A 56,926-nucleotide genomic window follows, 5' to 3' on the forward strand; every position below is an offset into this window, starting at 1 on the left:
TGAAGAACGCGCATGCTATGTCTCCGTTTAGAACTGAGCCGACACGGTCAGGGAAATCCAACCCTTGTCGTTGTAAAAGTAAGGACCGTTGCCGCCGGCGTAGTACTGCGGGCCGCCGGGGGCGAAACTGGTCATCCCGCCGCTGGTGTGGGCGTGATAGCCGTTGTATTGCAGCGTGACGTTGTACTTCTGCTGAATGAGCGCGTGAATGCCCGCTGTGTAGATCAGTTCTCCCTGGAATGTGCCGTTCGTGCTGGGCGTATTGCCCCACACGCCGTATTCGACGAAAAGCGGCATGTCCAGATCGACGCCCGGCCACACCTGCAGCCACTGCGGATCGAAGCTCACGGCAACGCCCACCGAGTTATTCGTCGAACAGCCGCTCCACTTGTTGCCCGTCGTGCACTCGGCGGTGTTGCCAACGCCGTTGTAGAGCGCCGCATTGCGCGTGGTGGCAGTCTTCTGCGTGAAGGCGACTTCAGCCATGGCCGTGCCGGTTTGCCACAGCGGAGAGCGCGTGAGACCCGCGACCACGTTGGCGATGATGTTGATCGTGTCGCCGCGCGCGCCTTCCTGCCCGCTCAGATCCGAAGGCAGCGGCCCGAGCCCGCTGTTGAGCGCCGTATTCTGGCGGTACGAGATTTCGAGCCCCGTGCTGTAGTCGCCGATCTGCTTGTCGAGGCTGAAGCCGTACAGGTGCACGTTCGAGGCGTAGGCCAGGTGATAGTTGGTCGCGCCCGTCGTGGGATTGACGCCAAGGAGCACCCACGGGTTCGTTTCGGTGAGGTTGCGGTAGTAGAAGCCCATCGTGCCGCCGGAAAGCCAGTTCGGCGACCACGTGTACTTCAGGCCGAAATCGTTATGAAAGCCATTGTTCGGCATGACGTCGTTGCCGCGCGGAATGCTGCCTTCGAGCAGGTTCGGGCCGTTGAACACGAAACCGTTCGTGCCGAGATAGGTGCCGCCTTCCGGGAAGCGGCTCGGCATGTATTCGAAGAAGTACTGGGCCGCCACCGACATGGTCGGATTGAGCTGCGTTTCGAACAGGATCTGGGCGCGCGGAATGGCGAGCTGCTTGGCCTGGGTGCCAGGCGTGGCCGCGCCCTGGATGCCGTCCGACGCGTTTTGGCCGTAGTTGATGCCCTGCGAACCAAAGATGAGCGCGTTGCCCCAGTACTGCGTCAGACGCCCGACCTTGATCGAGCCCGGCTGGCCGGCAAGGTTGAAATTCTTGAAGACGAAGGCGTCGAGCAGTTCGGCACCCTGCATGTAATAGCGCCGCGTGTAGCTGCTGAACTGGTTGTTCGCATACGAATTGAGCGCCGTGTACGGGATGCCCGGTGCGGCCTCGCCGGGATTGTTCCTGACGCCGCCGCCATAGGCGAAGTCCTTCCACAGCGAAGCACTGATGCGGAATCCGAAATCATTGCGGAATACCGCATCGAACTCAGTCAGGTCCGAAACGCGATTGGTGACGATATCGCCCGCGTGCGCGAACTTGTATTCCGATTCGCTCAGCAGCGGGTTGTTGCCGATGCCCGGGTTGATGCCCTGCGCACGCATGCCGAGGTTGTAGGCAATCGTGTTGTCCCAGTGGATTTCCCAGTCGGGATTGGTATCGAACTGGAACGCGTTTGCCGCGCCCGCCCAGGAAAACAACGACAGCACCGCAATCGATACCGCGGTCGCTCGCCTGCCTGATGCAAACTCTCCACGAAACTGCATACCTGTCTCCTGATTATGCTGCCCCTCGTCTTGTGCGCAGGGCTGTCTTTTATCGGCGTCATTGACGCGGCGTCGGGATGATTCCCGCTTTCTCTTGATTCGAACTACGAAATGCTTTGGCGTGTGCGCTACGCAACCGCTGTGCGTCATCGCGCGAACCGAACGGCGACACTGCCCGAAATGCACAGGACGGGTATGGCCGTTGTGGGAAAGTGTCGTTGAGTCGGCCGCCTCGCGCATCGTCGAAACTGACGATTTGATCGCCGGAGCGCGGCTCGCGGCGGCTTGCGGCCGTGCGCGCGAGCGGCGGCGGCCCCCGGCGGCAAGACGCAAAAAGCCGCCTGCCCGGCTTGCGGGCAGGCGGCTCCTGCTCAGGCGGTCAGGCCGTGGGGCTCAAGCCGCCTTGGGAATGAAGATCGACTTGGGCTGGGTGTATTCGAGCAGACCCGCAAGGCCGTTTTCGACGCCGAAGCCCGACTGCTTATGGCCGGCGAGCGGGATCATCGGCGTTGACTGAAGATTCTGGTTGATCCAGACAGTGCCGGTGTCGAGCCGCTTCGCCACCTCCACCGCGAGGTCCACGTTCTTGCTCCAGACCGCGCCTGCCAGGCCGTACTCAGTGTCGTTCGCGCGCGCGACCACCTCGTCCACGTCGCTGAAGCGCAGCAGCGGAAGCACCGGTCCGAACGCTTCCTCAACGACAACGCGCGCCGTATCGGGCGGGTTGTCCACGAGCGTGAGCGGAATGAAGTAGCCGCGATCCGGCACCGCGCCGCCTTCGAGCAGCGTGAGACCTTCGGCCTTCGCCTCGTCGATCATGGCTCGCACGCGCCGGTATTGCGGCGCGTTCTGCAGCGGGCCGAACACGCTCGCCGGGTCCGCGCCGTCGCCCACCTTGAGCTGCTTCGCGAGCGCGTGCAGGCGCTCGCGCATGGCGTCGTAGATCGAGTCGTGAATGAAGAGCCGCTTGGTCGCCACACAAACCTGGGCCGTGTTGTGGAACGCGCCGAAGAAAATCTGCTCCGCGACCTGCGCCACGTCCACGTCGCCGAACACGATCGCGGCATCGTTGCCGCCCAGCTCGAGCGTGATGCGCTTGAGGTCCTGCGCGGCCGAGGCCATCACCCGCTTGCCCGTCGCGGTCGAGCCCGTGAACGAGATCTTCGCGAAGCCCGCGTGGCTCGTCATCATCGGGCCGAGCGCGTCGCCGCCCGAGATCACGTTGAGCACGCCTGCCGGCAGCGCTTCGCGCAGCAGTTCGCCGAGGCGCAGCGTGCACAGCGGCGTGAACGGCGAAGGCTTGAGCACCATCGTATTGCCCGTGAGCAGCGCGGGCGCGATCTTCCACGCCGCCAGCAACACCGGAAAATTCCACGGCACGATCGCGCAGACCACGCCGAGCGGCTCGTGATGCACCTCGACGCGGCGTGCGGGTGTGTCCTCGACGATCTCCACCGGCACGGTCATCTTCGCGGTCAGCCTGAACCAGAACGAGGCGCCGAGAATCTCCTGCTTCGCACCTTCGAACGGACGGCCCTGCTCCTTCGTGAACAGTTCCGCCAGCTCGTCGGCATGGGCTTCGAGCAGTTCCGCCGCGCGGCGCAGCGCTTGTGCGCGCTCAGCGTGCGGCGTCGCGCGCCAGCCCGGCAGCGCGCGCTGCGCCGCCTCGACCGCGCGATCGAGGTCCTCTGCCGTGGCGTCGGGCACCGACGCGAAAACCTGCTCCGTGGCCGGATTGATCACATCAATCTTGCGCGGCGAACTGACCGGCACGCCGCCGATCGTCATCGTGTAGTCCACGCCGAAACTCATTGTTGTCTCCTCGCCTGTTGGCGTGTGCGGGATTGCACAGCGTTTTAATTATCTAATATCATTAGGCTAAAGTCACGAACCAGAAGACGCGGTTTTACCCGCATCTCTCCGGCATCGCACCGGGACGTGACGCGGTTGTTTACGCCGCGGGCCGCGCGGGGCGATCGACGTCCCTCACGGCCCGACCGGACCGCCAGACTGGGCTAAACATACGCTCTAAGCCCGCCAAATCAAAGGAGACACGTCTTTGTCCGCCGCTCCCGAAAGCCCCGCCCAACGCCAGGCGATCGATCGCCTGTTCAATCCCCGCTCCATCGCACTCGTGGGCGCAACCGAACGCTCGATCTGGTCAGTCGCCGCAAACGATAATCTACGACGATTTGATTTCAAGGGGCCGGTTCACTACGTCAACCCCAAGGGCGGCACGATCTTCGGCGCGCCGGCTGCCACGAGCTGCGCGGCCGTCGGCGAGCCCATCGACGCCGCGCTGCTGATGGTGCCCGAGGCGAAGATGATCGAAGTGTTCGCCGATCTCCAGGCCGCGGGCGTGGGCGGCGCCGTGATTCTCTCGGCCGGTTTCGCCGAACTCGGCGAGGCAGGCGCCGAGCGCCAGCGCGACGTGGCCGCGGCCGCGAGGTCCGCGGGCATCCGCATTCTTGGGCCGAACTGCCTTGGCTTCGCGAACTTCGCCGCAGGCGCGCCGATCTGGACCACGCCGCTGCGCCGGCCCAAGCCAGACGCGCGCGTGGCGATCGTGTCGCAAAGCGGCGCCATTGCGAGCCAGCTCGAGCAGTTCGCCTACCAGCAGCGCGTGGGCGTCACGCACATGATCTCGACCGGCAACGAGGCCGATATCACGATTGCCGACGCCATCGACTATCTCGCGCGGCAGCCCGAGCCGCGCGCCATCGCGCTCTTTCTTGAATCGGTGCGCGATCCAGCGCGCTTTGCCACCGCCGTGCGGGCGGCAACGGCCGCCGGCAAGCCGGTCGTGCTGCTCAAGGTTGGCACCAGTGAGGCGACCGCGCGCGCGGCCCAGGCCCATACCGGCTCGCTCGTCGGCGACGACCGCGTGTTCGACGCCCTGTGCCGCAAGCTGGGCCTTTCGCGCGTGCATTCGCTCGAAGAGCTGATCGTCACCGCCGACCTGTTCGCGCGGCTCGGCCCCGTCGAAGCGAAGGGTCTCGCGCTCACGGCGATGTCGGGCGGCATGTGCGAGATCATGACCGACCAGGCGGACGCCGAAGGTATCGAGATCGCGCCGCTCGCGGGGGCGACGCTCGCACGTTTGCGCGAAGCGCTGCCGCCCTTTGCGACACCGGCCAATCCGCTCGACATCACGGGCGCCGCGATGCTGCAGCCCGACCTGATTCCAACGGCGCTCGCCGCGCTCGCCAGCGACACCTCGGTGGGCGCACTCGGCTTCGTGTTCGACGCCCCGCTCAAGGACGACGCACGCGGCTTCGCGCGCAATTTCATCCGCCATATCGGCGAAGGTTTCAAAGCGGCGGGCAAGCCCTGCCTGATGATGAGCCACACGTTCAGCGCCGTGAACGGCGAGGCGCGCGATATGACCGACGCGGCCGGCGTGGTCTATTCGGGCGGCGGCGTGCAGCATTGCGTGAGCGCGCTCGGGCATCTGGCCGCGCATCATGCATGGCGGCGGCGCACGGCGGTTGCCGGCGCAAAAGCGGCGCCAGGTATCGCCGGGCGCCCCAATGGCGAGCGCGAAGTGCTCGACTACCTCGACTCGGCGGGCGTGCCCGTCATTCCCGTGCGGCTCGCGCGCACAGCGGATGAAGCCGTGTCGATCGCCGCTGCGCTCGACGCGAGCGTCGTGCTCAAGATCGCCTCGCCCGACATCGCGCACAAGACTGAGGTGGGCGGCGTGGCGCTCAACCTGCTGGGCGAAGCCGCCGTACGCGAAGCGTTCGACACCATGCTCGCCCGCGTGCGCGCTGCCGTGCCCGAGGCACGCATCGAAGGGATCGTCGTCGCGCCGATGCGCCGGGGCGGCGTCGAGCTTTTCGTCGGCACGATGAACGATCCGCAATGGGGCCCGGCTGTCGCCGTGGGTCTCGGCGGCATCTGGGTCGAGGCGCTCAAGGACACGAGCCTGCGCCTCTTGCCGGTCAGCGAGCAGGATGTGCTCGACATGCTCGCCGAGCTGCGCGGCGCGAAGCTGCTCGACGGCTTTCGCGGCGCGCCTGGGGCCGACCGCGAGGCGCTCGCGCGCGCGATCGTCGCGATCGGCGAGGCCGCGCTCGCGCTCGGCCCCGATCTGGTTTCACTCGAAATCAACCCGCTGCTGGCAGAAGGCGCACGCGTCGAAGCGCTCGACGGCCTGACGGAATGGAGGAGCGCATGAACACGACCAGGACCACACCAGCGACCGCGCCTGAGACCACACCTGTCATCGTCGGCGTCGGCGAATTCGTCGACCGGCCCGCGCAGGCCGCCGACGCGCGCGAACCGCTCGAGTCGATCGCCGAAGCCTTGCGCGCAGCAGAGCGCGACGCAGGCGGCGGCTGGCTCGACAAGCTCGACTCGCTGCACCTCGTCGCCTTCATCACCTGGCGCTACGATGACCCCGCGCGCGCGCTCTGCGAACGCCTAGGGATCGACACCGCTTGCGGCATCAACGGCCCGATGGGCGGGGAAACGCCGATTCGCGCCATTCATGACGCCGCGTTGCGCGTCGCGCGCGGCGAGATTCGCGCGGCGGCCGTGGCCGGCGGCGAAGCGATGAATGCGCGTGCCCGCGCGCGCAAGGACAAGGCAGCGCTGCCCTGGACGCCGCTCGCGCCGCGCGAAACGGCCGTCGCGTTCCCGACCGGCGACTTCGCGCTCAGCCCGATTGCGAAGCGCCTTGGCGTGACGGACCCCGCGCAGGTTTATCCGCTCTACGAAATGGCGACGCAGGCCGCATGGGGCCAAACGCCCGCGCAGGCGCAGGCCGAGTCGGCGAAACTGTGGGCGCGCTACGCGGCCATCGCCGCCGACAATCCCTCGGCATGGCTGCGCAAGGCGCCTGACGCCGCAACGATCGCGACGGTCGATGACACGAACCGCATGATCAACTGGCCCTACCCGAAGCTGATGGTGGCCAACCCGCAGGTGAACCAGTCGGCAGCCGTGATCGTCACAAGCCTCGCGCAAGCCCGCAAGGCCGGTGTGCCGGAAGACCGCATCGTCTATATCTGGGGCGGCGCGGCCGCGAACGAACCGGCCGACTACTTGCAGCGCGACGCCTACGATCACAGCACCGCGCAGGCCGCCGTGCTGCGCGGCGCGGTCGAACTCGTGGGCGGCGACGCGCACCGCTTCGGCCCGATCGAGCTGTATAGCTGCTTCCCCGTGGTGCCGAAAATGGCGCTGCGCACGCTCGGACTCGACGCGGCGGCGCACGCGCCGAGCGTGGCGGGCGGCCTCACGTTCTTCGGCGGCCCGCTGAACAACTACATGGGCCACGCAGTGTGCGCGATGGTGCGTGCGCTGCGCGCCGCGCCCGAGCAGCCCGGCCTGCTCTACGGCCAGGGCGGCTATGTCAACAAGCATCACGCGCTCGTTGTGAGCGCGCGGCCCGCCCCCCAGCCTCTCGCGCCGTCGTATTCGGTGCAGGCGCAGGCCGAGGCTGCGCGCGCGGTTGTGCCTGCGTTGATCGACGGTTATGAAGGCCCCGCGCGCATCGAAACCTACACGGTGCTGTACGGCCGCGACAGGCGTCCGCTGCACGGTATCGTCGTGCTGCGCACGCCGCACGACGAACGCCTGATGGCAAAAGTCGCCGCCGATGACGAACTCTCCCTGGCGCTGCTGCTCTCGATAGAGCGCAGCGCCGTGGGCGAGCCGGGCCACGTGCGCACCGACACCTTCGGCCACCCCGTCTGGGAAGCAGGCGAAACCGCGCGCGCGCGTTCGGCGCGACCGCTGCGCTACTGCACGGTCGAACGCGAAGGCCACGTCACGATCGTGACGATCAACCGTCCCGATTCGATGAACGCGTTGACGCCGGCCGCGAACGCCGAACTGGCCGAAGTCTTCGACGACTTCGCGCGCGACCCGCAGCAATGGGTGGCGATTCTCACTGGCGCGGGCGAGCGCGCGTTCTGCTCCGGGAACGACCTCAAGTTCACGGCCCGGGCCATGGCGCGCGGCGAGAGCATCGAGCCGCCACTCACGGGCTTCGCGGGCCTCACCTCGCGCTTCGATCTGAACAAGCCCGTGATCGCGGCCGTCAACGGCGTGGCGATGGGTGGCGGCTTCGAGATCGCGCTCGCCTGCGATCTGATCGTCGCGGCCGAGAACGCCACGTTCGCGCTGCCGGAGCCGAAGGTCGGCCTCGCCGCGCTTGCGGGGGGACTGTTGCGGCTGCCGCGCCAGATCGGCCTGAAGCAGGCCATGGGGTTGATCCTCACAGGCCGCCGCGTCACCGCCGCGGAAGGTCTCGCGCTCGGCTTCGTGAACGAGACCACGGCGCCTGGCGCCGCGCTCGAAGCCGCGAAGCGCTGGGCCGCCGAAATCATCGCGTGCAGCCCGATGTCGGTGCGCGCCTCGATGGAGGTGGTGCGCCACGGCCTGGCGAGCGCATCGATTGAAGAGGCGTCGCGCCAGCAAAACCGCCTGCCTGCCGTGCGCGCGCTCTTCAAGTCCGACGACGTGCGCGAAGGGCCGCTCGCCTTCGCGCAAAAGCGTGCGCCGCAATGGCGTTCACAATGAGCGGCGCGTGCGCCGCCCCCAAGGAGACACGCATGGACCTGCAATGGAGTGACGCCGACCTCGCCTTTCGCGACGAGGTGCGCGCGTTCCTGAAAGAGCATCTGACCGAAGATCTGCGCGAAGCGGGACGCCTCATGACGAGCGTGTACGCCGACCACGAGGCGTCGATGAAATGGCAGCGCATTCTCGCGGCGAAGGGCTGGGCCGCGCCGGCGTGGCCGGTCGAATACGGCGGCTGCGGCTGGAGCGCGGCGCAGCGCTATATCTTTTCGCGCGAGCGTATCGCGGCAGGCGCGCCGCCGCTCTCGCCCATGGGCATCCAGATGTGCGCGCCCGCGCTGATCGAGTTCGGCACACCGGAGCAAAAGGACTTTTTCCTGCCGCGCATGCTGAGCGGCGAGCACTTCTGGTGCCAGGGCTACTCGGAGCCGCAGTCGGGCTCGGACCTCGCCTCGCTGCAGATGAGCGCCGTGGAGGACGGCGGCGACCTCGTCTGCAACGGCTCGAAAATCTGGGCCACGCACGCGAACGTCGCGAACTGGATCTTCTGCCTCGTGCGCACCTCGCGCGAGAGCAAGCCGCAGCGCGGCATTACCTTCCTGCTGATCGACATGGCAACGCCCGGCGTGAGCGTACAACCCATCGTGATGTCCTCGGGCGAGCACATTCAGAACCAGGTCTTCTTCGACAACGTGCGCGTGCCGAAGGGCAACGTCATCGGCCAGATTGGCGACGGCTGGACCGTGGCGAAGTACCTGCTCGAATTCGAGCGCGGCGGCGTGGCCTATACGCCCGAGTTCCATCTGATGCTCGAGCGTCTGCGCGCGTTCGCGCAGACCGCGCCCGGCGAGGGCACGGCGCGCCTGATCGATTGCCCCGAATTCGCGGCGAAGCTCGCGGCGGCGAGCGTGCGCGTGGAAACGCTCGAGGTCTATGAGCTGCGCACGATGTCGGCGATCTCGGCGGGCGGATCGCCGGGGGCGAGCGCTTCGGTCATGAAGATACTCGGTACCGAGCTGCATCAGCACATCACGGAGCTGTGGCTCGAAGCGGCGGGGCCTTATGGCCGCGCGTACCAGCCGCAGGCCGTGCGTCCAGGCGGTCCGGTCACGCTACCGCACGCGAGCGGCGCGCCTGCGGGGCCGCTCGCGGCCGTCGCGGCGCCGCTGCGCTATCTGAACGATCGCGCGGGGTCGATCTACGCGGGCTCCAACGAGATTCAACGCAACATCCTCGCCAAAGTGGCCCTGGATCTGCACTGACGATCTCCGGCGGGCGAAGCCTGCCCGCCCTCCATCCTGCTTCGCCGCGTGCTCGCAGAGCACATCTCCTTCCGGAAAAACCGCCATGACAGGCCAAACCAACCAGCAATGGGTCCTGCGCCGCCGCCCCGAGGCGAGCATGCAGGCTGACGATCTCGAACTCGTCGAAGCGCCGTTGCCGGCACTGCGCGACGACGAAATCCTCGTGCGCAATCTGTATCTCTCGATCGACCCGACCAACCGTCTCTGGATGAGCGAGCGCGATCAATATTTGCCGCCCGTGGGCCTCGGCCAGGCGATGCGCGGCACCGTGATCGGCGTGGTCGAATCGAGCCGCTCAACGCGCTTTTCACCAGGCGATCTCGTCATGCCGCCGCTCGGCGCGTGGCAGCGCTATTCGGTCGAGCGCGCCGCGTCGTGCCGCGTGCTCAGGCCCGCGCCGGGCCTGCCACTGAGCGCGTATCTCTCCGTGCTCGGGCTCACCGGCCTCACCGCCTACGCGGGCATGCTCGACATCGGCCAGCCCCAGCCTGGCGAAACCGTCGTGGTCTCCGCGGCGGCCGGCGCCGTCGGCTCCGTTGCCGGACAGATCGCGAAGATCAAGGGCTGCCGCGTGATCGGGATTGCAGGCGGTCCCGCGAAGTGCGCGTGGCTCGTCGATCGGCTCGGCTTTGACGGCGCCATCGACTACAAGCGCGAGGACGTGCCCGCCGCGCTCGCACGACTCTGCCCGGACGGCGTGGACGTGAGCTTCGAGAACGTGGGCGGCCCGATCATGAACGCCGTGTTCGAGCGCCTGAACCGCGGTGCCCGCATGGCCGTTTGCGGCCTCATCTCGGGCTACAACGATGAAGGGCCGCTCGCGGGGCCCACCGACTTCGGGCGCGTGCTGATGAATCGCCTTACGATCCGCGGGTTCGTCGTCATCGATCACCTCGCGCGCGCGAAGGACGCCACGGCGGATCTTTCGCGCTGGATCGGCGAAGGCCGCATGCAGTGGAAGGACCACATCGTCGAAGGACTGGAGGCCGCACCCGATGCGCTTCAGCGCCTGTTCACCGGCAATCACGACGGCAAGCTGATCGTGCGCATCAGCGCGCTCGATTAACCCCTCCCTGAGAACACGATGATCAAACTGACCTTCTGTCTGCGCCGCCTTCCGCAACTCACACCGAAGGCGTTTCGCGACTACTGGTACGACGTCCACGGTCCGCTCGTGCGCGAGGTCGCCGAGGCGATGCGTATGCGCCGCTACGTGCAGTCGCATGCACTGGTCGATGCGCGCTTCGTTGGCATTGCGGCGACGCGCGGCATCGAGGCCACGCCCTACGACGGCATCGCCGAACTCTGGTGGGACGATGTGGAGTCGATGCTCGCCGTGGGAGAAACGAGCGAAGGGCGGGCGGCCAGCCGCCGTCTCGTCGCCGACGAGCGCAATTTCATCGACGTGGTGAATTCTCCGCTCTTCTTTGTGAATGAGCGCGAGGTGATCGCGCGCTAAAGGCAACGCGCCGCTTCGCGTGGTTCCGCGAAACGGCGTTTTGTTGTGCGAATGAACGTGCTCAGGCGAGCGCGGCTGCCGCCGTCAGGCGCGCATGACGCGCGAGATGATGATCGGCGCCGCCGAACTCGTTTTCGAGCACGGTGGCGCGCTTGAAGTAATGGCCGAGCGCAAGCTCGTCGGTCATCCCCATCGCGCCGTGCAGTTGCACGGCGTTCTGCCCGACGAAGCGGCACGCCTTCGCCATCGTCACCTTCGCGGCGGAGGTCGCGCGCTGGCGCTCGGCCACGGGCTTGTCGAGCGAGAGCGCCGCGAGGTACATCGCCGAATTGGCGAGTTCCACTTGCAGATACATGTCGACCATGCGGTGCTGCAACGCCTGGAAGCTCGCGATCGGCTGGCCGAACTGCTTGCGCTGGCGCGTGTAGTCGAGCGTATCGCCATGCAGTTTCTTGAGCACGCCCACGGCCTCGGCGCAGACCGCCGCGATGGCCGCGTCGCGCACCGCTTCGAGCACGGCGAGCGCGGCGCCCTCCTCGCCCAGCAGCGCATCGACGGGGAGATCGACGCCCTCGAACACGAGATCCGACGCCCAGCGCCCGTCGATGGTCGCGTAGTCGTGCGTCGCAACGCCAGAGGCGTTCTTGTCCACGAGGAACAGCGAGAGGCCGGCCGCGTCGCCGCGCCCGCCCGACGTGCGCGCCGCGATGAGCAGTTGCGTGGCCCACGGCGCGGCCATGACGACCTGCTTCGCGCCGTCGAGCCGCCAGCCGCCGTGCGCGTTGCGACGCGCGCGCGTATGGATGTGCGCAAGCGCTCGGCCTGCCCCGGCTTCATCCCAGCCGCAGGCGTAGACCACCTCGCCCGCCGCGATGCGTTCGAGCGCCGCGTCGGCAGCAGGACCGCCCGAGCGCGCAAGCGCGCCCGCGGCCATCACGCAGGTTTCGAGGAACGGCTCGACGAACAGCACGGAGCCCAGTTCTTCCATCACGATCATCGTCTCGACCGCGCCGCCGCCGAAGCCGCCCACGCGCTCCGGCAACGCCACGCCGAGCACGCCGAGATCGCGCCCGAGCGTTTGCCAGATGTCGCGGCGCCAGCCCGCTTCGGAGAGGACCGCGCGGCGTCGCGCCTCGAACGTGTAGTGGTCCTGCAGAAAAGACTGCAATGCGTCGCGCAGCAGCGTCTGCTCTTGCGTAAAGTCGAAATTCATCGTGATCTTCCTGTGAATGGGGTGGCTAGATCCGGCTGCTCCATGCGGTATCCGACGCTGTCGCAACATTGAAGCTGACAAGACCGCGCCGTGTGCCGCTGAAGGCCAGCGACGTGACCGAGGCATTGCCGATCGACTCGACGAAATCGATCATGCGCCCGGCGGGCAGGCGCAGCGCCGCGCACATCAGCACCGCGATCACGCCCGCGGAGGTCACGGCCAGCACGCGCTGCCCGCGCGGCGATTGCGCCGCGAGTTGCGCAAACCATACGACTGCGCGGCAGCTGAATTCGTCGAGCGTCGGCACGCCCGGCAACGCCTCGCCTTCGAGCGCCCAGCGGCGAATCTCCGCGCCGTAAAGCCGCATTTGCGCGGCGCTGGTTTGTGGCCAATGGAGGCCGCCGCTCAGGCACCGCGCATGCGCCGCGTCGAGCAGCGTGTGGCCATGCGCGAATTCATCGAGCGCCGGCTCGATCTCCAGTTTCGGGGCCGCTTCGAACGCGGCGAGCGCGCCGCGTGCGGTTTGCGCATGACGCCGGCTCGGCCCGGCGACGATGCGATCGAACGCACCGACGCGCGCCGCGAGAAAGCGGCCCGCCTCGGCGGCCTGCAATTCGCCGAGCCAGGAGAGCTGATCGTAGTCCGCCTCGCCGAATGAGGCCTGGCCGTGACGGAGCAGATAAAGCGTGGACATGGCGTGGCGGGGCAGTCGCGCCGTTCAGAGGGAACTGACCAGATGACCGCCGTCCACGGCAAGCACCGCGCCCGTGATCGAGCGGCTCGCGTTCGAGGCGAGCAGCAGCAGCGCACCGTCGAGATCCTCGGGGTCGGAGAAGCGGCCCTGCGGAATGCGCGCTTGCAGTCGCTTGCCCGCATCGCTGCCGAGAAAGTCGCGGTTCAGGTCGGTGCTCACGTACCCGGGCGCGAGCGCGTTCACGCGAATGCCGTGGCGCGCGAATTCGAGCGCGAGCGCCCTCGTCAGCTGAAGCACGCCCGCCTTCGAGATCGCGTACGGCGCGACGGCGCCCGCCACGCGCTCACCGAGGATGGATGCGATGTTGACGATCGAGCCCGGCCGTTCGGCGGCGACCCAGCGCCGCGCAGCTTCGGTCGCGACGAGCCACGTGCCCTTGAGGTTGGTGTCGATGACGGCGTCCCAGTCGGCCTCGGTCTGTGTCAGCGCGCTCTTCGCGACCGTGACGCCGGCGTTGTTGACGACCACATCCACGCCGCCCGTTTCAGACAGTTTTGCGAAGCCCGCCGCGACCGAGGCGGCATCGGACACATCCATTTCGAGCGCCTGCGCCGTGCCGCCCGCCGCGCCGATGCGCTCGACGAGCGCTTGCAGCCGCTCCACGCGCCGCGCCGCCGCGACGACCTGCGCGCCCGCCTGCGCGAACATTGCGGCGAAGTGCTCACCAAGTCCGCTCGATGCGCCCGTGACCAGCACGCGTCGCCCGGTCAAATCGAAGCGGTCAGCCATGACGCGCACCTCCCGTTTGTGCTTCTTCGCGCGCCGCCGCCTGCCGCGCGATGCGGTTGGCGATGCTCCAGCGATGCGTCTCGGAGGGACCGTCGTAGATGCGAAACGCGCGCATGTCGCTGAAGATGCGCGCGACGATGGCCTCGCCAGTCACGCCGCGCCCGCCCAGCACCTGCACGCAGCGGTCGACCACGCGCCAGAGCGCCTCCGAACACAGCACCTTCGCGACGCTCGACTCGTGCCGCCCCTTCTCGCCCTGGTCGAGCAGCCACGCGCAATGCCAGATCGCAAGACGAGCCGTATGGAGATCGATCTCGTTGTCAGCGAGCTGGAAGCCTACGCCTTCGTGTTCGATCAGCGTCTTGCCGAAGGCCTCGCGCCGGTTTGCGTAAGCCACGGCGACGTCATGCGCGCGCCGCGCGGCGCCGAGCCAGCGCATGCAGTGCGTGAGCCGTGCGGGCGCCAGACGCACCTGCGCGTATCGAAAGCCTTCGCCCACCTTGCCCAGCACGTTCGCGGCGGGTACGCGCAAGCCTTCGAAGCGCACCACGGCATGCCCGCCCGTGAAGCACGAATCGAGCGCGTCCATCAACCGTTCGACGCGAATGCCGGGCTGATCCATGTCGGCGAGAAACATCGTGGCCGCGCCGCTCTCGTCGCGCGCCATGATGATCGCGAACTGCGCGCCCTGCGCACCCGTGATGAACCATTTCACGCCGTCGATCACGAAGTCGTCGCCGTCCGCGCGAGCGGTCGTGCGCAGCATCGACGGGTCCGCACCCGCGCCAGGATCGGGCTCAGTCATGCAGAAACACGAGCGCGCGCGGCCCTCCACGAGCGGCTTGAGCCAGCGTGCCTTTTGCTGCGGCGTCGCCACCGCTTCGAGCAGGTGGATATTGCCTTCGTCGGGCGCGTGGATGTTCAGCGCAATGGGACCGAGCGGCGAATAGCCCGCCTCCTCGAACACGATCGCCTTCGCGACGTGCGACAGCCCGAGTCCGCCGAGTTCCGTGCTCGCATGCGGCGTGAGCAGGCCCCATTCGCGCGCCTCGGCCACCAGTTCGTCGCGCAGCGCCTCGTGCGGGCCGTGCGCGTCCTGGCGCGGGTCCCGCTCGCGCGCAATGATGCGCTCGGCAATGAAGCGGCGCGTGCGCGCCTGCAGTTCGATGAGCGGCTCAGAAAGTGAGAAGTCCAAAACACTGCCTCCGGTCAGCGCGGCGCCATGCGGATCGCGCCATCGAGGCGCAGCGACGCGCCGTTGAGGTAGCCGTTCTCGACGATCGAGACCGCGAGCGCCGCGAACTCTTCGGTGCGGCCGAGCCGCTTTGGAAACGGCACCGATTCCGACAATGCGGCGAGTACGTGATCGGACGCGCCCTTGAGCAACGGCGTGTCGAAAATGCCGGGCATGATCGTGTTCACGCGAATGCCCTCGCCGGAGAGATCACGCGCGACGGGCAGCGTGAGCGCAACGACGCCGCCCTTCGACGCTGAATACGCGGCCTGACCGATCTGGCCGTCCTCGGCCGCCACCGAAGCCGTGTTGACGATCACGCCGCGCTCGCCGTCCTCGAGCGGCGGCAGCGTGAGCATGCCCGCCGCCGAGCGCGCGAGCACGCGAAACGTGCCGACCAGGTTGATCTGCACGATGCGCTCGAAGTCCGCGGTCGGGAAATGCCGGATTGCGCCGCTGTTGCGGTCGCGCGAAGCAGTCTTGATCGCGTTGCCGGTGCCCGCGCAGTTCACGCAGATGCGCTCCTGGCCATGTGCCGCACGCGCGGCCTCGAAGCCGCACTCGACGCTGTCCTCATCGGTCACGTCCACCTTGAAAAACGTGCCGCCGATTTCCTTCGCAAGCGCCTCGCCCGCCGCTTCGTTCAGGTCGAACAGCGCGACCTTCACGCCGCGCGCGGCAAGCGCGCGCGCTGTCGATGCGCCAAGCCCCGATGCGCCGCCCGTTATCACGGCGCTCAACGTATTGTTCAGTTTCACGTCTTGTCCCTTGTGCCGGGAGCGCCTCAAAGGCGCTCGATGATGGTGACGTTGGCGAGGCCTCCGCCTTCGCAGACCGTTTGCAGTCCGTATCGTTTGTTTTCACGCCGCAGCGCATGCAGCAATGTCGTGATGAGCTTGGTGCCGGTCGCGCCGAGCGGGTGGCCAAGCGCGATCGCGCCGCCGCTCACGTTCAGCCGCGCGGGGTCCGCCTCGAGCGCCTTGAGCCAGGCGAGCGGCACGGGCGCGAACGCCTCGTTCACTTCGAAGAGATCGATGTCATTGATCGAGAGGCCGGTTTTTTGCAACGCACGCCGCGTGGCAGGAATGGGCGCTTCGAGCATGACGACGGGATCGTGGCCGATCACGCCAATGTGATGCACACGTGCAAGCGGCTCGATGCCGAGCGTCTTCAGCCCGCGCTCGTTGACGACGAGCACGCCCGAAGCACCATCGCAGATCTGGCTCGCGCTCGCCGCCGTCACGCGGCCGCCCTCACGCAACAGCTTCACGCCCGCAATACCTTCGAGCGTCGCCTCGAAACGGATGCCCTCATCGACCGTGTGCTGCTGGACCTCGCCTTCGGCGGTCGTGATCTGCACGGGCACGATCTCGGCTTCGAAGTAGCCCGCGCGCGTGGCAGCAGCAGCCTTGCGATGGCTCTCCAGCGCGAACGCGTCAAGTGTTTCCTTGGCGAGCCCGTACTTGTTCGCGATCATCTCGGCGCCGTCGAACTGGCTGAACACCACGCCCGGGTAGCGCTCGCGCATGCGCGGGCTCGTATAGTCGCCGTAGCCATGCTCGCGCGGCAGGGTTTGCGGCAGCGCGATCGGCACACGGCTCATGCTTTCCACGCCGCCCGCGACGACAACGTCCTGCGTGCCCGACAGCACAGCCTGCACCGCGAAATGCAGCGCCTGCTGAGACGAGCCGCACTGGCGGTCGATGGTGGTCGCGGGCACGCTCTCGGGCAGGCGCGAGGCCAGCACCGCGTTGCGCGCGACATTGGTGGACTGCTCGCCGATCTGGCTCACGCAGCCAAGCAGCACGTCGTCGATTGCCGCAGGATCGATGCCGCTGCGCGCGACAAGCGCGCCCAGCACTTCGCCCGCGAGATCGGCGGGATGCCATGCGGACAGACGCCCGCCGCGCCGGCCGCCGGCCGTGCGGGCCGCCGCCACGATATACGCTTCAGCCATGATGGTGTTCGCTCCTCGGTAACTCTGAATGTCGGCCCGGCCGCGGCGCGGGCGCCAACGTTATGCGGCGAGGCGCTGCGCCGCCCCGGCAATGTGTTCGCGCGCCTCGGCAACCATGCGCTCGAGCAGTTGGGCGCAGCTCGGCACATCGTCGATCAGCCCGACGCACTGGCCCGCCGTGATCACGCCGCCGTCCACGTCACCCGCTTCGAGCGCCGCGCGTCCGCGCGTACCCGCAACGAGCGGACGGATCTCCTCGAAAGTCGTGCCGCCCGGGCGGCGCTCCATGCTCACGACCTCTTCCGAGATCGTGTTGCGCAGCACCCGCGCGGTGTTCTGCATCGAGCGGAAAATGAGCCGCGTGTCGCGCTCGCTCGCGCCGACCAGCGCGGCCTTGATCGCGTCGTGAATCGGCGCCTCGCGGGTCGCGCAAAAGCGCGTGCCCATGTTCACGCCCTCGGCGCCGAGCGCAAGCGCCGCCGCGAGGCCACGCCCGTCCGCAATGCCGCCCGAAGCGATCACGGGCACCTTCAGCTTGCGCACGGCGGCGGGAATCAGCACGAGCCCCGAAATGTCGTCTTCGCCGGGATGGCCCGCGCATTCGAAACCGTCGATCGACACTGCGTCGACGCCATTGCGCTCGGCCGACAACGCGTGCCGAATCGCGACGCACTTGTGGATCACCTTCACACCGGCAGCCCTCGCACGCTCGATGAACGGACGCGGGTTGTTGCCGGCCGTCTCCAGTACGCGCACGCCCGCTTCGAGGATCACATCGAGATAGCGCTCGTACGGCGGTGGATTGATCGACGGCAAGATGGTCAGGTTCACGCCGAAGGGTCGGTCGGTCAGCGCACGGCAGCGTTCGATTTCCTCGGCGAGCGCCTCGGGCGTGGGCTGGGTGAGCGCCGTGACGATGCCGAGGCCGCCTGCGTTCGAGACGGCGGCCGCAAGCTCCGCACGGCCCACCCACATCATGCCGCCCTGAATGATCGGGTAGCGAATGCCCAGCAGTTCGGTGATACGCGTTTTCATGATGTTGTCGCCGGCGAGGTCAGGCTGCGGTCTGGACACGGTGGAACGTCTCGCTGCGCTCGGCTCGGGCGCGCAGCCAGTCCGAGGGCGCGTAGCGCGCTCCATGGCGCGCGGCAAAACGTTCGCAGTCCGCAACGAAAGCCTTGAGGCCATGCGTGTCGATATACGAGAGCACACCGCCCGTCCACGTCGGATAGCCGATGCCGAGCGTCGAGCCGAGGTCCGCGTCGGCGGCCGTCTCGATGACGCCCTCCTCCACGCAGCGCGCGGCTTCGAGCGCCTGGATCGTCAAAAAGCGCAGCCGCAGGTAGGCGAGCGTGGGTTGATCGGCGGCCGCGGGCCAGTGCTCGGCGAGGCCGGGCCACAGCCGCTTCTCGCCTTCGGCGGAATACTCGTAAAAGCCGCCCGGGCGGCCCGGACGATCCAGTTCGCGCACCATCTTCCTGACGAGATCGATCGCCGCGCCGCGCTGGAAGCGCTCGTCGAGACCATCGGCGATCGCCTGCTCGTTGACCTTCAACTGCAACGGCAGCGAGACCTCGTCTGCCACGGCGAGCGGGCCGACTGGCATACCCGCCGCGCGCGCGGCGTTTTCGATCAGCGCGGGCGCGACGCCTTCCTTGAGCATCATGAAGCCCTCGTCGACATAGCTGCCGAACACACGGCTCGTGAAAAAGCCCGGGCTGTCGTTGACGACGATCGGCGTCTTGCGCAACTGCCTGACGAAGTCGAGCGCGCGCGCAAGCGTCTCGTCCGAGGTCTCGCGGCCGCGAATCACCTCGACGAGCGGCATGCGGGGCACGGGCGAGAAGAAGTGCAGTCCGATGAACTGCGCAGCCCGTGGGAACCGCGCCGCCAGCCCCGTGATGGGAAGGGTTGACGTATTGCTGGCCAGCAGCGCGGTTCGGGGCATCGCCTCTGCAGCACGGGCGATGACATCGTTCTTGATGGCGCGGTCCTCGAAGACCGCTTCGATCACGAGATCGGCGTCGGCGAGCAGCGCGTAGTCCGCGCTCGCCCGAATGCGCGCGAGTGCGGACTCGGCCGCTGCGGGGGCAATGCGGCCTTTCGCGGCGTCCGAAGAGAGCGACGCTTCGAGCGCGGCGCGCGCCTGGCGGGCACTTTCCTGCGTCGCGTCGAGCAGCACCACGTCGATGCCGGCCTCGGCGGCAACGCGGGCGATGCCCCGACCCATCATGCCCGCGCCGATCACTGCAAGACGCTCCACGCGCGACGGCGCGATCTGCGCGGGGCGGCGCACCAGTTTCTCTGCGGCCGGCTTGTTGATGAACTGCGTGCGGATCAGGTTGCGCGCAACGGGCCCCGCGAGCAGCTTGCCGAAGTAGTTCGATTCGATGCGCAGACCCGCGTCGATACCGACCGCGAGTCCTTCCGCCACCGAAGAAAGGATCGCGAGCGGCGCGGGATAGTTTTCGTGGTTCGTCGCGTGCAGACGTGCGATGGCCGCCGTGTACGGGCCCGAGTTGTACGGCGCGCCCTTCGCGTCGCGCGGGGCCCAGCCGCGCTTGTCCCACGGCTGCTGCGCGTCGGGATGGGCAAGCACCCAGGCGCGTGCGCGCTCGATGGCCTGTGCGGCAGGCGCAAGCTCGTTCACGATGCCGAGCGCGAGCGCCTGTTTCGCGTCGACCGGCTTGCCTTCGAGCAGCAGTGGCAAGGCTTCGGCGATGCCAATGAGGCGCGGCAAACGTTGAGTGCCACCGCCGCCTGGCAACAGCCCCACCGTGACTTCGGGCAGCCCGACCACGGCGCCCACATCGTCGGCGAGGACGCGGTAATGTGTGCCGAGCGCCAACTCGAGACCACCGCCGAGCGCGAGCCCGCCTAGCGCGGTTGCGACCGGCTTGCCCATCGTCTCCATGCGCCGCAGGATGGCCTGCAGGCGGCGGCTTTCGTCGCGCGCTTGCACGACCGTGATGCCGCGGTCGAAGGCCGTCACGAGGTCCTTCAGGTCCGCGCCGGCGACGAAGCCGCGTGGCTTCGCCGAAAAGAGCACCGCGCCCTTGACAGCCGGATCGGCGGCGATGCGTTCAATCGCGTCGGCAAGTTCGTTCTGGAGCGCAGGCGTAAGGACGTTCAACGCCCGGCCCGGCACGTCGATGCCGAGCAGCGCGACGCCGTCGCGGTCCACTTCATAGGCAAGATTCTGCATGGATGTCATTTCAATCTCGTCGTGTGGGGTGGCTCAGAGCCGCTCGATGACCGTGGCGGTTGCCATGCCGGCGGCGGCACACAGCGTGATGAGCGCGCGCTTGCCGCCACGCCGCTCAAGCTCGTCGAGCGCGGTGCCGACCAGCATCGCGCCCGTCGCGCCAAGCGGATGACCGAGCGCGATAGAGCCGCCGTTCACGTTGATACGCTCGCGCTCTACGCCGGTCTCGCGCATGAAGCGCAGCACGACGGAGGCGAACGCTTCGTTGACCTCGAAGAGATCGATGTCGTCGAAGCTCAGGCCGAGCCGATCGAGGAGGCGCGCACTGCACGGCGCGGGGCCGCTCAGCATGATGGTCGGCTCGCTGCCGATGGACTGGAAGCCCACCACGCGGCCGCGCGGCGCAAGACCCGTTTGCCTGCCGAAATCGGCGCCGCCGATCAGTACCGCAGCGGCACCGTCGACGATGCCCGACGAATTGCCGCCGGTATGGATGTGCTCGATCGTGTCGACATGCGGATAGCGTTGGCGGGCAATCGCGTCGAAGCCCTGCTTGCCCATTGCCGTGAAGGCCGGCTTCAGGCGCGCCAGATCGGCGAGCGTCGTGCCGGGTCGCATGTGCTCGTCGCGCTCGAGCACGATTTCGCCGGCCACGTCGCGCACGGACAGCACCGACTTCGCGAAGCGCGCCTCGTCCCATGCTTGCGCCGCGAGGCGCTGGCTTTCGACCGCGAAGGCGTCGACGTCCTCACGGCTATAGCCGTCGAGCGCGGCGATCAGATCGGCACCGATGCCTTGCGGTGCGTAATAGCACTTCCATCCTGTTTGCGGGTCGGCGTACCAGGGGCCGCCGTCGCCGCCGATCGGCGTGCGCGACATCGATTCGACGCCGCCCGCCACCACGCTGCGCGCCTGGCCACTGCTCACGAGCGAGGCACCCAGATTGACGGCTTCGAGCGCCGACGCACAGAAGCGGTTGATCTGCTGGCCCGGCACGCCTTGCGCATAGTCGGCGGCAATCGCGGCCACACGGCCGAGGTTCGCGCCCTGCTCGCCGATAGGCGCGACGCAGCCGAGAATCACGTCGTCGACGAGCCCGGTGTCGAATCCGTTGCGATCGCGCACGGCCGCGAGCGTCTGGGCGGCAAGCTGGACCGGCGTGATCTCGTGAAGGCTCCCGTCCGCGCGCCCTCTGCCGCGAGGCGTGCGCACGTGGTCGTAGATATAGGCGTCTTGCACTGGAACTCCCCTCTGATGATGTTCTGGCGCGCCGACAAACGGCACCGGGCATGCTCTGAAGATTAGCGGGAGTTGTGCGGTGCGGCGTCGTCGAATCCGACGATTCGAGGCGCGCGGCGAGGCTTGCCCGCCGGCGGCGTGCCACGGGTGCGAGCCGGGATCCTCCTCGTCCTGCGAGCCTCGACTAGCTGCAGATCCTGCGCAAGGACTGGAACCTCAGGAGGTCACACTGCTCTCTTCATCGACATTACGAGTGCGGGTACTTGAATGTCGCCCCAAACGGCCGCCTCGGCCGGTAGTACGATATTCGTTCGTCTTGGCGCCACGTGCGATGCGTCACTCCGCGCTGGCCTGACGCTTCCGGATAAGGAGGACGTATGCGCATTCTGATAGTTGGCGCAACCGGACTGCTCGGCAGGGAAATCGTTCACCTGCTCTCGCCCGAGCACGAGGTCATTGGTGCGAGCCGCAACGGCCCGGACTTGTCGGTGGACCTCGCGAACAAGGCGTCCATTGAGTCAATGTACCGGCAACTCGGAACCGTTGATGCTGTGATTTGCACCGCAGGTGCCGCGAAATTTGCGCCGCTTGAATGGCTGACCGATGAAGACTTTGCGTTCAGTCTGACGAATAAGCTGATGGGACAGGTCAATCTCGTCCGGTGCTCGGCCGGTCACATTGCACAAGGCGGGTCCCTGACGCTAACCAGCGGCATTCTGTCCCAGCATCCGGTCACAGGAAGTGCCGTAGTGGGCATCGTGAATGCGGGGGTCGAGGCGTTCGTCCGGTCCGCGGCTCTCGAACTGCACGGCAAGTCGCGGGTGAACGTCGTCAGCCCAGGCTGGGTTTCAGAAACGCTTGCCGCGATGGGGCAAGCTTACTCGGCGGGTACTCCGGCCGCGGTGGTAGCTCAAGCGTACAAGCGAAGTCTGGTCGAGGACATCACGGGACAGGTCATTCCAGTCAAGAAGCCGTGAAAGCAGCGCCGCCATCGCTCGACGCGCCGCCGTATCAATAGCTTTCCACTTCAGTCTTTCTGTTTTAACTCGTAGCAAAGCAGCGTTTCGTACTTAACCGCATGCCAGCCCAAGTATTCAGGAGACGACCATGAACCTCGCCGGCAAAACACTATTCATGTCAGGAGGCAGTCGCGGTATCGGACTTGCCATTGCACTTCGGGCGGCGCGTGACGGCGCAAATATCGTGATTGCAGCAAAGACGGCCGACCCGGACCCGCGACTTGAGGGCACGATACATACGGCGGCGGCGGCCGTGGAAACTGCAGGCGGAAAGGCGCTTGCGCTGGTCGTCGACATTCGCGATGAGGAACGCGTAAAGGCTGCGGTCGCCAGAACCGTTGAGGTGTTCGGCGGCATCGACATACTCGTGAACAATGCCAGCGCCATCCGGTTGACGGGAACGCTGGATACGCCCGTCAAGCGCTACGACCTGATGCATGAGGTGAATGGGAGAGGCACGTTTGTCTGTAGCCAGGCCTGCCTGCCCCACCTTCTCAATTCGGCGAATCCGCACATCCTTACGCTGTCGCCACCGCTCGTCACCGACGCAAAGTGGTTCAAGGATTTCCCGGCCTATACCATCGCCAAATACACGATGAGCCTTTTCACCCTCGCGCTGGCTGGTGAGTTCAAGGACCGTGGCGTCGCCGTGAATTCGCTGTGGCCAAGAACCGCGATAGCGACTGCTGCCGTGCGAAACGAGATTGGCGGTGCGGATATGATTGCGGCCTGTCGCAAGCCGGAGATAGTCGCCGATGCGGCCCACTATATCCTGACCCGCCCGTCGAGGGAGTGCACGGGAAATTTCTTTCTCGATGACGAAGTGCTATTGGCAGCCGGTGTCCGGGACTTTGCGCAATACGACGTCAAGGCGGGCGCAGCATTGCAGGCGGACTTCTTCGTCGATGCGCTGCCGGGCATGCTACGGGCGGACAATATGGTCAAGTCCAAGCCGGGCCTGTGACGTGGCTGGCACGCGAGGGGAACCCGGCAGTCCGGCTTGGAGACGGGGCGTCTAAGGCGCCGCGAACGATGCGCCCAGCAACTTGACGGGCACTGCTCGCATCAATGGTCGTGCCTCCGGTCGCCGTCCCCGTGGTCGTGATGCCAGTCGCCCCGCGGGCCACCTTCGTCATGGTAACGGCCCCAGTCACCGCGATGCTCGTCGTAATGGGCACGGGCATCGCGCCACTCCCGCTCATCATGATGGCGCTCCTCCCACTCCCTGCGTTCCCAGTAGCGATGCCCATCGTAGTATCTCTCACCATACCAGCCAGGACTGACGATAACAGCAGGCGGAGGCGCCTCATACACCGGCGGTGGCGCGACGTAGACTGGTTGGGGTGCAACTGCAATACCGGGGACGCCAATGTTCACGCCAACATCGACGTGCGCGGAGGCGGCGGCCGATACACCTATGCCGATGCCGGCAACCAATGTAATCGCGCACCAGCGGCGAGGTGCAATGCTCATAATTTTCTTTCCGTGATAGGTATGCCTGGCGGTTTCAGTTGAATGCGCAGAAAGTCAGCTACGGTTAATAGCGGTGATAGTAGCCGCCTGCAGGTACCACGATGCAGCCGCTCAGCGCGGTTCCAAGACATACGGCCATCAGCGTCAGCGCAAAGATTCTTTTCATAAGTGCCTCACTTGTCAGTTGTGAACGCACTATATTGAGGCGGAAAATTACCGGTGTTTTTGTGTGTAACGAGACGTGTCGCATGAAACACGTCTCCCACCATTTGTTGTGAGGTGGATTAGCGCAATCAGCGAAGGTATCGCGCTACGCCGGAGCGAGTGAGGCCGGAACGTGCGGATGACGCTACGCGTCACGGCTCTGAAATCAGGCGCGTGAAAGCAAGCCAACAGGTCAACCGAATGACGAGTTCGGCTTCGCGATTTCCAGCGCAACACCCGCAACACGGCCTGCTATTCGCCTTACCGGCGAACAATCACCGGTTGCCTTCGAAAGACATCCTTGCACGGGTTGCCGGAATTTGCGTTTGCCCGGCCAACGGTCCACGAACGGCAAGAACCTGCGGGCGCTCTTTGCCACGCTTACTGTGAGCCCCTGACAATTGCTTACAAACGTCGCGGTTCCGACGTGCACTTCGACGATAGCTCAAGCGTTATGTCCGTCAACATAGGCAGCGACATTTCTCCGATGTGCGCATTTCCGAACATATCGGCCAACGAGCAACGCGTGCGCTGCAGTTGAAAACTCGATAACAGCCTCAACATCAGCCCAACTCAACCAAAGGGTTTTACACGATGAAAGCGATTAGCAAGTTCACACTCACTATTGCAATGTCCGCACTCGCAGGTATCGGAACGGCAAACGCAGCCGGTTGCATCAAGGGCGCCGTTGTGGGTGGCGTTGCCGGACACTATGCCGGTCATCACGCAGTCGCAGGAGCGGTTGGCGGCTGTATCGTCGGACATCACCTGGCGAAAAAGCACGCGGAGGAACAGGCCGCGCAGAAACAAGCGGCACGCGCGGAGTAATGTCTCAGGAACAGCGTTGCTCGCGGCGGTGCTTAAGCCTGTCTTAACTTTTGCCTCCCATCATCGTCGCATGCACGTCCGGCGTCCTGTACTTTTCCGCCAGCATATCGCCCGCGCGTTTTGTCAGTGAGCGTTGCGTTGGTGGCAGGACTGAGCGTTATTCAACGAGATTGAAATCAACATGCCCGGTAAATCACGAACCCGCAAACACACCCGGCCGGCGATGTCACCATTGCTGCGTGCACTTACTTTCAGTCGGGCTGCGCATGAGCCCGTAACGCAAGCCATGCTCCTTCAGTGTTTCACGGGCCTGGACGCGTTTCGGCGAGGGCACGGCTCGCGTGAGCTCTTCACGACCTTGGAGCGCCAACTCTTGATTGCCGGGGAGTTGTGTCGGCTCGGATACTATCCAAACGAAATTGCGGACATACAGGAAGCCCACGCGGCGATGATGCATATCGACGCTGCCGAGAAGGAAAACGGCGTCTGGGTGATGGATGATGCTGACTACGCCTGGGTATGTGTGGCGTTCGAACTCTTCGGTCGCCAGCTAGCCGTGGTGTCTCTTGACGGTATTGCCAAGGCTGAAGCAAGAATGGTGGAAGGCTTGCTCAATGCCAGGCAAAAAATCGCTCCTGCAGAAGTCACGACGTAGCTGAGCGCGCGTTCATCGGCAAATGGGCAACCATTCGAGATGCGTGTATGGCACGCGAGCGTGCCCTGAGCTCGTTCTGCCAGATCTGCAGGCTATCCGGCAAATCGGGCGAAGGCGTGGCGGGCGTGATGCCGACAAGACAATCGCTCCCCTTGTTAGAAGCCTGAAAAACGCATTACATAAGCACTCCTCCCACTTCGTCGGAGCCGCAGCGCCTCGCTGGCTGGTCGCTCATTTGGGCGGTTTTTTTCGTCGCTCCGGAAGCCCTCTCGCTTCCGGTTAGAACGACGTCCCGATCTGGAACTGGAACTTCTGGTACTGATCGGTCGCGTGCCTGACAATCGGGAAGCCAAGGCTGAGCTTGAGCGGGCCGATGGGTGAAATCCATTCGAGGCCCGCGCCATAGCTGTAGCGCAATCCGTTCGCGCCGGTGCTGCTGCCCTCCGTGCCCCACACGTTGCCGCCGTCCACAAACGTGAATACGCGCAGTGTGCGGTCGTAGCCGGTGCCCGGCAGCGGGAATGTCAGCTCGATGTTGCCCACCACCATCTTCGAGCCGCCGATCGGATCGTTCGTCGACTTGTCGCGCGGCCCCAGCGAGCCCGACTCGTAGCCGCGCACCGAACCGATGCCGCCAGCGTAGTAATTCTTGAAGATCGGGTACGCCTTGCCGCCCAACCCGTTGCCGTAGCCGCCCTGGAAGTTCAACCCAAGCACGAATCCGCGCGCGAACGAGTAGTAGTACTGCATCTGCGCATCCGTCTTGTAGTACGGCGTGCCGACCGGTGTGCCGTATTCCGCGTTGGCCTGCGCGTAGTAGCCGCGGCTAGGCACCAGTGCGCTGTCGCGATTGTCGCGAGACCAGCCCACGGTGACCGGCACCGTGTTCGACACGCGCCCGAACTCATTGACGTAGTCCTTGTAAGTCTGCGGCGTCTCACTGTCGACGTCGAGGCGGTCCTGCTCGATGCCAAGGCCGAAGTACACCATATCCGCTTCGGAAAACGGAACGCCGAACTTCACGTCCGCGCCGTACGAGACGATACGAAAGCTGGTGTCGTTCGTGCTCGAATAGTAGAGCGGGTAGGAAGTGCGGTAGTACGCATCGGTAATGCGTTTGATGCCGTCCACCGTGAAGTACGGATCGGTTTGCGTGACCGAGAGCGTGCGGTTCGTCGAGCCCGTATTCACGTTCAACGAAAGGCTGTTGCCGGAGCCAAACACGTTGTCCTGCGAGATGCCCGCCGAAATGCTCGGCCCTGAGCCGGAACCGTAACCTACGCCCAGCGAAAGCGTCCCGGTGGGCTTCTCGGCCACGTTCACGTTCACGTCGACCTGGTCCTGCGTGCCTTCGACGGGCACCGTGCTCACATCGACGTCCGTGAAATAGCCGAGCCGGTTGACGCGGTCCTTGGATAGCATGAGCCGGTTCGAATCGAACCAGGCGCCTTCGAACTGGCGCATTTCGCGGCGCACGACTTCGTCGCGCGTGCGTGTGTTGCCGGTGATGTTCACGTGGCGCACATACACGCGTCGGCCCGGATCGACCTGTAGCGTGAGCACGACCGTGTGATGCTTCTGGTCGATCTCGGGCAACGCATTCACGGTGGCGAATGCATAGCCGTACTCGCCGAGTTTGTCGACCATGCGCTTGGTCGTGTCCTTGAGCTTCTGCGCCGAGAAACGCTCTCCCGGCTTGATCGCGACAAGCCTCTTCAATTCTGCTTCGCGGTCGAGCAGATTGCCTGAGAACTTGAGGCCCGAGATCGTATAGGGCTCACCCTCATGGATCGAGACGGTGAGATACATCTCTTTCCTGTCGGTAGACAGCGACACCTGGGTGGAGTCGATATTGAACTCCAGATAGCCGCGGTCGAGATAGTACGAGCGAACGTTCTCGAGGTCGCCCGTCAGCTTTTCCTTGGCGTACAGGTCGTTCTTCGTGTACCACGAAAACCAGTTCGGCGTGGCAAGCTGCATCTCGTCGAGCAGCGTGCTTTCGGGAAATACGTGATTGCCGATAAAGTTGATCTGGCGAATCTTCGCGTTGGGCCCCTCGACGACGGCGAAAAGCAGTCCAACGCGATTTTGGTCGACAGGCGTAATGGTCGTGGTGACTTCTGCAGCATAGTAGCCGCGGGTGAGGTACTGGCGTTTGAGTTCCTGCTCGGCCTTGTCGACGAGCGACTTGTCGAAGTTGCGGCCAGCGGAAAGTCCGACCGACTTGAGTGCCTTGCTCAAATTGTCCTTATCGAATTCGTGAATGCCGGCGAAGTCGATCGTGCTGATGGTCGGGCGCTCGCTCAGCCGCACGATGACCGTGTGACCTTCCGTGGATATATTCACGTCGCGAAAGAATCCCGTGGCATAAAGCGCGCGGATCGCATCAGATGCCTTGTCGTCAGTGAAGGTATCGCCCTGCTTGATCGGCATGTAGGCGAATACCGTGCCCGGTTCGATGCGCACCAACCCTTCGATACGAATGTCCTGAACCACGAAGGGCCCGGTTGCGTGCGCAGTTGAGAAAATCCCCAGCCCGAAGCCGGCAAACGAGAGCGCGCGGGCGTAGCGCGTAATGGAAGAAACGGTCATGCGGATATTCGGTCGTAAGGACTGCGGTGGCGCCGCTCAGCGGCGTGAGACAACAATCGCGAGTGCAACGAGAGCGGCACTCGTGCGGGGATTGAACGGCGGCTTACTGCACGTGCATCGAATCGGGGCGCTGCGGCACGGCGACGCCGGTGGCAAGCAAGAGGACTTCGGATATGTGCGCGGCCTGCGCCGGACGCAGACGGAACGCCAGTTCGGCTCCGCCCGGCAGGCGAAAGCTCATCACGAGATGCTGCGCCGTGCCGGAATCGCGCCCGATCTCCCACGCCTCGCACGGCATGGTGAACTTGAGGCTTGACGCACGCTGCCGAATGCGCGCGGACCGGCCTATTGCATTGGAGAGCGCGGCGAGCAATTCGTGCATGACCGAACAGTGAACGGCGACGCTACCCGGTTGATTGCACTTCACCATCAGATACTGGCCGTCCGGCGTCAACTCAAAACCGTGCAGCGAGTCAATGGCAAGTGTCGTGGACATAGGCATGGAAACCCTCCCTGACCAAACAAGGGATGGAGTGTAATGGCCTAAGCTCGCTATGTTTTTGTTCGTATGTTACCGAAACTAATTAGGTAAGCTACGCACTTGTAAAACGCATCGCGCTGCCGCCGCAAGCATTCACGTCGCGACAGGCAGTAGACAAAGACGGGAACGTTTCGTCCTCTCCCGCGCGAAACATGACCCGGGTTTTCAAATGAAAGATTTGGTATTCAAAACGATTACTCGAAGTGACGACCGGGTCTGATGCAGGAGCCAAGAAAACGGAGGGCCCGCGAGCCCTCCGTCTTTTTTGCACGATGTCGCTCAATATCCAGCGTACCGATTATCCCGGAGCCGCGCTCGCTTGCGCCGTCACGCTCGTCTCGCTCCACCCTCCCCCGAGCGCCTTATAGAGCGTGATCAGATTGGAAAGCTGCGAGAGCGTGTCAGTGACGAGTTGCTCCTGCGCCGTGTAAAGCGAGCGTTGCGCATCAAGCAGCGTCAAGAAGCTGTCCGTGCCGCGCTGATAGCGCGCCTGCGCAATGTCGTAGTACTGCTGCGCAGCCATGACATACTCGCGGTCGGCCAGCGTTTGTGCGACGTAGGTGCTGCGCCCCGCCAGACCATTCGCCACTTCCTTGAACGCGGTCTGAATGGCCTTTTCGTAGTCGGCGATGTCGATGTTCTTCTCGATCTTCGCGACATCGAGCGTGGCCTTGTTGTAGCCGTAGTCGAAAATCGGCATCGTGATCGTCGGTGCAAACGTCCATGCGCCGCTACCGGCCTTGAAGAGATCAGTGAGGCTCGTGCTCGATGTGCCTGCCGACGCGGTCAATTCAATTTTCGGAAAGAACGCCGCGCGCGCCGCACCGATATTCGCATTCGCCGCCTTCAGCGTATGCTCCGCTTCGACGATGTCTGGCCGCCGCGCGAGCAGATCCGAAGGCACGCCTTCGCCGATATCGGCCAGCATCGACTGGCTGGTCATCAAAGTGCCACCCTGCGGTAGATCGTCGGGCAGCGGGCTGCCAATGCTCGCCGCGAGATTGTTCTGGTCCTGCGCGACGGCACGCGTATAGGAGGCCAGGCTCGAGCGCGCACTCGCGAGTGAGGTGCGCGCCTGCTGCACATCCTGCATCGACGCGCTGCCACGGTTCATCATCTGCAGCGTCAAGTCATAGGTGTTCTGATCCGCCTCGACGGTGCGGCTCGTGATCGCCAGGCTCTCTTCGTCGGCCAGCAGTTGCAGATAGTCGGTCGCAACCGTCGCAATCAGGCTCAGTTGGGTACTCGTGCGCGCGGCGTCGGTCGAGAGATATTCTTCGAGCGCTTGCCGCTTGAGGGAGCGCAGCCGGCCAAAGAAGTCGATTTCCCATGCCGATATCCCCACGCCCGCGGTGCTCGATGACGTGATCGCTCCATCTGTGCGTTCGCGCGTGAGTGATCCTGACGCATCGACTTCCGGAGCGAGATTCGCACGCGCAATGCGGTACCTCGCTTCATATTCCTCGACGTTGAGCACGGCAACGCGCATGTCGCGATTGTTCGCCAACGCCAGTTCGATCAACCGTTGCAGGCGCGGATCCTTGAAGAAGTCCCGCCAGCCTGTATCGGCGGCGCGCGGCGTACTGGTGGCTTTCGCCGCGACGCTTTGGTAGGCGTCGCCGGCCGGCCACGCCGATGTGACGGGCGCGTCGGGCCGCTGATAGGCGGGATCGAGCGTGCACGCGCACAGCGCCGCCGCAACGAGCGCGCTCAGGAGCTTGAGTTTCATGCTTCTCCCTCCCGCGACGGGCGGGTTTGATGCGGGTGGCCGTGCTCGCCGAACAGGCGGCGCACGACGACGAAGAACACCGGTACGAAGAAAATGGCGAGCACGGTGGCGGAAATCATGCCGCCCGCGACGCCCGTGCCAATGGCATGACGCGCGTTGGCGCCCGCGCCCGAACTCACCACGAGCGGCAGCACACCGAACACGAAGGCGAGCGACGTCATGAGGATCGGCCGCAAACGCATATGCGCCGCCTTGATCACCGCATCGATCATGGCGAGGCCCTCGGCTTGCAGGTCCTTGGCGAATTCCACGATCAGAATCGCGTTCTTGGTCGCAAGTCCGACGGTCGCGAGCAGTCCCACCTTGAAATAGATGTCGTTTTCGAGGCCGCGCAGGTGGGCAGCCACGAGCGCACCGAGCACGCCGAGCGGCACCACCAGAATCACGGCGATCGGCACCGACCAGCTTTCATAAAGTGCCGCAAGGCAGAGGAACACGACGATGATCGACACCGCGTAGAGCCAGGCGGCCTGCGAGCCCGCCTGCACCTCCTGATACGACTGGCCGGTCCATTCGACGCCAAACCCGCCCGGCAACTGCTTCGCGATGTTCAGCACGGCCGCCATGGCGTCGCCGGTGCTGGCGCCCATGCCCGTTTGCGCCGACATGCCCATTGCCAGTTGCCGGTTGTAACGCTCGATCTGCGGCGGCCCGAAGCCCCAACGGCTCGTCGCGAACGCGGAGAACGGCACCATGACCGAGTCATACCCCGTGCCCGAAGTCGACGACGTAGAGGAAGACGACGTGCTCGAATCCGAAGAGGTCGATGACGACGACGACGAAGTGCTCGCACGCACGAACCAGTTGCCGATATCGGCGGGCATCATGCGGTACTGTGCGTCCGACTGAACGTAGACCTTTTGAATACGGCCCGTGTCGATATAGTTGTTCACGTAGGCCGAGCCGAACGCCGTCTGCAGCGTGTCGTTGATATCGGCAACCGATAGCCCGAGCGCCGAGGCCTTCTCGCGGTCGATATCGACCTGAAGCTCCGGCGTGTCCTCGAGCCCCGCCGGGCGCACCATGGCCAGTGCGTGTTCCTTCGCCGCGAGCTGCATGAACTGGTTGCGCGCCGCGAGCAGCTTCGCGTGCCCCTGCCCGGCACGGTCCTCGATTTCGAAGTTCAGGCCGCTTTGCGTGCCAAGCTCCTGGATTGCCGGCGGACTCAGCACGAACGTCTGGGCGTCGCGATTCGCGCCCAGCCTGCGGTTCGCGCGAGCGATGATCGCGGCGGCACTGTCATTGCGGCCGCGCTGCTTCCAGTCCTTCAGCGCCACGAAGGCGAACGCGTTGTTCTGGCCTTGACCGTTGAAGCTGAAACCATTCACCGTAATCATCTGTGCAACGCCGGGCTCGTCGTGCAGGAAGTACTGCTCCGCAGCCTCGACCGCCTTGAGCGTGCGCGAAGCGGGCGTGCCGACCGGCGTGCTGATGGAAACGATGACGAAACCCTGGTCTTCGTCGGGCAGATACGATGAAGGCAGCGTCACATACAGCAGGGCAACCAGCACGCCCACGAAGCCATAGACGAACATCCAGCGCAGCGGCCGGCCGACAATGCGCGAAAGCACGCCGCTGTACCGCTCGTTTCCAGACGAAAACTTGCGATTGAACCAGCCGAAGAATCCGCGTTTCTCGCGGTGCTCGCCTTCCACCGGACGCAGCAGCGTCGCGCACAGCGCTGGCGTGAGCGTGAGCGCCAGGATCACGGAAAGCACCATCGCCGAGACGATCGTGATCGAGAACTGGCGATAGATCGCGCCGGTCGAGCCCGAGAAAAACGCCATCGGAATGAACACAGCCGTCAGCACGGTCGTCACGCCGACCAGCGCGCCTGTGATCTGCCCCATGGCCTTTTGCGTGGCCTCGCGCGGCCCCAGCCGCTCCTCGCTCATGAGACGTTCGACGTTTTCGACCACGACAATCGCGTCGTCCACGAGCAGGCCGATGGCGAGCACCATCGCGAACATCGAGAGCACGTTGATCGAGAAGCCGATGACAGCCATCACGCCGAATGTGCCGAGCAGCGCGACCGGCACCACGATCGTCGGAATGAGCGTCGCACGCACGTTCTGCAGGAAGACATACATCACGATGAACACGAGCACGATCGCTTCGAGCAGCGTCTTGACGACTTCCTCGATCGAAATCTGCACGAACGGCGTGGTGTCGTACGGAATGTTGACCTGCACGTCTTTCGGCAATTGCGGCTCGATTTCGGCGAGCTTCGCCCGGACCTCGCGCGCCACTTCCATGGCGTTCGCGCCGGTCGCGAGTTTGATCGCCATGGCCGCGGCCGGCTTGCCGTTGTAGCGCGACGACGTGTCGTAGCTGTCACCGCCCACTTCTACACGCGCAACGTCCTTCAGCCGCACCTGCGAGCCGTCGCTGTTCACGCGCAGCAAAATGTTGCCGAACTGGTCGGCGGTCGTAAGCAGTCCGGACGAGCGGATTGTCGCGTTGATCGCCTGCGAATCGGTAGCGGGCGCGCCGCCCACCTGGCCCACCGAGAGCTGCACGTTCTGGTTCGACACCGCCGTGGTCACGTCCGACGTCATCAGCCCTAAGCTGCGCAGCTTCACCGGATCGAGCCAGATGCGCATCGCGTGTTGCGCGCCGAAAAGCGTGACGTCGCCCACGCCGTTGAGTTGCGAAAGGGGGTCCTCGATCTGCGTGGCAACGATGTTGCCGAGATCGATCGAGTTATACGTTCCGCCCGGCGAGGAGAGCGAGACGATCATCATGAAATTCGTCGACGCCTTGGCCACCTGAATGCCCTGCTCCTGCACCGTTTCCGGCAACGAGGACGTGGCCTGGCTGACCTTGTTCTGCACCTGCACCTGGGCGATGTCGGGATTGGTGCCTGGCCTGAACGTGAGCGTAATCGTGCCTTGCCCCGCCGAACTGCTGGTGGACGACATGTACAGCACGTTGTCGATGCCACTGAGCTTCTGCTCGATCACCTGGGTGACGGTGGCGGCAACGGTGTCCGCAGACGCGCCCGGGTAGGTCGCCGTGACCTGCACCGAGGGCGGCGCGATCGTGGGATATTGCTGGACCGGCAGCGTCGTGATTGCCGCCGTACCGAGGAGCATGATGACGATCGCGATAACCCAGGCAAGGATGGGCCGCTTGATGAAGAATTGAGCCATGCGCGCCCCTTACCGCTGCGCGAGCGGTGCGGCAGCGGCAGCAGCGGACGCGCCGCTCGATGCCGATGCCGATGCCGACGCCGACGCCGACGCCGATGCTGCAGCCGCGCTATCGTCGGCGACCTTCACCGCGGCGCCCACGCGCACGCCTTGCAACCCGCTCACGACCACGCGGTCGCCCGTGTGCAACCCGTCGCTGACGATCCACTGATCGCCGTACGCGGTGTCGGCCTTCACATTCGCCTTTTGCACCTTCGAAGACGCGTCCACGACATACACACTTGCCTGGCCGTCCGAGCCGCGCGTGACCGCGATTTGCGGCACGAGAATCGCACTGTCGTTCTCGCCTTCGCCGAGCTTCGCGCGCACGAACATACCCGGGAGCAATTCGCGCTCGGGGTTCGGGAAGATCGTGCGCAGCGTGACCGAGCCGGTGGTGGCATCGACGGTGATACCGGAAAATTGCAGCGTTCCCGTATGCGCGTAAGGCGTGCCGTCTTCGAGCTGCAGGCTGACTTCCGCGCCGTTCTCGCCCGCGCGCTTCAGTTTCCCCGACGCCAGCGCCTTGCGCAGCGCAAGCCATTCCGAGCTGGAGCGCGTGACGTCGAGATACATCTGGTCGAACGCCTGAATCGTGGCGAGCGCGGTCGTCTGCTCCGACGTGACGAGCGCGCCCTCGGTCACGCTCGATGCGCCGATGCGCCCTGAGATCGGCGCGGTGATGCGCGTGCGGTCGAGGTTGACCCGCGCGGATTCGAGCGAGGCCTCGTCAGCGATCACGTCGGCCTCGTCTTCGCGCACCGCGGCGACGGCGTCGTCATAGTCCTGCTGGCTCACGGCCTTGATCTTCACGAGATCGGCGTAGCGGTCGGCCTTGGTCTTCGCCGAGGCGAGCGTCGCGCGCGCCTTGGCCAGCGTGCCGCGCGCCTGGTCGTAACTCGCCTGATACGAAGCCGGATCGATCTGATAGAGCACCTGGCCTGCCTTGACGTCCGCGCCCTCCGCGAACAGCCGCTTCTGCACGATCCCGCCGATCTGCGGCCTGACGTCCGAAACCTTGAGCGCCGAGAGACGGCCAGACAGCTCCGCCGTCATCACGACGCGCTGCGGCGCGATCGTCAGCACGCCCACTTCGGCGGTTTGCATGCCGGGCGGCGGCCCGTCGTGGCGACTGCATGCGGAGACGAAGATCAGACAAACGCCGCACAAGGCGGTGAGCATGCGGCGCCCGGTGACACACGAACGCCTGGTCGCTCTCACGGGTAGCGAGATATTGGTATGCATAGTTTGCGAGAGTGTTGGAAGGTCGCATCGCGTGTAGCGAAGCGCGTCAAAACGATTGACCATCCCTGAGCGGCTGCCAACTCGGGATCACGCGGTCAACTAGTACTACTGAATGAATTCAGACTTGATACGTTTTGGTCGCTCAAGTGCGTGTCGAAAACTACGCTTTGAATGTCATCGAAACGCTCAGCCCGCCACCGGGCGCGTTGGCGATGGTCAGGGTTCCGCCCAGTGTGCGCACCAGCCGCCTGACGATTGCAAGACCCAGACCGCAGCTCGCGTTGCCGCCGCGCGCCGGGTCGAGCCGCACAAACGGGAGCTGGATGGACGCAAGTGTGTGCTCGGGTACGCCCTGCCCGTGGTCGCGAATGCGCAGCAGCCAGGCGCCGCCCTCCTTGCGGGTCATGATCTCGACGGGCGGCGCGCCATGCACCATCGCGTTCTGCACGAGATTCTGCACGATGCGTTCGACTTCGAGACCCGGCAAGCAGAAGCGCTCGCCCGCCTGGAGATCGAGCACGACCAGCTCGCCGGCATCCGGCTCCTCGGCAATCAGCCCGCCATAGTCGCGGCGGCAAATCTCATCCACGCTGGCGAGCGGCGACGGCTCGAACGTATCGCGCGAGAAGTCCAGAAACTGATTGACGATGCGTGACATCGACTCCGCGTCGCGAAGGAAGGCGGCGCGATCGTCGTCATCGTCCAGCAAGTCCGCGCGCACCTGCATGCGTGTAATCGGCGCGCGCAAGTCGTGCGCAAGGCCCGCCAGCATGACCGCGCGCTCGCGCTCGGTCTCGGACAACGCGCCGGCCATCTCGTTGAAATTCGCGGTCAGTTCGCGGATTTCGTTCGGTCCGCTCAGCGGCAAATCCTTGAAACCGCCTCGAATGCGGAATTCCCGGGTAGCGCGCGCGAGCGCCCGCACCGGCTTTTGAAGCTGCCAGGCAAACGCGAGCGCGCTCACCACGGCGAACACGAGCATCAAAAGCGACGCGCTCAAGAAGCGGGCTGGCGGCATAAAGCCTTGTGGCAACACGATTGTGTAGGGCGCGCCGCTCACGTCGACCGTAATCATGCCGTCCTTGCGGGCCCATACACGGCTTCCCGCGGGCAGCCGCGCACTCAAAGCGTTCTCGATCGGGTGCATGCCGTTGCTGCAATCGCCCGTGCAACCCGTGCCGGCTGCGGTGCGGGGCAAGTACTGGATGCCCAGATCGCTGGCGATCAGCGGCGAGAGCGCGGCATCGTGCTCACGCACAGTCACTGCGGTCTTGACGGCCTGCGAGACGTGCATCACTTCCAGCGTCGCCCTTTCCCGGTCGACGAGCAGGAGAAACGTGACGTGAAGCAGCACGATCAGCCCGACCGTCATCGCGGCCAGGCGCAGAAACAGTGTGTTAAATGGGCGTTTCATCGTTCGTTTGCTCCGGCACGAACACGTAGCCCACGCCGCGAATCGTTTGAATGAAGCGCGGTTGGGCCGGGTCCTCCTCGACGACTCGGCGCAGCCTCAGTATCTCCACGTAGAGGCTCCGCTCGCTTGCCGTGCTGTCCGGGCCGTCCAGCAAGCGCACGATGTCTTCGCGACTGAGTGGCTCCATGGGGCGAGACACGAGGATCTCCAGCAGCTTGTACTCGCGCGCGCCAATCTTGACGGGCTGCCCGTCGCGAAGCAGCGTGCGCCCCGTGGAAGCAAGCTCGAAGCTGCCGAACGCGTTGCGCGGCCGCGCCGCTTGAGCGGGGTTGCGGGGCACGTGCCGGTGGTGCCGCAGAACCGCATGAATGCGCGCCAGCAGTTCCTTGGGCATGAACGGCTTGCCGAGGTAGTCGTCGGCACCCAGCTCCAGGCCAATGATGCGATCCACGTCTTCGGCGCGGGCGGTCAGCATGATAACGGGCGTGGTCGTGCCTTCCGCGCGCAAACGATTCAGCGCCGCGAGACCGTCGACCTTGGGCATCATGAGGTCGAGGACGACGATGGTGGGCCGGATGCGATCGATCGTGCGCGCCAGATCAACCGCCGAATGCAAAGCCGTGAATTCGCAGCCGTGCAAGCGGAAGAATTTTCCGATCAACTGGCAGAGGTCTGCGTCGTCGTCGACGAACAATACGTGGATGGGTAGGTCTGACATCGTGAAGCTGTCTGGATTCGCGTCCTGGAGATGAAAGTGGGCGAGACCTCATCTTCCACAAATGAGACGCGCATGTGTTAACGAATTCTTTCACCGGCTTGACGGTCCCGGCAGCGCGCCCATGAGGTACGACGCGGCAGTGCCGACGAACCCGTATCCTCCACGTAACGATGAACGCCAGTGCCAGCGAAGTCCGCGCCGCTTCCGGTGTGCAGCGGGGGAAGGTTCGCCTGCTGGCAAGTATCCTCTCAAAAGAACCCACCTGGATCGACAGCACGCAGTTACATTTTTGTAATATTGTCGCGCTGCGTATGACTTATGACCTGTCGCGCGCATCCTCGACGCTCAGGCGTGAATGGCGCTCAGCGCTCCACACTTGCACGAGGGAAGGGAGTTCAGACATCGTGTGAAAAGTCCGTGTCGCTCCGATGCGCAACAGCCTTTCGCCTTGAGCCACCGGATGATGCGCCGTTCCAGTAAATCCGAAAACCGTCATTCCGGCAGCCATAGCGGCCGTTGCGCCAGCCACGCTGTCCTCGACCACGAGGCAGCTTTCGGGCCGCACACCGAGGCGGCCAGCCGCCATCAAGTACACGTCCGGCGCAGGCTTTGGATTCGGCACCCTATCTGCGGTGAAGAGGCGATCTGCAAAGAACGCGCTCAAGCCCGTGCGTTCAAGGACCGCGCGGACATAAGTCGAAGTGCTGTTGCTCGCGCACGCCTTGGTCAGCGGGATGTTGTCCAATGCGATCGCGATGCCGTCGACCATCGGCGCCGTGACCGCCTCTTGCTGCACGATGCGGTGTATGACCGCAATATCGTCGGTGGACAATGTCCTGCCAACTGCGCTCGCCACCTCCAACAAGAGCCTTTCTGTCTGCACGCCAAGGAGCGGTGTCACAACATCATGCAATTCGACGCCAGGCCATCGCGTTTCCAGCTCCCGCACGAGCACTGCCCCGGCAATCGCCTCGCTATTGATTAGCACCCCGTCACAATCACAAATGAGTGCAAGCGTATCGTTCATGCGCTACCCCCTTCTAGCCTGCATGAGTGCGTGCGATAAGCGCGCCGCGTTAAATCTCAAGTGATACGACGCAGTTGATGGGCACGCCCGGGCCCACGCTGCAGCTGAAGCGACCAGCGAATCAGCGTATAGAATCAGCGCCGGCCCATGCGAGATGAACAACCAGGCCGGCACCGCGAGGCGCCATCACGCCGCGTTCGACTCGCCGCTCCACGCGGCCTTGCGCAGGCCCGCAATGCTCAACGCTTCCGGCGGCACGGGGGCGCCATCGCAGCTGCCCTGATGGAACACGAGCACACGGTCGGCAATCTCGAGAAGCTCTTCCTCTTCACTCGACACGACAACGACACAGCGCCCCTCGGCGGCCATGCGGCGGATAATCGCGTAGATGTCGGCCTTCGCGCCAATGTCGACGCCCTTCGTCGGCTCGTCGAGCAAAACGAGCCGGGCGTCTTGACCGATGACGCGCGCGAGCAAGACCTTCTGCTGGTTGCCGCCGGACAGCGATTTAATAGGACCGCGAAGGTTGCCTCGTGTGTTCATCTCCACCAGAATCCGGTTGGCACTTTTCGCTGCGGCGCCATGGTCCACGAGCGCGCGCTTTCTGAACCGCTGCAGGATCGGCAACGTTGCGTTTGAGAAGCTCGACATCAGCGGCACGATGCCGTCCTTCTTGCGCTCCTCCGTCAGATAGCCCACGCCCTCGTCGATTGCGTGCGCGGGGCTGCGCGCGCAATAGGGCTTCCCCGCTACCCGGACCTCTCCGCTCGCGACGTCCTCCAGGCCAAACAGGGTCCGGCAAAAACGGGTACGTCCGGCGCCAGCCAGTCCGTAGATGCCGACAATCTCGCCCGGCCAGGCCTGAAGCGAAACATCGCGCAGGCGCGACGTCGACAGATTACGGACCTCAAGATACGGCGCAGCGGTTTTATCGACGAGCGTTCTCGACGAGCGCTCGCCTTCCTCCAGGGAGGGAGCCGCGTCACCGACAATGGCGTCGATAATATCCTGCTTCGCGATGTGGCTTTTGGCGTGATAGATCACCTTCCCGCCACACATTACCGTTGCCTCGTCGCAAACGCCGAGCACCTCGTCGAGCTTGTGCGAAACCAGAACGACGCCGATTTTCTTCTCACGCGCGATACGCTGAACCGATTGCAGAAGCGCCTCTGCCTGCGCGCCCTCAAGTGCGGTGGTCGGCTCATCCAGAAAGAGGAATCGTGCGTCCCTGTCCAGATTCGCAGCGACTTCCAGCATCTGCTTGTCCGGATGCGACAAGTCCCTGACGAGACTGAGCGGGTCTACCTTGAGCTTGTACTCGTGCAGCACCTGCCGGGTGTGCTCTTTCATCGCCGCTTCGTCGAGCAATCCCCCCTTTCTGAGTTCGCGGCCCAGAAAGAGGTTCTGCCACACCGTCATGCCGGGAATGAGCCGCAGCTCCTGATAGACGCAGGCAATGCCCTGTTGTAACGCATCGCGCGGTGAAGACAGGGAGACGGATTCGTCGCCAATGAGCAATTCGCCGGCGTCCTGCTGGTTGACGCCCGCGAGGATTTTGAGCAGCGTGGACTTGCCCGCTCCGTTGTGGCCAAACAGCCCGTGGATTTCTCCGGGCACAACCTCGAAGTCAACACCACGCAGCACGGGTACGCCGGCAAAGGAGACCTTGATGTCGAGGGCGCGATAGCATCGGTTACTGTTGCTCATTGCTCGATTCCCAATCCCAACACGAAAATGAGGCGGCGCATAACGCCACTGTATCCAGTGGCGTCACGTGCATCAGTAGGCCTGGCCAACGACCTGACCGGCGTTGTCCTTGTTGACGAGCAGCGGGGGGCTGTTCACCATGGCCGTCGTCTGCTTGCCCGCAAGCTGATCGTTCACGCTGTCGACCAGCAGTGAGGCAAGTCGCACGGGTTCCTGAATGGCTCCCGCGCGCAGAATATCGCCCGACTGAATCTGCTTCACGCCTTCCTTGTCGACGAACGCATAGAGCTTCACCTTGTCTTTCAGGCCAAGCTGGTTGATGGCAGCCAACGCGCCCAACGCGGAGGGTTCAGTATCGGAATACACCACCGTCATGTTGGGATTGCCCTGCAGCATTTCCGTCGTGACCTTCAGAGACGTGGTTTCCTCCACCTTGCCGTTGACCAGCGCGACGACCTTCATGTTCGGGTTGGCGGCAATGGCCTGCTTGAAACCATCGTCACGTGCATTCGCCGCAATGGAGGTGGGTTCGCCAACGATGCCGATGACCGCGTTGGCCTTCTCACCCAGGTCCTTCAACAGCTGCTGGCCAATGAACACGCCGCCCGCCTTCTGGTCGGTCTGCACGCCCTGCACGATGTGCGCGCCCTGCTGCTTCATCCCGTCGGCGTCCGGCAGGATGTTGATGGCGAACGCGGGAATGTTGGCCTTGTTCAACTCGGAGATGACTGAGACGCACGGCCCCGAACTCACGCAATTCACCGCGACGGCATCCACCCTCTTCTGGATGAAGCTTTGCACTTCCGAGAGTTCGCGCGCATCGTCGTTATCCGCGATCGAGACCTCCACACTCATTCCCTTCGCGGCGCCGCTGTCCTCGAAGCTTTTCTTCATGGCAACGTAGTATGGGTTCGTGAGATTCGGAAGCACCACCCCAAGGGTTTTCTTGCCCGCGCTGGACGCGCTGGCGTCGGGATGGCGATTGCAACCGGAGATACCCAGCGCGAGCGCGGAGCAAATGAGGCCGAGAGCGACGACTTGATGGTTTCGCATGCTATTCACCTGGTTAGGACGTGCTTTTCAACGAGTCAGTGGGCTGAGCAAACGTGCGCTCTTTGCGCGACTTGAGCCAGGGAAAGCTGATTCGCTTGTTCGAACGCATCGTATCGAGCGTTACGCCAATCAAAATGATCAAACCGATGACCAGCGGTTGCCAGTAGGCGCTGACGTTCAGCACGTTCATCAGATTCGAGATTGCGGCGATGAGCATCGCGCCAATCATCGCGCCCACAATGCTGCCGCTGCCGCCGAAAAGGCTGACACCGCCAACCACGGCGCCTGCAATCGAGAAGAACAACTCGTCACCGCGGCCGGCGGTGGGATAGCCAGTCATCAAGCGCGAGCCGTAGATGAGGCCACCTGCCGCCGCGCACAAACCGGACACCGAATAGACGAACAGCGTGACGCGCGGAACGCTGATGCCAGACAGGCGCGCAGCATCCGCGTTGCCGCCCACTGCGTAGATGTGCGTGCCCGTAACCGTGCGTTTCAGGAGCACCGCGGCCAGGACGATCGCAACAAGCAAGGCAAGCACCGGGAACGGCACGCCGAATGGCCGCGATTGACCAATCAGGCTGTAACCAATCTGCGTCACGCGGATGGACTCTGCGCCGGTAATGATTTGCGGGATGGATGCTGCAACGCCCATCGTCGCGAAGGTCACGATAAAGGGCGGCACACCCGTGCGCTCGATAATCCAGCCGTTCACCATCCCCGCAAGCGCACCAATAACGAGAACAAGCGGGACGGCAAGTTGCCACGGCAACCCCAGGCTCTGCATGAGCAGTGCGCCGACAACACAGGTCATTGCCACGATGGAACCGCAGGAAAGGTCGATGCCGCCGGTCAGAAGCACGAACGACTGCCCGAGGCACAGGAAGCCAATCACGGCTCCATTGAGCAAGAGCACCATCATGTTCGACACGGTGAGAAAGTTCGGCGTGGCAATAAAGCCGCCGAGCATGACCACGAAGAACACCGCGGCGATTCCCGCTTCGGGCGGCAGCCGAAACTGGCGCTTGGTTGTCCCAGGTGATTCAAGATTGCTCATGTTTGTCTCCTGATATGGCGAAGCATCTAAAGCGTGTGCGTCGACGCGCTGCCGCGAAATCGCCGGGTGCGTCTGCGCGCGCTCTGGCTCCGCTGCTTTGCCGTAGGTCACTGACGCCGGGAGGCCGCTCAAGTGATGTTCTACGTCAACCACATCCTAATCGATAAAAGTGAGAGTTTCAACTAAATGTTAGAGATATATACAAATCGATTGACGTGCGAATCAGGGGGAAACCTGGACGTTGCACGCCGGCATTGGCCTGAAGCGCGCCACACACGGGAAATGAGCAAAGGGCCTGATCAATCGGGGTAACGGGACCAAGTGTCAATTCGCGCGGTTCTAGTGGTGGAACTCGAACCACTGACACTTTGAACCCGCCCGCAGCCGTTACAATTGAAGTAGAATGTTCGAGATTGAACATATCTCGAACCAGGCTGCGACCGACCGATCCGTCGATGTCGCTCTGCACGGAACATCATCTTTCTATGGCTAGCAAAGAGCAGCGGTCCGACCAGATCCTCGATATGGTCGACACCAGGCACTTCATGAGCATTGGCGATCTGGCGAAGGCACTGGACGTGTCCGAGATGACCATTCGCCGTGATGTGCGCGACCTGGCGGACATCGGCAAGGTTCGTACGGTGTACGGTGGCGTGGCGTCGCTCGAGAACGCGGGCACGGTCGCGAACTACAACGCGCAGACCGAACGCAGCCAGCATGCCGACGAGAAGCGGCGGATTGCCCTGGCGGCCAGCAAGCTGCTCACTCCGGGCGATGTGGTCATTCTCGATTCGGGCACCACGGTCCAGCAACTCGCCGAGTGCCTGCCTGCCGAAGGCGCCTACACCTTCATCTGTTACAGCCTGAACACCATCAACGTGCTGGCCAAGCGGGAAGAGACAACGGTAATTTCGCTCGGCGGCGTGCTTTCGACCAAGTCCTTCACGTTCTCTGGACCCGACGCAGTCCAGGCGATGCAACGGTATCGCGCCAACAAGGCCTTTATCGGCGCGACGGGATACGAGCTCAAGCATGGCCTTACCTGCAGCTATGTCGAAGACTGCTCGTGGAAGCAGGCCGCAATGCAATGCAGCGTCGAGCGCATCCTGCTGGTGGATTCGTCCAAGTTCGGAAAGGTGTCCACCTGCAGCTTCGCCGACGTGGACGACTTCGACAAGGTGATAACCGATTCCCATGTCCCGGACCGTTACCGGCTCGACCTCGAGACGAAAGGTCTCAAGGTACTCATCGCCGATTGACCGGCGGCCGTTTCCCGAACGTTCGCGGGCGCACCCGCTGGCAAGCCCGCGAACTTCGCACCCGCCTGCGGGCAGCGCCCTGCACCATCAGCTCTCCTCCTCCAGCCAGCAGGTGCCTTCACGGGCAAGCAGCGCGCTCGCCGCGGCGGGCCCCCATGTGCCGGCCGCATAGGGCTTGGGCGCCTTGAGAGACCGGTTCCAGTCTTCCAGTATCGGGGCGACCCACTTCCATGCCGCTTCCTGCTCGTCGCGTCGCACGAAGAGCGCAAGCCGCCCTGCGATAACATCGAGCAGCAAGCGCTGATACGCTTCCATCCTGTCGCGCAGAAAGAAGCGGTCGAACGCGAGGTCGAGATAGACGCCTCGCAAATCCATACCCATACCCGGCACTTTCCCGAGCACGTTGAGCCGGACCGACTCGTTCGGTTGCAGCCGGATGGTGAGCCGGTTCGATCCGGCTCGCAGCGGCATGGCGCCGAGCGCCGAATGCGGCACCGGCCGGAAGTTGACGACAATTTCCGCTACCCGACCGGCCAGACGCTTGCCCGTTCGCAGGAAGAAAGGCACGCCGGACCATCGCCAGTTTTCGATTTCGACTTTCAGCGCGACGAACGTTTCCGTGACGCTGTCGTGCGACACGCCCGGCTCCTCGGCGTAGCCAGGAGCGGGCGCGCCGCCGCTGACACCCGCGCGATATTGCCCGCGCACCACGTTCTGCCGGATGTCTTCTTCGCGCAGCGGCTTCAACGCCCGTAGCACGCGCAGCTTCTCGTCCCGCACCGCATCTGCATCCATGGAATGCGGCGGCTCCATCGCGACGATCGAGAGCAGCTGCAACAGGTGGTTCTGCACCATGTCGCGCAGGGCGCCCGTCTTGTCGTAGAAGTCACCACGGCGCTCCACGCCCAGTTCCTCAGCCACGGTTATCTGGATGCTCTCGACCCACTCCCGGCGCCAAAGCGGCTCAAACAACACATTGCCGAAGCGCAGCGCAAACATGTTCTGGACCGCCTCTTTGCCGAGATAGTGGTCGATCCGGTAAATCTGGTCCTCGGTGAAGATTGCGCCGACCGCGTCATTGATCGCTTGCGACGACGCCAGGTCATGACCAAGCGGTTTCTCGAGCACCACGCGCGCATGCTCGGTCAGCCCTGCCGCGGCGAGACCCTCGCATATCGGCACGAAGAGCGAGGGCCCTGTCGCGAGATAGAAGATGCGTTGGGACCGGAGCATCCCCGGTACATCCCGAAGCGCGGCGAAGTCATCGGCACGACTGGCGTCAAGCGCCACATAGGTGATGCGCCCGAGAAAGCTAAGCCACGCATCGTCGTCAACGCCTGATGCAACCATGGCGACCAGCGGCTTCACGTGTTCGTTGACCCACTGGATATAGCCATGCTGATCAAGCGCGGTCTGAGCAACGGGAATGATGCGCCCGCCCTCGCCCAGCGTGCCATCGCGATGCGCGGCATAGAGCGCCGGCAGAATCTTGCGCATGGCGAGGTCCCCCGTGCCGCCAATGAGCACGAAGGAGAATGCGTTCGCAGTGGGTGACCTGGAGAACGTTGCCATAGGGGTTCTTCTAAGACAGAGAGGGCTGGCGGTTAAATGGAAACGCGCGCGGTGCAGCACCTCGACGGATAGGCCGAGGTCGAGATGGCTGTAGCCGGGCGGCCGAGATTCAATCGAGTGCTGTTGGCCTGGAGCCAAACCATTCGAAGCGCTCCACGGCAGACGCGGCGGCTTATGAACCGGCGTTCATGGATGCCGTCGCCGTCACTGCACGCCGAAGTTCGGCAAGCTCTGCGAGGCCCGCTGCGGGCGATTCTCTGGAGATGCACATGCTGCCCGCCACGAACATGTCGACCGATGGAGCGAGCTTGCGAATGGTGTCCTTCGACACGCGGCCGTCGATTTCAATGGCCGTTTCAAGTCCCCGTTGTTGAATCATCTCGCGCAGGGCGAGAATCTTTCGCTCGGCATAGGGCACCTGCGACTCACCTGGAACGCCGGCATAGCCCGGGTTGGTGAGCATCAACAGCACGGTATCGCAGCGCTCGAGAACATAGTCGAGCGCATTGAGCGGCGTCGACGGTTTCAGTGCTACACCGGCACGCACGCCCGCCGACCGGATGTGATTGAGCATCCTGTCGACATGCGGCTCCGATTCAATCTGAAACGTGAGCTGCTGCACGCCGATGTCAAGAAGCGCGTCGATGAAGTAGTCGTGCCGCGTTGCCATGACGTGCGCATCGAGCGCGAGGTCAGTCTTTCGCCGCAGCTGAGCGATGGTCTCGATGCCCAGCGGCATGCTCGGACTGAAATGCCCATCGAGGACGTCGAGATGCACGACGTCCAGTCCAGCCGCAGCGATGCCCTGCACCTCACGTTCGAGATTGCAAAGGTCGAATGTGATGAGCGAAGGCGCAATGAGACAGGATTTTTGCCAGGCGATTTCCACGGTCAGCTCGCCTCGAAGTCTTCGTTCGCGATGGTGTCCGTGAACGCGGCGAAGAGTTCCTTGTATCGCGCTGCCACTTCCGGGCGCGGCTTCGCTGCGCGCGTTTCGTCCAGTTCGACGTACTTCTCGCAGACGTCGTATAGCGTGACGTCCGCACCCTTTGCGCGCTGATGCACGGTCAGGGCGAGCAGCGCGGCGGCATACGCACCGCCCTCGTCGCACTTCACGCGAATGACGTCGACATCGAAAACATCCGCGAGTATCTGGCGCCAGGCTGCGCTGTTCGCACCGCCACCGGTCAGGCGGAACTGCTGCGCGCGCTCGAAGCTCTGTGAAAGAAGCTCATAGCCCCATTTCAAACCGAACGCGACCGCTTCGGCGCCGGCGCGCATCAGATTCGCGCGGGTCATGTTGTCTGCCGACAGCCCTTTGATGACGCCACGCGCGCGGGGCAGCGCCGGAATGCGTTCGCCGCTGAAGTACGGGAACATGCGCACACCGCCTGCGCCCGGATTCGCCGACGCGATGAGCGTCTCGACCTCCGCGATCTCCACTTCAAAGAGCTGTTGCAGCAGCGTGGTCGTCGACGTCGCGTTCATCGTCGCGATTGTGGGCAACCAGCCGCCGTCAAGACCGCAGAACACGTAAATGCTGGGGTCGACCGAGTCGGTCAAGCGGTCCGCATGGAGGTTCAGCACGCCCGATGTGCCGAGACCGAGCGTCGCGCGTCCCGCGGCGACGTTGCCTGTGCCCAGCGCACCCATGACGTTGTCGCCGGAACCACATGCAACGAGCGTCCCGGGCGAGAATCCGAATTCCGCCGCCACCTCGGGGCGCACGGTACCGAGCGCGTCGAGTGGCGAAACGATGCGCGGCAGAGCCCGTTCGAGCCTGCCAGTCGGATCGATCAGGCCGGCCATGTGCTTCGACCACGTACGGGAGGCCACGTCGAAATAACCGGTACCGGACGCCTCACCGGCATCCGTTGCATATTCGCCGGTCAGCCAGAAGTTGACGTAGTCGTGAGGCAGAAGAACATGTTCCACCTGCTCCCAGGTCTGAGGCTCGTGTTCTCTGACCCACGCCACCTTGGACGCCGTGAAGCCGACAGGAATCGTGGTTCCAATCAGACTGCGAATGCGGCGCTCGCCACCTGCCGCGTTGAATAGCTTCTCATTCGCCTCGGTGGTCTCCGTGTCGTTCCACAGCTTCACGTTGCGTACCACGGCGCCCTTGCCGTCCAGCATGACAAGCCCGTGCTGCTGGCCGGATACCGCAATTGCCGAAACGTCGGCGGGACTGCGCGAGGTCTGTGCGAACAGTTGCTTGAGCGCCTGACGCAGGGCCGTAATCCACCACTCCGCCTTTTGCTCCCGGCGTCCATTGGCTTCGGAAATAATCGGGTGGCTGGCATGACCGCGGGCCACAAGGGCGCCGCTCTCAGGGTCCAACAAAACGACTTTCGTTCCTTGCGTTCCGCAGTCGATGCCGAGATACATTCGAGACCTCTATTTCCTGAAAGTGAATTGCGTTACTGCACGTCGATGAGAACCTTGATGACGTCCGGCTGCGCGGACGCCGCGAGATCGAACGCCTCGATGCTGTCCTTGAACGCGTAGCGGCGCGAAATCAACGGCTTGACGTTGATCTGGCCGGACGCGATCAGGGCAATCGAACGCTCATAGTCATTTGCATAACGGAAAATGCCGACCGTTTCGATCTCCTTGACCTGCATGGCGACGATATCCATCGGGACGAGGTCCTGCGGCATGCCGACGAACACGAGCTTGCCGGCCGGACGCAGGCAGTGCGGCGCCGCCGCGATGGCTTTCGCGTTGCCGCTGCAGTCGACGAACAGGTCTGCGCCGTTCGTAAAGTGCTGGAGGACGAATTCCTTCAGGTCCGTCTTCGCCACGTTGCACGTGATGAGCCGCTCACCATAGTTTTCGGACAGGAAGTCGAGCTTCTCCTGCTTCACGTCGGTGATGATGACGCGGCTGGCCCCGGAAGCCAGCAGCGCGAGCGCCATCAGCGAGCCAATCGTGCCGGCTCCGGCAACGACCGCCGTGTCGCCCGGCGCGATGCCAACCTTGCGGGCGACATGGGTACCCGAGGTCAGCGGCTCGGCCAGCACCGCCTCTTCGAGACTGACGTTGTCCGGCAGCTTGAACGTGAGGCTCGCCGGGTGAACGACCGACTCGCGCAGCACGCCATGAATCGGCGGCGTTGCCCAGAACCGGATGCCCGGGTCGAGGTGGTAGTTGCCCTGCATGGCTTCGGGCGAGTTCGGGTCGAAGATGCCCGGCTCCATTGCCACACGGTCGCCGACCTTGAGGTTCTTCACCGCGCTGCCGACTTCGGCGATGACGCCGCTCGCTTCGTGCCCGAGGACCATCGGCTCATTCACGATGAAGTCACCAATGCGGCCGTGCTTGTAGTAGTGGACGTCACTGCCGCAAACGCCGACCTTGGCAATCTTGATGCGCACGTCGTTGGGGCCGAGCGACTCTTCGATTGCGATGTCGCGAATCTGAAGATTGTCTTTTTCCTCGAGGACCAAGGCTTTCATGTCATTTCCTTTCAGTTAGTCGGTTCGGTTGGCCGCTACGAAACCGTTACTTGATGTCGCCCAGCTTCTTGTGGAGTGCGATGCATTCGTCCACGTTCGCCTTCGTGTAGAGAACGGTCCCTTCGACCTGATGCAGATCCGTCTGCTTGTGGGTCAAAATATCGTGTGCCATTGCCATCGACTTCTGGGCCAGTTCGTCCGCGCTCTGAAGGGCGGTCGACGTCATCTTGCCTTGCTTGATGAGCAAACAGGCTTCACCGGTTCCGTCGGTTCCGTACACCAGCGGGAACGGCTGCATGCCAGAACCCTTGAGCGCTTCGACCGCACCGGCTGCCATGTTGTCGTTCATCGAAATCACGGCATCGATCTTGGGGTTCGCCTGAATCCAGTCCTCCATCAACTGCATGGCCTCATCCTTGTTCCAGTTCGCCGTTTGCTCCGCGACGATTTTCACGTCCGGACGCCTCGCGAAGAATTCCTTCTGCCACGCGTCACGACGGCCAAGCGAGTGCGGGTTGCCCGGGGGCCCGAGCAGAACCACGACCTTGGCGTTCTTCGGCACTTCCTTCAAGGCGAGCTGTGCGTTGACTTGCCCGAGCAGATAGGGGCTGGAGTCGACGGAAGGAATCGCGTCGTCGGAGAACTTCGGATTCGTCGCGACGAACTTGACGCCCTTCGCCATCGCGTTCTTGACCGGGCCGTGCTGCACTGCGGGGTCGTACGGCTGGATGATGACCAGGTCGTACTTGTTCGTGACGGCGTTCTCGATGTTCGACTGCATGACCGAGTTTTGGCTCTGGCCGTCGAACACCGTCAGCTGGATGTCCGGGTACTGCTTCGCTTCCTTGACCATGGCATTTGCAAGCCATGCTGCGAACGAGTCGCTCTGCGCACGGGCGAGGTAAGCGACACGGTACTTCGCGTTCTCCGCGACCGCCGCACCGCTTGCGGCGAACACACCCAGCGCCACCGCGCACACCATCAGCTTCTTCAACTTCATTTTGTGTCTCCTTCAGATTAGACGTTATGCACTCTTCATGTGAGTAGGGAAAACCGACACCTGCAGAAAACCTTGCACTTCTGACTGCACTGCCGACTCAGCTAGCTGGTCGCCACCGTCGGCTTTTCGGTAGAGCCATGCTTCGCGACCTTCTTTTTCTTTCCGTGCTTCGAGGAAATGTCGTAAGCGACCGCGAGAACGATGATGCCGCCCTTGATAATCTGCTGGAGGTACGACTGGACGCCGAGCAGATTCATGATGTTTCCGAGGAAGCCCATGATGAATGCACCCGCAAGCGTTCCAATCGCCGTTCCGATGCCGCCGGAGAAGCTGGTGCCGCCGATGATCGCGGCCGTCATCGCGTCGAACTCGAAGCCGATGCCGGCATTCGGCAGGCCTGCGTTGACACGCGACATGTAGAGCACGCCGGCCAGTCCCACGAGTGCGCCGTTCAGCAGGAAGGCTGCCATCTTGATGCGGGAAATCCGGATGCCGGAGGCACGGGCGGCTTCCTGGTTGCCGCCGATGGCGTAGATGTATCGACCAAGACGCGTATGGTTCAGGACATACCAGGTCAGCAGGGCAATCACCACGAGGAAAATGACTGGCGACGGAACACCGAGCACAGAACCCTGGCCCCAGCCAGTGAACGTGTCCAGCTCATAGATGTTCTGACCGCTCGTCATCATCAGCGCGGCACCGCGCGCGGCGGTCTGCATTGCAAGCGTTGCGATGAACGCCGGCGTATTGAAGCGGGTGACAATCCAGCCGTTCACCAGGCCGCACGCCGAGCCAATCGCGATGCCAACGATCATCGACGGCACGAACATGCCGGTCGCCTTGAAGAACATCACGGAAAGCAAGCCGGAGAGCGCAAGCACGGAGCCCGCCGAAAGGTCAATGAGGCCGCAGATGATGAGCAGCGTTTGACCGAATGCCAGAATCGTCGTAATTGAAATCTGGCGAGAGATATTCAGAAAGTTGGTGGTGGAGAGGAACACTGGGCTAATGATCGAACTCACCACGATCATTGCAACCAGAATCAGATAAATGCTGTACCGGCCGTTTGTGAACAGCGTCCAGCGAGCGGGTACGCTACGCGTTGCAGTATTCAATTTTCGTCTCCACCAAGGGTTGCCAGGCGCATGATTCCTTCCTGGCTGAATTCAGGCTCTTTCAGTTCTCCACTGATTCGTCCGTTTGCCATCACATAGATGCGGTCGCAAATGGCAATCAGCTCGGAGAGCTCCGACGAGATGACCACTACGGCGCGCCCTTCCTGCGCAAGCTCGAAGATGATTTTGTAGATCTCGAACTTCGCACCGACATCGATGCCGCGCGTCGGCTCATCGAGAATCAGGATTTCCGGGTCGCAGAGCATCCACTTCGCGAGCATCACCTTCTGCTGGTTGCCGCCGCTAAGCAGGCCAATCTGCGTGTTGAAATTCGGCGCCTTGACCTTCATGCGGCTGCTCACACCATCGATCAGACGCTTCTCGGTTTTCGCATCCCGGTAACCGCGCTTGAAGAACTTGTTGAGCGAAACGAGACCCGTGTTCTCGGTGATGCTGCGCATGGGAACGATGCCGTAGCGCTTGCGGTCTTCGGACAGCATGGCGATCCTGAGCCGGATCGCGTCCTGTACATGGCGGATACGAACCGGCTGACCGTGCACGTTGATTTCACCTTGCGTGTACGGGTCAAGTCCGAAGACGGTGCGCACGACTTCCGTGCGACCCGCACCCATGAGGCCCGCCAGGCCAATGATTTCGCCTTTGCGCACATTGAAGCTGACATCCGAAAAGCGCTCGTCGTCGCCAAGGCCCTTGACTTCGAGCGCAGTGGCGCCAAACTTTCGCTGCGGCTTCTCGGGATAAACGTTGTCGAGCTTGCGACCGACCATCATCTGAATGATGGTGTCGATGTCAATCTCGCTCGCGGGCCGCGTGCCGACATGGGTGCCGTCGCGGATAACGGAAATGTCGTCTGCAATGCGATAGAGTTCGTCGAAGCGGTGTGAAATGTAGACAATGCCCGCGCCTTTTTCCCGAAGCTCATTGATTTTCTTGAAGAGCACATCGACCTCTTTCGACGTGATCGCCGAGGTGGGCTCGTCGAAGATGATGATGTTCGCTTCGCGCGATACCGCCTTCATGATTTCGAGCATCTGAAGGTCCGACACACTCAGCTCCTTGAGCTTCGTGTCGGGACGGTAGTGCAGGCCTTCCCGCTCGAGCAGCGCCTTCGCGTCCGCATAAACCTTCTTCCAGTCAATCGAGCCGATGCGGGTTCTCGGTTCATCGCCGAGAAAGAGCGACTGCGCAACGGTGATTTCCGGAATGTAGTTGAGCTCCTGCGTGACCATCGAGATCTTGAGTCGACGCGCCGTCAGCGGGCTGTCGATCGTGACCTTCTCCCCGCCGACGTAAATTTCGCCGGCGTCGGGCTGATAGATGCCGCTGACGATCTTCATGAGCGTGGATTTGCCCGCTCCGTTTTCGCCGCATATCACGTGGACCGAACCCTTGCGGACAGAGAAGCCCATGTCCTTGAGCGCAATGACGCCCGGGAACCGCTTCTCGATTCCACGCAATTCCAGGATTGGTGTGTCTCCCATCTTCATCGCCTTATATCTGTGTACAAGGAATGGCACTCAGGCCTGCCGTTCGGCCTGGCGCTCCGGAGCGCAGGGTTACATGTCGCGCTCCAGCATCGCCGCTTTGCTTAACCATGAACACACTCTACATGCGTGAAGTTCAACAATCAACATTAATGTTCTAGTATCACCAGTATTGATTTGGGGACCGAACCACCATTGACAGCCTCCAAATTCGAGCAACACGCTTATTTTCTGGGCCTTTTAGCTGATTTCGCACACCCTCTAGCGTCCGCCTCGACCCAGGGAATGCACCAGGTTAAATGGTGTAACTTCACCATCATGAATTCTTGGTGTTATAGTTAGCCCAACAGACGGGACTTTCTCGCCGACCGGAATGCCGCCGCAGAGGAAGACCGCTCCGGGCGCCGGACTCCACTAACCTGACGAGAACGAAGTGCGACCATGACCGACTTGAAGCAACTGGAGGTACCGAGCCTGGCGGGCGAGATACTCGGTGAAATCCACGCCTCCCTCCGCGATGTCAATTCCGCGGACCTTGACTCGCTTGTCGCCGAAATCGAGCGCGCTCCGCGCGTGTTCTGCCTCGGAGCCGGCAGGTCGGGCATCCTGTTGCAGGCGTTCTGCATGCGGCTGAACCACCTCGGCTTCGAGGCGTATATGGCGGGCGGCCTGCCCTGTCCTCCGGTGGCCGCCAGGGACCTGATCATCGTTGCCTCGGGGTCAGGTGAAACTCGAAGCGTGTCGGCCGTACTGGAACAGGGCCGACGAGCGGGAGCGCGCGTCGCGCTCTTCACGGCGCGCCGCACTGGCGCTCGCTCGATGACGGCAGACGTGACCGTGAGAATTCCTGCTCCCGCCGATCTCGTGAACGGCGAACAAGGCCAAAGCCTTCAACCCATGCGCACGCTGTTCGAACAGGTGTTCTTCCTGCTCTGCGAAGCAGTCGTATGCCTGCTGAAAATCAAGAAGGGAATTGGCGAAGACGAAATGGCGCAGAGACATGCCAATCTCGAATGAGCGCCCCCGCGGCATCGTTGAAGGTCATGCCAGGCGCGCGGGCTTTGTCGCAAGCTGCGACCAGCCAGTCTCGAAGACGGCTGCACTCCGATACCGTTAAAAGTTCGCGACGACAATCCGCTCTCGCTCGAACTTGAACGCATTCGATCCCATCGAGCAACGCGAGAATCTGCGCAGCCCGCTTACTCGTGGTTGCCGTTGACTCCGTGTACAGTCATATTTGCCCGGTTCTATTTTTGGGTTCAGGCAGTCGATCACGCCAAGCGACTGAATTAAGGGGAGCGGCGTTTCAGGTCTCATTCGCAGAATGCGAACGCTCTGAAACGCCCACCCCTTGCACTACAACTAGCGACCGCACCTATCAATCGGCGCTTAGACAAGCTCGTGCAGCTTTTTGATACTGGGAGCAAAAAAATAAGCACCACCATCAAGATTCACAAAGCTCTCCAGCTCAAGTTGTGGTTTATCGGCCGCCTTATGTGACTTTGGCGCAGCACCGGCAAAGAACCGGTGCGTTTGATGAGACTGTCCGATGATCGGGTCGATACCGCTATTGACCTGTGAGAATTGGACGGTGTTCGCCCACGATTGCTGAACGAACTCGAACTGGTTCTCAATCGACGTGATGTAGCACTTGAAAAGCAACCCGCGCGACATGGCGCCACCTGCCGATTGCTCATTGAGCGCCTCCTGCTCAGTCACCTCAGGGCCGAAAGCAATGCCGCGTCTAAGCATGCGGTGAGACTGCGTACGCGCTTCCGCCGCGTCGATTTCCTTCTTGTCCTTGGCGTTTGGATCCCCTGGAACGTCGTCGCGCGGGTACGCCTTCCGGACATGCGCGGCAAACGGGCACTTGAAGCCGTGCCGGTCGCCGTCGAACTCAAAATCATTGACGTCGGGTGTTCCCTCAGCAATGGTGGGATTGTCACCGAGTGGCGCATTGATGATGGCAGCGCCGCTTTTCCATCTCCCAACCATCTGCGCGCCGAGTAAATCCGGATCCATCGGGTTGGCGGTGCTAGTGATGCTCTGGGCGGCGAGCTTTACGGAGCGATTAAATTCAGGAACTTTCTGCGCGAGACGCCGGAACACGAGATACGCACCGTTCTCCATGAAAGGCGAGGGTGCCTGCTTTACGTCTCCTTTGACTTCCAGTGAAGGGGCATTCGGATTCTGGCCTGGATAACCAAAAACGAACTCGCCGGGCCATAACAAATCCTGGCCTTTCTGACCTTCCGAGGGCTTCGCACCACTGGCGGTTGGCGTGAGTGCAGCATTGGCCGAGGTTCTCCCCTTCACACCCGGTTGCGACACACCATCCGCATAGCCGAAATGCTCGTGACCGGCAACAGGCGCAGGGCGCACCTGTCCTTCCTCGGTGTGCAAAAGCATCCAGCCGTTTTCGCTCGGCGGAGCAAGACGCAGGGAAATGATATCCGCGATTTCAGCACGGCTTGCGCCGGTCACGACGAACACCCCATGGAGATTCGCGTCCGGGCGCAGGATGCTCCACGACGATGTGGGCGGATCGGTCATCTTGTCTCCGCGCTTGCCCATGCCTTCGATGAAGGCCTGTGCCGCCACCGAGTCGATATCGCGAACGCCAAGTACAGTCAATCCGGAGAATGTGAACGCAATATTGAGGCCCGGCGTGGGCAGCAGTTTTCGACGAGTGCCGTTCTTGCTCTTTTTAATCATCTCTTCCTGTGCGAGCGTTTCGTCAACGCTCGTCAGATGCAGCGAATGGAGGAAAGTTTTGAAACGCTTCACATCCGATATCTTGAAGAACAGAAGATGTTCGTTTTGCTTAATAAGCCCAGCCAGAATATCGCCTTGAATTTCATCTGTCGGTAACGCTGGTTCAGCGTTCAGATCGCGTGCCATATCCCTCTCCTTGAAGTTTCTGAAAAGAATGACGAAGACTGACGTGGAGACGAGATAGCTCCGCCGCCCCAACCTGAACCTCAACGTGAGAGACGAGAGATGCGCGCTCGATCAGCAATAGCGCTTGTGCCGTGCGGTCCGCCCCCCTGCCGACACAACACGCAAGACTGTCTGCATGTTGCGCGCACCCAGGACAGATATGGCAGTCTGAGGCCCTCTCCGCCAGTGGTCTGGTCTTGATTTTTTGATTGTCTTCGACGAGAAGATTAGAAAAGCGTGAGGCTCCATTCACAGAAAATCTGTTCGCTGTGTGCGGAACCGCACAATTCATTCGTTGTTAAATAACTTTTCTTTCAAAAAAATTAATTGTTTATTCACTTATATTCAATAACCGAAGAGTCGATCGAAATGCCATTTTTTTGTGCGTGAACGCACATTTCCATTTACAAGAAGCTTTCCTCAACTTTAAGTCCACCTAACCTCGTAATGAACAGGTCATCCAGTGAGATGAAATAAAGCCATCCCAAAGATGAATCGATGAATAAATAGTTCAGCAAAAGTATTGCGCCCGGTTTCGGAGGGCGCGTTTCCATTCATTACGGCAGGAAGTCCCTGTCATGCACGGGCTTTCGGCACGTCGTTCATGCAGCAGTCTTCGGGAGTTCACGTGAAAACGCCACTTGTCGATATCAATATCCCGTCCATCTACAAGAATAAGCAAGGCGCGACCGTGCCCTTGCCGAAAAGGCTCGCGCGCGCGACGCCGGACATGGCAGCCGCGCTCGCCGCACTGTCGCGCGACCTGGCCGCTCGCGGTGGGCGGCTCGTGCTTTCCGACCTGTTCCGAAGCTACGAAATGCAGTTGCAGTCACATCTCGACTACGTGAACAAGAAGAAATCCGCGTTTAGTCCGCCACCCGGAGGCAGCTTCCACGAAGCCGGACGCGCAATGGATCTCTCCCTTAAAGACCTGAATATGGAACTGGACAAATTCTGGCTACTGGCGAAGACGCACGGCGTGAACCCTATCATCAAGGCGCCGGATTCGCGCGCGAGCGAAGCATGGCATTTCGAGTGCCGGGGCAGCCATCAGCGCGTGATCGACTACTATGAGGCGAAGAATGGCGACAACTTCGACTACCCCTACGCGGCCGGCGCCGCCTCCGCGATCCTCGCGCTCGGCGTTCGCGTCGACAGATTCGGCTCGGCGCAAAAAGAAGCCCAACTTCAGGCGGCGCTCATTCGATGCGGCGAGGTGATCGGCAATCTGGACGGTGCGATGGGAGCGAAGACACGCGCCGCGCTCACGCGCCTCGGAATCAACGACGCCGGCCTCGACGACGCGCTCGCGCATGTCGAGGATCTGGCCCAAAAGAAGTACGAGTCCGAGTACGTCCTCGCCGCGGACGCGATGTCCGTCGTCGCGGCCGATTTCGCACTTCACGTTCCGGATCACGTCGACATGCACGGCTGACGAGAGCACTCCGGCCCGATCGATGCCACATCGATGCTATCAAGGCGAACATGGCACGACATTCCGGGAAGCCGTGCTCCGGCCAAGTTTCATCCGGGCGTAAGCCCTCAACCGGCTGAATAAGCCGCCTTGACGTCGTCCTCGACCTCCTGCGCGCCCGCCTGCTGCGTGGCGTCACCCTCGGCGTATCCGGATTTGATGCCGTTGCTGCTCGCCGGCGTATCGGCGGGCGTTGCCGGCTGTGCAGCATCCACCGGCTTGGGCTGCGGCTCAGTTGATTTCAGACCGATATAGGTCGCGCCGCTGATGCCGATGACCGCAAGCGTATAGGGTTCGAGCGCGGGCATCGACACGGTTGTCAGGACCTGATAGACAAACATCAGTCCGACGATGACTGTGAAGATGAGCATCTGGAGTCGGTGGATCGCTACGCCGCTTTCGTCGCTCACGAGGTCGCTGAAAAATCGCGGAACCGATGGCGGGAATTGCGTATCGCGCGCCAGGTCGACGCTGCGCGATCCCACGGTCAACACGCTGTAGATGCCCATTAATGCGAGTGCCTGAGCCGAAAGAGGGGGCATGGCGCCGGAGGCGAGCCACTCGTAAATGTAGGAACCCACAATGATCAATGTCCACCATGCCATCTGCGTTCGGGCGAGACTGAAGGTTCGCCGATTCAGCGGAACCGAGGTCGTGCTTCCCACGTCGCGCAGCAACGCAGTTTGCCTGGCGAGCAATACGAATATAAAGATCACGGCCACGAAAACCGCGCCGCCTGC

45 protein-coding genes (1 of these 45 only partly in view) are annotated in these 56,926 nt (G+C 63.3%); 12 read left to right on the forward strand and 33 right to left on the reverse strand.

Annotation, left to right across the window (positions count from 1 at the left end):
• The 3 genes from U5A52_RS33195 to U5A52_RS33205 form a co-directional block, all read right to left on the reverse strand.
• Window positions 1–14 carry the start of a DUF1329 domain-containing protein gene (locus tag U5A52_RS33195; RefSeq protein WP_321938181.1) on the reverse strand. The gene continues 1,348 nt to the left of window position 1, outside the view, so 14 of the gene's 1,362 nt are visible here — the first part of the coding sequence; it begins with the start codon at window positions 12–14; its stop codon lies beyond the left edge, outside the window.
• Window positions 15–27: 13 nt separating this feature from the next.
• Window positions 28–1,725: a DUF1302 domain-containing protein gene (locus U5A52_RS33200; protein ID WP_321938182.1), complete on the reverse strand. Its 1,698-nt coding sequence runs from the start codon at window positions 1,723–1,725 to the stop codon at window positions 28–30.
• 393 nt (window positions 1,726–2,118) lie between these two features.
• On the reverse strand, window positions 2,119–3,537 hold the full coding sequence (locus U5A52_RS33205) for an aldehyde dehydrogenase family protein (RefSeq protein WP_321938184.1): 1,419 nt from the start codon (window positions 3,535–3,537) through the stop codon (window positions 2,119–2,121).
• Between the two features lie 247 nt (window positions 3,538–3,784).
• On the opposite strand from U5A52_RS33205, the gene U5A52_RS33210 reads away from it, so the two are divergent.
• From U5A52_RS33210 to U5A52_RS33230, 5 genes are all read left to right on the forward strand, one after another.
• A complete protein-coding gene (locus U5A52_RS33210) occupies window positions 3,785–5,905 on the forward strand; it encodes an acetate--CoA ligase family protein (protein ID WP_321938186.1) in 2,121 nt (706 codons plus the stop codon).
• Complete coding sequence (locus tag U5A52_RS33215) at window positions 5,902–8,256, forward strand: enoyl-CoA hydratase-related protein (protein ID WP_321938188.1); 2,355 nt, start codon at window positions 5,902–5,904, stop codon at window positions 8,254–8,256. Before U5A52_RS33210 ends, U5A52_RS33215 begins: the two co-directional genes overlap by 4 nt.
• 32 nt (window positions 8,257–8,288) lie before the next feature.
• Window positions 8,289–9,518, forward strand: coding sequence for an acyl-CoA dehydrogenase family protein (locus U5A52_RS33220; RefSeq protein WP_321938190.1), 1,230 nt, complete (start codon window positions 8,289–8,291; stop codon window positions 9,516–9,518).
• A gap of 85 nt (window positions 9,519–9,603) precedes the next feature.
• Window positions 9,604–10,626 carry an NADP-dependent oxidoreductase gene (locus tag U5A52_RS33225; RefSeq protein ID WP_321938192.1) on the forward strand — a complete coding sequence of 341 codons (1,023 nt, stop codon included), beginning with the start codon at window positions 9,604–9,606 and terminating at the stop codon, window positions 10,624–10,626.
• Between the two features lie 18 nt (window positions 10,627–10,644).
• The gene (locus tag U5A52_RS33230) at window positions 10,645–11,019 is read left to right on the forward strand and encodes an EthD domain-containing protein (protein ID WP_321938194.1); all 375 of its coding nucleotides are present in this window, start codon (window positions 10,645–10,647) and stop codon (window positions 11,017–11,019) included.
• A gap of 61 nt (window positions 11,020–11,080) precedes the next feature.
• On the opposite strand, the gene U5A52_RS33235 is transcribed toward U5A52_RS33230, so the two are convergent.
• Genes U5A52_RS33235 through U5A52_RS33275 form a run of 9 tightly spaced genes read right to left on the reverse strand, consistent with a single transcriptional unit; the run spans window position 11,081 to window position 21,350 of the window.
• Window positions 11,081–12,232 carry an acyl-CoA dehydrogenase gene (locus U5A52_RS33235; RefSeq protein WP_321938196.1) on the reverse strand — a complete coding sequence of 384 codons (1,152 nt, stop codon included), beginning with the start codon at window positions 12,230–12,232 and terminating at the stop codon, window positions 11,081–11,083.
• A 25-nt stretch (window positions 12,233–12,257) separates the two neighbouring features.
• Window positions 12,258–12,926 carry a histidine phosphatase family protein gene (locus U5A52_RS33240; protein ID WP_321938198.1) on the reverse strand — a complete coding sequence of 223 codons (669 nt, stop codon included), beginning with the start codon at window positions 12,924–12,926 and terminating at the stop codon, window positions 12,258–12,260.
• A 24-nt stretch (window positions 12,927–12,950) separates the two neighbouring features.
• Window positions 12,951–13,715 (reverse strand): SDR family NAD(P)-dependent oxidoreductase, encoded by a 765-nt coding sequence (locus U5A52_RS33245; protein ID WP_321938200.1) that lies wholly within the window; start codon window positions 13,713–13,715, stop codon window positions 12,951–12,953.
• Window positions 13,708–14,910, reverse strand: a complete 1,203-nt coding sequence (locus U5A52_RS33250) for an acyl-CoA dehydrogenase family protein (protein WP_321938202.1) — start codon at window positions 14,908–14,910, stop codon at window positions 13,708–13,710. Before U5A52_RS33250 ends, U5A52_RS33245 begins: the two co-directional genes overlap by 8 nt.
• Before the next feature lie 14 nt (window positions 14,911–14,924).
• Window positions 14,925–15,707, reverse strand: a complete 783-nt coding sequence (locus U5A52_RS33255; RefSeq protein ID WP_321938204.1) for an SDR family NAD(P)-dependent oxidoreductase — start codon at window positions 15,705–15,707, stop codon at window positions 14,925–14,927.
• 26 nt (window positions 15,708–15,733) lie between these two features.
• Complete coding sequence (locus U5A52_RS33260) at window positions 15,734–16,906, reverse strand: acetyl-CoA C-acetyltransferase (protein ID WP_321938206.1); 1,173 nt, start codon at window positions 16,904–16,906, stop codon at window positions 15,734–15,736.
• A gap of 60 nt (window positions 16,907–16,966) precedes the next feature.
• Window positions 16,967–17,941, reverse strand: a complete 975-nt coding sequence (locus U5A52_RS33265; protein WP_321938209.1) for a nitronate monooxygenase family protein — start codon at window positions 17,939–17,941, stop codon at window positions 16,967–16,969.
• A gap of 19 nt (window positions 17,942–17,960) precedes the next feature.
• Window positions 17,961–20,111, reverse strand: coding sequence for a 3-hydroxyacyl-CoA dehydrogenase NAD-binding domain-containing protein (locus tag U5A52_RS33270; RefSeq protein WP_321938240.1), 2,151 nt, complete (start codon window positions 20,109–20,111; stop codon window positions 17,961–17,963).
• A gap of 33 nt (window positions 20,112–20,144) precedes the next feature.
• The gene (locus U5A52_RS33275) at window positions 20,145–21,350 is read right to left on the reverse strand and encodes an acetyl-CoA C-acetyltransferase (RefSeq protein WP_321938211.1); all 1,206 of its coding nucleotides are present in this window, start codon (window positions 21,348–21,350) and stop codon (window positions 20,145–20,147) included.
• 377 nt (window positions 21,351–21,727) lie between these two features.
• Between U5A52_RS33275 and U5A52_RS33280 the strand changes: the two genes are divergently transcribed.
• Together U5A52_RS33280 and U5A52_RS33285 are read left to right on the forward strand one after the other, a co-directional pair.
• On the forward strand, window positions 21,728–22,327 hold the full coding sequence (locus U5A52_RS33280; protein ID WP_321917117.1) for a short chain dehydrogenase: 600 nt from the start codon (window positions 21,728–21,730) through the stop codon (window positions 22,325–22,327).
• A gap of 130 nt (window positions 22,328–22,457) precedes the next feature.
• Entirely contained in the window at window positions 22,458–23,333 is an 876-nt protein-coding gene (locus tag U5A52_RS33285) for an NAD(P)-dependent oxidoreductase (protein ID WP_321938213.1), read from the forward strand.
• 101 nt (window positions 23,334–23,434) lie between these two features.
• Here the strand turns inward: U5A52_RS33285 and U5A52_RS33290 are convergent, their stop codons facing one another.
• Window positions 23,435–23,842: a hypothetical protein gene (locus U5A52_RS33290; RefSeq protein WP_321938214.1), complete on the reverse strand. Its 408-nt coding sequence runs from the start codon at window positions 23,840–23,842 to the stop codon at window positions 23,435–23,437.
• Between the two features lie 798 nt (window positions 23,843–24,640).
• On the opposite strand from U5A52_RS33290, the gene U5A52_RS33295 reads away from it, so the two are divergent.
• Window positions 24,641–24,874 carry a hypothetical protein gene (locus tag U5A52_RS33295; RefSeq protein WP_321917120.1) on the forward strand — a complete coding sequence of 78 codons (234 nt, stop codon included), beginning with the start codon at window positions 24,641–24,643 and terminating at the stop codon, window positions 24,872–24,874.
• A 181-nt stretch (window positions 24,875–25,055) separates the two neighbouring features.
• The gene (locus tag U5A52_RS33300) at window positions 25,056–25,529 is read left to right on the forward strand and encodes a hypothetical protein (protein WP_321938216.1); all 474 of its coding nucleotides are present in this window, start codon (window positions 25,056–25,058) and stop codon (window positions 25,527–25,529) included.
• A gap of 279 nt (window positions 25,530–25,808) precedes the next feature.
• Here the strand turns inward: U5A52_RS33300 and bamA are convergent, their stop codons facing one another.
• From bamA to U5A52_RS33355, 11 genes are all read right to left on the reverse strand, one after another.
• Window positions 25,809–28,121, reverse strand: a complete 2,313-nt coding sequence (gene bamA, locus U5A52_RS33305; protein ID WP_321938218.1) for an outer membrane protein assembly factor BamA — start codon at window positions 28,119–28,121, stop codon at window positions 25,809–25,811.
• 103 nt (window positions 28,122–28,224) lie between these two features.
• On the reverse strand, window positions 28,225–28,623 hold the full coding sequence (locus tag U5A52_RS33310; protein ID WP_321917126.1) for a hypothetical protein: 399 nt from the start codon (window positions 28,621–28,623) through the stop codon (window positions 28,225–28,227).
• Between the two features lie 337 nt (window positions 28,624–28,960).
• A complete protein-coding gene (locus tag U5A52_RS33315) occupies window positions 28,961–30,391 on the reverse strand; it encodes an efflux transporter outer membrane subunit (protein WP_321938220.1) in 1,431 nt (476 codons plus the stop codon).
• Window positions 30,388–33,603: an efflux RND transporter permease subunit gene (locus U5A52_RS33320; protein WP_321938221.1), complete on the reverse strand. Its 3,216-nt coding sequence runs from the start codon at window positions 33,601–33,603 to the stop codon at window positions 30,388–30,390. Before U5A52_RS33320 ends, U5A52_RS33315 begins: the two co-directional genes overlap by 4 nt.
• Window positions 33,604–33,612: 9 nt before the next feature.
• Window positions 33,613–34,887 carry an efflux RND transporter periplasmic adaptor subunit gene (locus tag U5A52_RS33325; RefSeq protein ID WP_415774087.1) on the reverse strand — a complete coding sequence of 425 codons (1,275 nt, stop codon included), beginning with the start codon at window positions 34,885–34,887 and terminating at the stop codon, window positions 33,613–33,615.
• Window positions 34,888–35,047: 160 nt separating this feature from the next.
• Window positions 35,048–36,301 (reverse strand): ATP-binding protein, encoded by a 1,254-nt coding sequence (locus U5A52_RS33330; RefSeq protein ID WP_321917134.1) that lies wholly within the window; start codon window positions 36,299–36,301, stop codon window positions 35,048–35,050.
• A complete protein-coding gene (locus U5A52_RS33335; protein ID WP_321938225.1) occupies window positions 36,285–37,019 on the reverse strand; it encodes a response regulator in 735 nt (244 codons plus the stop codon). The genes U5A52_RS33330 and U5A52_RS33335 overlap by 17 nt, the downstream gene beginning before the upstream one ends.
• A gap of 316 nt (window positions 37,020–37,335) precedes the next feature.
• Window positions 37,336–38,046, reverse strand: coding sequence for an HAD-IA family hydrolase (locus U5A52_RS33340; protein WP_321938227.1), 711 nt, complete (start codon window positions 38,044–38,046; stop codon window positions 37,336–37,338).
• A gap of 186 nt (window positions 38,047–38,232) precedes the next feature.
• The gene (locus U5A52_RS33345; RefSeq protein ID WP_321938229.1) at window positions 38,233–39,753 is read right to left on the reverse strand and encodes a sugar ABC transporter ATP-binding protein; all 1,521 of its coding nucleotides are present in this window, start codon (window positions 39,751–39,753) and stop codon (window positions 38,233–38,235) included.
• A 72-nt stretch (window positions 39,754–39,825) separates the two neighbouring features.
• Window positions 39,826–40,806 (reverse strand): substrate-binding domain-containing protein, encoded by a 981-nt coding sequence (locus tag U5A52_RS33350; RefSeq protein WP_321917143.1) that lies wholly within the window; start codon window positions 40,804–40,806, stop codon window positions 39,826–39,828.
• Between the two features lie 13 nt (window positions 40,807–40,819).
• Window positions 40,820–41,863 carry an ABC transporter permease gene (locus U5A52_RS33355; protein WP_321917145.1) on the reverse strand — a complete coding sequence of 348 codons (1,044 nt, stop codon included), beginning with the start codon at window positions 41,861–41,863 and terminating at the stop codon, window positions 40,820–40,822.
• Between the two features lie 485 nt (window positions 41,864–42,348).
• On the opposite strand from U5A52_RS33355, the gene U5A52_RS33360 reads away from it, so the two are divergent.
• A complete protein-coding gene (locus U5A52_RS33360) occupies window positions 42,349–43,122 on the forward strand; it encodes a DeoR/GlpR family DNA-binding transcription regulator (RefSeq protein ID WP_321938230.1) in 774 nt (257 codons plus the stop codon).
• Between the two features lie 87 nt (window positions 43,123–43,209).
• On the opposite strand, the gene zwf is transcribed toward U5A52_RS33360, so the two are convergent.
• From zwf to U5A52_RS33395, 7 genes are all read right to left on the reverse strand, one after another.
• A complete protein-coding gene (zwf, locus tag U5A52_RS33365) occupies window positions 43,210–44,694 on the reverse strand; it encodes a glucose-6-phosphate dehydrogenase (RefSeq protein ID WP_321938231.1) in 1,485 nt (494 codons plus the stop codon).
• A 172-nt stretch (window positions 44,695–44,866) separates the two neighbouring features.
• Window positions 44,867–45,583: a ribulose-phosphate 3-epimerase gene (locus U5A52_RS33370; protein ID WP_321917147.1), complete on the reverse strand. Its 717-nt coding sequence runs from the start codon at window positions 45,581–45,583 to the stop codon at window positions 44,867–44,869.
• Between the two features lie 2 nt (window positions 45,584–45,585).
• Window positions 45,586–47,082, reverse strand: coding sequence for a xylulokinase (xylB, locus tag U5A52_RS33375; RefSeq protein WP_321938232.1), 1,497 nt, complete (start codon window positions 47,080–47,082; stop codon window positions 45,586–45,588).
• Window positions 47,083–47,114: 32 nt separating this feature from the next.
• On the reverse strand, window positions 47,115–48,152 hold the full coding sequence (locus tag U5A52_RS33380; RefSeq protein WP_321917151.1) for an NAD(P)-dependent alcohol dehydrogenase: 1,038 nt from the start codon (window positions 48,150–48,152) through the stop codon (window positions 47,115–47,117).
• 46 nt (window positions 48,153–48,198) lie between these two features.
• Entirely contained in the window at window positions 48,199–49,152 is a 954-nt protein-coding gene (locus U5A52_RS33385; protein ID WP_321917152.1) for a sugar ABC transporter substrate-binding protein, read from the reverse strand.
• 101 nt (window positions 49,153–49,253) lie between these two features.
• Complete coding sequence (locus U5A52_RS33390) at window positions 49,254–50,183, reverse strand: ABC transporter permease (RefSeq protein WP_321938243.1); 930 nt, start codon at window positions 50,181–50,183, stop codon at window positions 49,254–49,256.
• 80 nt (window positions 50,184–50,263) lie between these two features.
• The gene (locus U5A52_RS33395) at window positions 50,264–51,769 is read right to left on the reverse strand and encodes a sugar ABC transporter ATP-binding protein (RefSeq protein ID WP_321938234.1); all 1,506 of its coding nucleotides are present in this window, start codon (window positions 51,767–51,769) and stop codon (window positions 50,264–50,266) included.
• Window positions 51,770–52,213: 444 nt separating this feature from the next.
• On the opposite strand from U5A52_RS33395, the gene hxlB reads away from it, so the two are divergent.
• On the forward strand, window positions 52,214–52,789 hold the full coding sequence (gene hxlB, locus U5A52_RS33400) for a 6-phospho-3-hexuloisomerase (protein WP_321917156.1): 576 nt from the start codon (window positions 52,214–52,216) through the stop codon (window positions 52,787–52,789).
• A 372-nt stretch (window positions 52,790–53,161) separates the two neighbouring features.
• Here the strand turns inward: hxlB and U5A52_RS33405 are convergent, their stop codons facing one another.
• The gene (locus U5A52_RS33405) at window positions 53,162–54,673 is read right to left on the reverse strand and encodes a Dyp-type peroxidase (protein WP_321938236.1); all 1,512 of its coding nucleotides are present in this window, start codon (window positions 54,671–54,673) and stop codon (window positions 53,162–53,164) included.
• A 769-nt stretch (window positions 54,674–55,442) separates the two neighbouring features.
• Here U5A52_RS33405 and U5A52_RS33410 point away from each other — a divergent pair.
• The gene (locus U5A52_RS33410; RefSeq protein ID WP_321917160.1) at window positions 55,443–56,147 is read left to right on the forward strand and encodes a M15 family metallopeptidase; all 705 of its coding nucleotides are present in this window, start codon (window positions 55,443–55,445) and stop codon (window positions 56,145–56,147) included.
• A 107-nt stretch (window positions 56,148–56,254) separates the two neighbouring features.
• On the opposite strand, the gene U5A52_RS33415 is transcribed toward U5A52_RS33410, so the two are convergent.
• A partial coding sequence (locus U5A52_RS33415) for a hypothetical protein (protein WP_321938237.1) occupies window positions 56,255–56,926 on the reverse strand: 672 nt, incomplete at its 5' end.

The sequence above is a fragment of the Paraburkholderia sp. J8-2 genome, assembly GCF_905220195.1.
Lineage (GTDB): Bacteria > Pseudomonadota > Gammaproteobacteria > Burkholderiales > Burkholderiaceae > Paraburkholderia.

Coding starts and splice junctions, on each gene's coding strand:
- U5A52_RS33380 (WP_321917151.1), bottom strand. CDS start 48,152: ATGAAAGCCTTGGTCCTCGAGGAAAAAGACAATCTTCAGATTCGCGAC.
- U5A52_RS33220 (WP_321938190.1), top strand. CDS start 8,289: ATGGACCTGCAATGGAGTGACGCCGACCTCGCCTTTCGCGACGAGGTG.
- U5A52_RS33205 (WP_321938184.1), bottom strand. CDS start 3,537: ATGAGTTTCGGCGTGGACTACACGATGACGATCGGCGGCGTGCCGGTC.
- U5A52_RS33230 (WP_321938194.1), top strand. CDS start 10,645: ATGATCAAACTGACCTTCTGTCTGCGCCGCCTTCCGCAACTCACACCG.
- U5A52_RS33340 (WP_321938227.1), bottom strand. CDS start 38,046: ATGAACGATACGCTTGCACTCATTTGTGATTGTGACGGGGTGCTAATC.
- U5A52_RS33410 (WP_321917160.1), top strand. CDS start 55,443: ATGGCAGCCGCGCTCGCCGCACTGTCGCGCGACCTGGCCGCTCGCGGT.
- U5A52_RS33385 (WP_321917152.1), bottom strand. CDS start 49,152: ATGAAGTTGAAGAAGCTGATGGTGTGCGCGGTGGCGCTGGGTGTGTTC.
- U5A52_RS33295 (WP_321917120.1), top strand. CDS start 24,641: ATGAAAGCGATTAGCAAGTTCACACTCACTATTGCAATGTCCGCACTC.
- U5A52_RS33300 (WP_321938216.1), top strand. CDS start 25,056: ATGCCCGGTAAATCACGAACCCGCAAACACACCCGGCCGGCGATGTCA.
- U5A52_RS33200 (WP_321938182.1), bottom strand. CDS start 1,725: ATGCAGTTTCGTGGAGAGTTTGCATCAGGCAGGCGAGCGACCGCGGTA.
- U5A52_RS33320 (WP_321938221.1), bottom strand. CDS start 33,603: ATGGCTCAATTCTTCATCAAGCGGCCCATCCTTGCCTGGGTTATCGCG.
- U5A52_RS33225 (WP_321938192.1), top strand. CDS start 9,604: ATGACAGGCCAAACCAACCAGCAATGGGTCCTGCGCCGCCGCCCCGAG.
- xylB (WP_321938232.1), bottom strand. CDS start 47,082: ATGTATCTCGGCATCGACTGCGGAACGCAAGGAACGAAAGTCGTTTTG.
- U5A52_RS33235 (WP_321938196.1), bottom strand. CDS start 12,232: ATGAATTTCGACTTTACGCAAGAGCAGACGCTGCTGCGCGACGCATTG.
- U5A52_RS33270 (WP_321938240.1), bottom strand. CDS start 20,111: ATGCAGAATCTTGCCTATGAAGTGGACCGCGACGGCGTCGCGCTGCTC.
- U5A52_RS33345 (WP_321938229.1), bottom strand. CDS start 39,753: ATGAGCAACAGTAACCGATGCTATCGCGCCCTCGACATCAAGGTCTCC.
- U5A52_RS33335 (WP_321938225.1), bottom strand. CDS start 37,019: ATGTCAGACCTACCCATCCACGTATTGTTCGTCGACGACGACGCAGAC.
- U5A52_RS33280 (WP_321917117.1), top strand. CDS start 21,728: ATGCGCATTCTGATAGTTGGCGCAACCGGACTGCTCGGCAGGGAAATC.
- U5A52_RS33395 (WP_321938234.1), bottom strand. CDS start 51,769: ATGGGAGACACACCAATCCTGGAATTGCGTGGAATCGAGAAGCGGTTC.
- U5A52_RS33315 (WP_321938220.1), bottom strand. CDS start 30,391: ATGAAACTCAAGCTCCTGAGCGCGCTCGTTGCGGCGGCGCTGTGCGCG.
- U5A52_RS33215 (WP_321938188.1), top strand. CDS start 5,902: ATGAACACGACCAGGACCACACCAGCGACCGCGCCTGAGACCACACCT.
- U5A52_RS33355 (WP_321917145.1), bottom strand. CDS start 41,863: ATGAGCAATCTTGAATCACCTGGGACAACCAAGCGCCAGTTTCGGCTG.
- U5A52_RS33310 (WP_321917126.1), bottom strand. CDS start 28,623: ATGCCTATGTCCACGACACTTGCCATTGACTCGCTGCACGGTTTTGAG.
- hxlB (WP_321917156.1), top strand. CDS start 52,214: ATGACCGACTTGAAGCAACTGGAGGTACCGAGCCTGGCGGGCGAGATA.
- U5A52_RS33245 (WP_321938200.1), bottom strand. CDS start 13,715: ATGGCTGACCGCTTCGATTTGACCGGGCGACGCGTGCTGGTCACGGGC.
- bamA (WP_321938218.1), bottom strand. CDS start 28,121: ATGACCGTTTCTTCCATTACGCGCTACGCCCGCGCGCTCTCGTTTGCC.
- zwf (WP_321938231.1), bottom strand. CDS start 44,694: ATGGCAACGTTCTCCAGGTCACCCACTGCGAACGCATTCTCCTTCGTG.
- U5A52_RS33290 (WP_321938214.1), bottom strand. CDS start 23,842: ATGAGCATTGCACCTCGCCGCTGGTGCGCGATTACATTGGTTGCCGGC.
- U5A52_RS33360 (WP_321938230.1), top strand. CDS start 42,349: ATGGCTAGCAAAGAGCAGCGGTCCGACCAGATCCTCGATATGGTCGAC.
- U5A52_RS33405 (WP_321938236.1), bottom strand. CDS start 54,673: ATGGCACGCGATCTGAACGCTGAACCAGCGTTACCGACAGATGAAATT.
- U5A52_RS33330 (WP_321917134.1), bottom strand. CDS start 36,301: ATGAAACGCCCATTTAACACACTGTTTCTGCGCCTGGCCGCGATGACG.
- U5A52_RS33285 (WP_321938213.1), top strand. CDS start 22,458: ATGAACCTCGCCGGCAAAACACTATTCATGTCAGGAGGCAGTCGCGGT.
- U5A52_RS33350 (WP_321917143.1), bottom strand. CDS start 40,806: ATGCGAAACCATCAAGTCGTCGCTCTCGGCCTCATTTGCTCCGCGCTC.
- U5A52_RS33265 (WP_321938209.1), bottom strand. CDS start 17,941: ATGAAAACGCGTATCACCGAACTGCTGGGCATTCGCTACCCGATCATT.
- U5A52_RS33240 (WP_321938198.1), bottom strand. CDS start 12,926: ATGTCCACGCTTTATCTGCTCCGTCACGGCCAGGCCTCATTCGGCGAG.
- U5A52_RS33390 (WP_321938243.1), bottom strand. CDS start 50,183: ATGATCGTGGTGAGTTCGATCATTAGCCCAGTGTTCCTCTCCACCACC.
- U5A52_RS33260 (WP_321938206.1), bottom strand. CDS start 16,906: ATGGCTGAAGCGTATATCGTGGCGGCGGCCCGCACGGCCGGCGGCCGG.
- U5A52_RS33325 (WP_415774087.1), bottom strand. CDS start 34,887: ATGCATACCAATATCTCGCTACCCGTGAGAGCGACCAGGCGTTCGTGT.